The following is a 57671-nucleotide window of genomic DNA, read 5'->3' as shown; positions in this document are numbered from 1 at the left end:
ACCCTTGCCCTCTTCTCCGAGTAGGTTCTGTACAGGTACTCGGCAATCTTCAAAATAGAGCTCAGCTGTATCTTGAGCATGCATGCCAACTTTATCGAGCTTCCGACCTTTTGTAAAACCAGGTGTGCCTTCTTCAATGACAAGTAGGCTGATGCCACGATGTTTTTTCTCAACCTGTGGATTTGTTTTCACTGCAACAACTACTAAATTTGTATGAATTCCATTGGTAATAAAGGTTTTTTGACCATTGACAATATAATGGTCACCATCACGAATGGCTGTTGTTTGAATATTTGCCAAGTCTGAACCTGCACCAGGCTCGGTCATCGCAATGGCTGTTATATAGTCGCCTGAAACACAGTGGGGTAGCCAGCGAGATTTTTGTTCATGTGTACCATATGCCTCGATATAAGGTACGACAATATCATTATGCAGACCGACTCCGATAAGACTTGAGCCTATACGTTCAAGCTCTTCTTGAATAATAACACCGAAGCTGAAATCTAGTCCTAATCCACCATACTGCTCTTCTACTTGTGGACAAAGATAGCCCATATCACCAAGCTTCTGCCAAAAAGAGAGTGGAATGAGATGGTCCCTTTCCCATTGGGCATAATGAGGCTCAGCTTCTTCTGCTAAAAACTTACGAAAGGTTTTACGAAATAACTCATGCTCTGTTGTTTCAAATTTATAACGTGTCATTTGAAATAGCACCCCTTTTTTGTCGTAAATGCGTAAATTTCCTTGCTTATCTAATATGTTACTGGAATATTTGTGAAAATAAAAGTAGCTTTTAGTACAAAAATGACGAAAATGTCATCTATATACAATGAAATGTCATGTAAAAAGAGAGAATAGTGAGTAATTTTACGGTAAATTTACATTGATATTAACTTAAGTAGTTAGTTCCTATCTTTCTTTAGAAGCGTATTCAAGGGCTTCTTGCAATATGATTGTTAAGTATAATGATATAATCGACTAAATATAGAGGAAAGTAGAGGACTAAGATATGCCAAAAGTAGTCGGTGGTATACTTTTAATTAGCATTTATAGTGCGTTGACTTTCTATTTAGGGTGGGGAGTAAAACAGTGGCTTGTAGCTATGGGGTGGTTCCGTTATCCAACCCTATTTTGGTTAATATTGTATATTGTTGCTTTTAGTATTTTGATTGGCAGATTACATGAGTCGGTAAGATTCTTTTCAATTGTCAGTAATTACTGGATGTTTATATTTGAGTATGGCTTATTATTATGCTTAGCTGCACAATTAATTATTTGGTTAACACCCTTTAAAAATGTTCAAATAATTGGTAGTATTGCAGTTGCTGTCCTGTTTATGTTAAGTATTATTGGCTCTTATTTAGCTTATTCTCCAGTCGTTCGTCACTTAGAAATAACAGTAGATAAAAAGAGTAGTGAGCTAGATTCGCTGAGAGCAGTTGTGGCATCCGATTTTCACTTAGGCATTTTATCGCATAAAAGACATTTGCAACGCTTTGTTAACCTCACAAATGAAGCGCAGGCAGATATCGTTTTGTTAGCTGGAGATATAGTAGATGATGATCCAAAATGGTTTGTGCAAGAGGGAATGGCAGATGTCATGAAACAATTAACGTCTACATATGGAACGTATGGTATATTAGGTAACCATGAGTATTACGGTAAAAAAATTCCTGCTTTTATAAAAGAAATGGAAAATGCCGATGTAAAAATACTGTTAGATGAAACAATTCGTATAGAAAATGCGTTTATATTAACAGGGCAAGAGGACAGAACAAACAACGAAAGAAAACCACTTGAAGAATTAAAGCCTTCTGATGACTTACCATGGCTTGTGATGAACCACACACCTGATAACTTGTTAACACCTTCGAAAATGGGGGTTGATTTACATATGTCAGGTCATACCCATAAAGGTCAGCTATGGCCAAATCAGTATATTACAGCTCGGGTATTTGAATTGGATTATGGTTATAAGATGAAGGAGCAAATGCATACACTTGTTTCATCAGGCTATGGGTTCTGGGGGCCACCTATGCGAATTGGTAGTAGATCAGAGCTTTGGGTAGTGGATATAAAATTTCAATAGTGTGTGGTAGTCTTAAAATATGCTACTTAGATGAAATGGCAGTAGTATATGAAAACAGAGTATTTTATAATAAGTGGGTATTTGATTAAAAAAGGTAAGGTGACATGGTGGATATTATAGAATTATTAAAGGCATTGATATTAGGCTTTGTTGAAGGTATGACAGAATTTGCACCAGTATCTTCTACGGGTCATATGATTATCGTGGACGATATGTGGTTAAAGACAGAGGAATTTTTGGGGAAATACCCAGCCAACACATTTAAAATTGTTGTTCAACTTGGCTCCATTTTAGCAGTTATCGTAGTCATGTGGAAACGGATGTTAAGCTTAGTTGGCTTATACAATATTGACGGTCAAACTAAGTCTATAACTAGTCGTTTTAACTTATTGCATGTCATTGTTGGGATGTTGCCAGCAGTTGTCCTAGGTTTTGCGTTGAAGGATTTTATTGACGACCATCTTTTTAAAGTAGAGCATGTTATTTATGCATTAGTGGCAGGAGCCATTCTGATGATTGCTGCAGATAAATTGGCACCAAGAAAGCCAAACATAGATTCTTTAGATAAGATTTCCTATGGTTTAGCCTTCAAAGTAGGGCTAGTTCAATGCTTATCTTTATGGCCAGGTTTTTCTCGTTCAGGTGCGACTATTTCTGGTGGGGTACTATTCGGTATGAGTCACCGTGTGGCAGCTGATTTTACATTCATCATGGCAGTGCCAATCATGGCAGGAGCTAGTTTAGTATCCGTCTTGAAAAACTGGGATACTTTATCAATGGACTATTTTGGATTCTACGCTGTTGGATTTATTAGTTCATTTATCTTTGCATTACTATCAATTAAATTTTTCTTAGCGCTTATTTCTAAAGTGAAATTAATGCCTTTTGCAATTTATCGTTTAGTTTTAGCTGCAATTCTTTGCGTCATTATTTTCATGTAAATTAAAAGTCACTCTTCTTTCACAAGAAGCGGTGGCTTTTTTGCATAAAAAATTATCGATTCATTTATCCAGTTTTCTATTAAAATGAATAAAATTAGGTATAAAGAGCTATATATTAGTATGATTGTATAGCAAATTATAATAATATTAGACATCAATTTCCTGTATATTGTTTAATTGATTGTTTTGGTATTATAATTGATACATAAAGTATTTAATTGTTCGTTGTTTTTTAATGATTTATAGGAAAAAGGGCTTAGTTCTGTATATGATTATAATATGAGGTGGAGAAAATGTTTCAAATTGTAAATAGATCAAAGAAAAGTACAATTGAAATAAGCAATGAAACAAACATCGGTATTTTTATTGAAGACCCAGAGCGCTTGTTGCAGTTAAATCTATTGGGTTTAACTGTACAGGATCTTCAACTAATTAAAAGCTTAAAACCATATGTAGAAAGAAATGTTGTTGAAGTAGTAGCAGCATTTTACCATGCGATAGAAAGTGTGCCTTCTTTACAGGCGGTTATTCAAACGCACAGTTCCAGTGAGCGCTTACGCCAAACATTACGCCATCATATTATTGAAATGTTTGAAGGACGGATAGATGAGGCTTTTTTAGAAAAGCGGAGACGTGTGGCAAAAATGCATGTGAAGATAAATTTATATCCGAAGTGGTATCTAGCAGCTTTTCAAATTCTTGAGAAATCATTACGAAAAATTATTTATGAGCTAAAATTATCTAAAGGCGAGGAAGAAAAATTTTGTGATGCAACCAGTAAAATCTGCAATTTTGAACAGCAGATTGTTTTAGAAGAATATGATAACTATGCCAATACATTAATTGAAGAGCAACGTAATAGTGTTCGTGAACACGTAAAAGAAGTGATAGGTGGAATTTCTACACAATTAGAGATTCAATCACAAAATACGTCTTCAACAGTAACAGAGCTTGTTTTTAGCGCCAAAAAAGTTAATGGTTCTTTAACGGACAGTATTTATGAAGCGGAATCTATGCAAAAGGTGTCTAGTGAAGGTTATGCTAAAATAGTATCAATCAATGAACAAACAGGAAAAATTCATCACAAGACTGTTGAAATGGCAAATATGGTGGGGCAGTTAGATGAGTCTTCTTCCAAAATAAATGCAGTTGTTGAAATTGTGAAAAGTATTTCAGGACAAACAAATTTACTGGCACTAAACTCTGCAATTGAAGCGGCGCGTGCTGGTGAACATGGTAAAGGCTTCGCAGTGGTTGCAAATGAAGTACGAAAGCTTGCGGATCAAACGAAAAGCTCAGTTGAACAAATTGCTGAATTAATCATGATGTCTAACGGCATTACAACACAGGTTGTCCACGCCATTCAAGACATACAGGAACTAGTGAATAGTAGTATTGAACGCAATGCCGAGTCTCTAAAAGCATTTGACGCGATTTCCGGTTCTGTAGAAGAGTCTATCTCGAATTTTCAAAATGTAGGGAACCAAATATCTGATTTAGCGAATATTATTGAGTCTATTGGTGAATCTTCTGATGAATTGGAGAGGGTGGCCAATCGCTTAAATACAACAATCAGAGAGTTTTAAATGAAAAACGGCTATGCATAAATCTATGCATAGTTTTTTTAGTGCTGTAGATTAGGATAAAATGATCTATTTCATGGATAAACTAAAAATAAAGCTGATAACAACCATCTATACAAAGAGGAAGACTAGAAAACCCTAGAAAATGCTTGTTTTAAGTGTTACGCTATAGGCGAATTAGGGAAATGAGTAGAGGGGTGTTTGGAACATGAAAAAGAAATTATTTATAACACGTAAGTTTCCTACACATATTGTTGAACCGTTACAGGAGTTTTATGAAATCTCACAGTGGGATGAGGAAGAGATTGTAATCCCACGTGACAAATTGCTAGCAGCTGTCTCAGATTGTGAAGTACTGTGGGTAACGATAGCAGATCTTGTAGATGAAGAGTTACTTACGCATGCACCCAATTTGAAATTAGTAACGAATTTAGCAGTTGGCTACAATAATATTGATGTGAAAGCTTTACGAAAACAAGGCATAATGGCGACAAATACGCCTGGTGTCTTAACAAATACGACTGCAGATTTAGTGTTTGGTTTACTGCTTGCAACAGCGAGAAGAATTCCAGAAAGTGAACGATATTTGCGTGAAGGCAAATGGAAAAGCTGGTATCCAATGCAACTGGTTGGTAAAGATGTATCAGGCGCAACAATAGGAATTATTGGCATGGGACGAATTGGTCAAGCTGTTGCTAGACGAGCAAAAGGTTTTGATATGAAAATCTTGTATAATAATCGAAGACGTCGCCATGAGGCGGAAGAGATGTATGGCTTTCAATATGTTTCTTTAGAGGATCTATTAAAGCAATCTGACTTTGTTGTCATCATGACACCTTATAATAATGATACAGAGGGGCTTATTGGAGAACACGAGTTGGCTCTGATGAAAGAAGATGCTGTATTAATTAATGCCTCACGTGGTGGAATTATCGATGAGGTTGCACTGTATGATGTCTTGAAAAATGGTAAACTGTGGGCTGCTGGACTAGATGTGTTTGAACAAGAGCCGATTGCAATGGACCATCCTTTATTAACACTTCCCAATGTAGTAGCTCTGCCACATATCGGTAGTGCGTCGTTAGAAACGAGAACCGCCATGTTGATGTTGAATGTGAAAGCATTGACGGCCTATGGACAAGGCAAGGCAATCTCAAATCGAATTGATTAAATAATAAGAGGAGCATATCATCTGCTGATATGCTCCATTTTTTCTTATCTATTGAATAAATCGAATAAACCACCGATACCGCCTTCACCTTTAGACTGTCCGCCTCCGCCTTGTGAAATTGGTGCTGCGGCAAAGACACGGCTCGCTAAACGGCTAAATGGTAATGATTGTACCCACACTGTCCCAGGGCCGCGCAATGTAGCAAAGAAGATCCCTTCGCCACCAAATAGGGCAGTTTTTACGCCTCCAACCATCTCAATATCGTAATCTACATTGGATGTCATCGCCACTAAGCATCCTGTATCCACACGTAAAACTTCTCCAGGTTGTAACGTTTTTTCATGAATCGCTCCACCTGCATGTACAAATGCCATACCGTCTCCCTCAAGTTTTTGCATAATGAAACCTTCACCACCGAAGAAGCCTACTCCAATTTTTTTCTGAAATTCAACGCCAACAGAAACACCTTTAGCTGCTGCTAAAAATGCGTCCTTTTGACAAATGATTTTACCGTTCATTTGACTTAAATCCATTGGAATAATCTTACCTGGGTATGGAGAAGCGAAATAAACATGTTTTTTACCTGAGCCAACATTTGTGAATGTCGTCATGAATAAACTTTCACCTGTAATTATTCGTTTTCCAGCACCTAGTAATTTCCCCATTAGGCCACTTTGCGAACCACCACGTGAACCATCACCAAAAATAGTTTCCATGTGGATTGAGTCATCCATCATCATTAATGCGCCTGCCTCTGCAACAACTGTTTCTTGAGGATCAAGCTCAACTTGCACATATTGCATGTCGTCACCAAATAACTTGTAGTCAATTTCATGATTATTCATAAAGGGATTCCTCCAAAAGTTAATTTAATGATATTGTATACGATTATAAGTCAGATTGGTTTCAATAAGAAATTAAATATTTTAGAAAAAAAGGGAATTAGTTAGAAAATGTCGAATATAAAAAACTAGAATGTGTATTATTTATTTTCATTTAACTAGGGGTGTTGTGAATATACATAACCTTAGGCGACTTCTATTTTTAGAAGTCATCCTCTATATTGAGGTAATGAAGTTAAGTGGAAATAAGCCTCCGGCAGTTGTCACCGATTATTATGTAAATGCTAGTATTACAAGGTGTAATGCATATTGAAAATTCGGAATTTTGACATATTTTATCTTTGTGCAGTAGAAGATTCCCACCTTCAAAAGTCATAAGACAATAAATCCTTTTGCTGGGGAACCAAATTTTAATTGTATGAAGATAAAGTCGCTGGTAAATGTCACGGATATTGGATTGTGCAAGTACAATTCAATGCTCGGACGCAATTACTCCAAGGCGAAATTGATTCTGGTAATATTCATAGACTCTATACCTATGGAATACGACTGGTACAATAGCCGAGGCATCATAGAGTATCTCAGGGGGTGTATGTAGTGGAGATTAAAAACTATATCGGTGGTAAATGGATAACACATTCACATTTACAAAGTATAGCAGTGACGAACCCTGCAAATGGTGAGCAGCTTGCTACCATACCACGCTCTACTTCACATGAGGTAGATGAGGCTGTAGCTGCTGCAAAGCAAGCACAAAAAAGCTGGTCACTTGTACCAGCACCAAAACGTGCAGATTATTTATATGCCATCGGTCAAAAAATGAAAGAAAAAAAAGAGTATTTGGCGACCGTTTTAACAAAAGAGATGGGTAAGGTAATTGAAGAGGCGAGAGGAGAAGTACAAGAAGGAATTGACATGGCTTACTATATGGCTGGTGAAGGTCGAAGGTTGTTTGGCGAAACAACACCATCAGAGCTTGCCAATAAATTTGCCATGAGTGTAAGGGCACCTATTGGTGTTGTAGCGCTCATTACTCCTTGGAATTTCCCTGTTGCTATCGCAACGTGGAAGTCATTTCCCGCAATTGTTGCAGGCAATACATTCATTTGGAAACCATCCAATGAAACACCAATGATGGCCAATGAAATGGGTAAGATTTTTGAAGAAGTAGGTTTACCAGATGGTGTAGCCAATATTGTATTTGGGACAGGACCTACAGTAGGTACAGCATTAATTGAACATCCTGGTGTCAAGGTTATCTCCTTTACGGGATCTACAGAAACTGGCAGTAAAGTAGCAGAGCTTGGCGGTAAGCACTTGAAAAAGATTTCATTGGAGATGGGTGGAAAAAATGCTGTCATTGTCATGGATGACGCTGATTTACAGCTAGCTACAGAAGGAATTTTATGGAGTGCATTTGGAACAGCTGGACAAAGATGTACAGCATGTAGCCGAGTGATTGTGCATAAAGATGTAAAAGAACAATTAGAAAAGCGTCTATTAGATGAAATGCAAAAGCTAACAATTGGGAACGGTCTAGACGAGGGAGTTAAAATTGGGCCGGTGATAAATAAGGCAGCACTGGAAAAAATTAATCACTATGTACAAATAGGTAAGCAGGAGGGAGCAACATTATTAGCAGGAGGCAGAATATTAAATGAGCCGCCTTACGATAAAGGGTTCTATTATGAGCCTACGTTGTTTACAAATGTGAAACCTGAAATGATTATTGCCCAAGAAGAAATCTTTGGTCCTGTCGTTTCTTTAATTGAAGTAGCAAGCTTAGAAGAAGCAATTGAAGTAAATAATGGTGTGAAATTTGGCTTATCTAGCTCAATTTTCTCACAAGATGTCAATACGATTTTCCGCGCACAGCGTGACTTAGACACAGGTATTGTTTATGTAAATGCGGGCACAACAGGTGCTGAAATCCATTTGCCATTTGGAGGCACAAAAGGGACTGGAAATGGACATCGTGATTCAGGTGTAGCAGCCCTAGATGTATACACAGAATGGAAGAGTATTTATGTAGACTACAGCGGTAAATTACAAAGAGCACAAATCGATACAGAGTAACAGATCAACGAAAGGGGATGTTCTTGATGAAAGTTGTTGTATTAGGTGCAGGTTTAATGGGTAAAGAGGTAGCTCGTGATTTAATAAAAAACGATAAAGTAGAGCGTGTATTATTAGGTGATATCGATGTGAAAGTAGCACAGGACTTTGTCGACACGTTAGGCACAAATAAAGTTGAGGTTGTAGAGCTTCATGCAGAACGTGATGATTCGTTAATGGACGTTATATCGAAAGGTGATGTAGTCGTTAATGCGCTATTTTATTCGTTCAATGAGCGTGTAGCAAGAGCAGCGATTGAGGCAGGTGTACATTCCGTTGATTTAGGTGGCCATATCGGTGGGGTTACAGAGAACATATTAGATCTTCATGAGGAAGCGAAGGCAAAAGGTGTCACAATAATCCCAGACTTAGGCGTTGCTCCTGGTATGATCAATATTCTAGCGGGCTATGGTGCATCCAAATTAGATGACGTCGAATCTATTAAACTATTTGTAGGTGGTATTCCAACTGAGCCAAAGCCTCCACTTCATTATACACGTGTATTTTCTTTAGATGGCGTGTTCGATCATTATACTGAGCCTTCAAAAACGATTCAGAAGGGCAAGCTTGAAGAAGTCCCATCCCTATCAGGTGTTGAACCAATTTATTTTGATGATTTCGGTGTGCTTGAGGCATTTTATACATCTGGGGGCATCTCCACATTGTATAAGACATTCCCAAATGTCCGTACATTAGAATATAAAACAATACGCTATAAAGGTCATGCAGAGAAATTTAAGCTTTTAGCTGACTTAGGATTCCTTGATTCTGCCAATAAGGTAGAAGTGGATAATCAAGAGGTACCTGTTCGTGCAGTGGTGCGAGAGGCACTCAAAAAGAAACTAGAGCTGGGAACAAAACCAGATGCTGTACTGTTACGTGTCATTGTATCTGGTGAAAAAGCACAGCAGCAAGTGACATATGAATACGAAATGGTTGTGCGCAAAGATATGACAATTAATGAAACAGCTATGGCTCGTGCTACCGCTAATACGATTTCCGTTGTAGCCCAGATGATTGGTGCAGGTGACATTACAGAACATGGGGTATTCCCACCTGAAGCAATCGTGCCAGGTGATACGTATATTAAAGAGATGGCTAAACGTGGTGTGGTGATCAAAGAGACATCTCATAAATCAGCTATGATTGTGAAATGGTAGGTGTTGAGCATGAATTTTGACATGTCCACTGAGCAGGAAATGCTAAGAAAAACGGTAAGACAGTTTGCTGATGAAGAAATTATTCCCTACATTGCAAAGTGGGATGCTGAAGGTGGCTTTGATGCTAAAATTTGGTCAAGACTTGCCGAGCTAGGCTTAATGGGCGTTTGTGTTCCTGAACAATACGGTGGTAGTGGTATGGATTATAACGCACTTGCCATCGTGTGTGAGGAGCTTGAAAGGGGAGATACGGCGTTTCGAACTGCTGTATCCGTTCACACAGGCTTAAATAGCATGACCTTAATGCAGTGGGGTACTGAAGAGCAAAAGCAGCGATACCTTGTTCCACAGGCTAAAGGTGTTCGTATTGGAGCGTTTGGTCTAACAGAGCCAGGAGCTGGATCTGATGTAGTTGCCATGTCAACAACTGCTGTCCGTGATGGTGATCATTATGTCATTAATGGGCAAAAAACATGGATATCCTTATGTGATATAGCAGATCACTTTATCGTTTTTGCCTATACAGATAAATCAAAGAAACATCATGGTATTAGTGCTTTCATTGTAGAGCGTTCAATGGCTGGCTTTACATCAAAAGCAATTAAAGGGAAATATGGCATTCGTGCTGGTAATACAGGTGAGCTCTTTTTTGAGGATTTACGTGTGCCCCTTGAAAATCGTCTTGGCGAAGAGGGCGAGGGCTTTAAAATTGCCATGTCTGCGCTGGATAATGGTCGTTTCACAGTAGCAGCAGGTGCAGTTGGTTTGATTCAGGCATGTATAGAGGCAAGTGTGAAATACTGTCATGAACGAGAGACATTTGGCAAGCCTATTGGAGAGCATCAGCTTGTTGGACGCATGATTGCCAATATGGAAGCTGGTTATCAAATGAGTCGTCTTCTTGTCTATCGTGTAGGCGAATTAAAAAACAAAGGTGTTCGTAATACACGGGAGACATCTTTAGCAAAATGGCAGGCATGTGATTTTGCTAATAAGGCTGCTGATGATGCGGTACAAATTCACGGTGCATATGGCTATTCAGACGAATATCCCGTTGCCCGTTATTTACGAAATTCCAAAGCACCGGTTATCTATGAAGGAACCCGCGAAATTCATACCATTATGCAGGCTGATTATGTTTTAGGAAGACGACACGATAAGTCATTAGCAAAAATGCTGCCGAAATGGCCATTTGAAGAATAAAAAAGAGGGATTTGTTCCCCCTCTTCAGACTGTAGACAAAAGGAATCGAGAAATTCATACTCGATTCCTTTTGTCATTTTTTCTTCTTTAAATATGTTTAATAATGGTGATTATCTATCTGTTTAATTATACTCTTTCAGCATAAGAACTTTTTTAAGCTCCTTGCCACGTCTAAGTAGCCAGTTTCTTTAAATTCATGGCAGCAAAGGTAAGCATCGCCTGCATGGACAATTTTTTAAGACCTCTTAAGGTTATCCATAACATCCCATACATTTCTTTCGCATCCTCAAGACACGCTCAATTGTTTCTTTAAGCGAATATATAAATGAAAAATCAATAGCAGCCTCTAGTTTTCGTACTAAATATTCTTCAGGAACTAATTGATCAATCGTTAACAATTCTAATTGTTCACGTTCATTGATTTGATTCTTCGTCATCATGGTTAAACATCTCGAAAGTTTATTTTTCATAAACATATGAATAGGGAGTTCTTTATGTAGAAGTTGATTGGAACGAAGGGCGGCGACCCCGCCCATAGTGGAAATCAACGGCTTTACTTTATTTCATTGTAAAAGAAAAAAGACTGTCGACAAACTCAAAAAATTTGAGAGTTTGTTGGTTAAAAACGCATGTTAAAAAATTTTAGAAAAATGTAACTTTTCAACTTTTTGGTAGTCTAATTGATAAACAAGTATATGAAAGAGAGGAAAAATGATGAAAAGTAAATGGTTGGCAATTATGCTCATTGTCATTCTAGCTATTGTGCCTGGCATTTTCACATGGACGATGAATACAGATGTGATTGCAAAAGCAGCTAGCACAAGCATGGCTACACAAAGCTGGCAAGCCTCTTTCTCAGTAGCCTTAAAGAAAAATAAGGTTACAGGGGACTATGTCTATGTCACAACGGAAAAAGGTCAAAAAGTACCTGCAACAATTGAATTATTAGAAGATCAGAAAACATTAGTTGTAAAGAAATTGGCACCAGGTAGCTATCAATTGCATGTAAAAAAAGAAGCATTTGCACAGGGTGGACTTAACATCGATTCACAAGTTATTCACTTTACAATAATAGAGACGTTAACAGCTGTAAAATCTGAAAAAGAGCTACAACAATATTTTAAAAGACTGTTAACAACTGAAAGATATGTAACTACTGAGGAAGAAAGCGCTGATAGTGCGAAAAGTGAAAGTAAAGCTACTGCCAATAACGAGTCTACAACCAATAATCAAGTAGAAGGTGTAGAAGAGGGTGATATTGTTGTTGTAAAAGATGGGTTTATTTACACGGCAAAAGATCAAAGCATTACAGTTGTGAATGCTAAAGATCCTAATGATTTAAAGTTAGCTACAAGCATTAAACTGAAAGAGTCACAATATATTTCTAAGCTTGCGTTATATGATAATTTATTAATAGCCATTGGGGATGAATATATTGAAAAAGCAGGCACAAGCATGGTAACAGCCTCTTTTTATGATATTTCCAATCCTAACAACCCGAAGCATGTACGTGATGTAGGGCAAGAAGGATATTTACAGGATATTCGCATTACAAAGGACACATTATATTTAATTGGTAATATGCACCCAAATTATTGGATACTACAAGAAGAAAAACCAACAGATTTAAAACCTAAAACATTTGATAGTGTAGCAGGCACAGAATTTAAAAGCCTCCCTTTAGAAAAAATCTCGATTTTACCGAATACAATGGATGGCACATATAGTTTAATTACAGCTGTCGATTTAAAAAACGGTGCTAAAACAACAGCTAAAACGAAAGGCTATTTGGGAGGTAGTAGTGGGCTTTATATGTCAGAGAATGCCTTGTATTTAACGACACCAATTTATGAGAGTAATGAAGCTGTCCAATCAAAAAAACGTGTTATGGATATGATTTGGATGCCAACAGCAGCAGACACTCAAATTTTCAAATGGGATGTAGATGGAACGGCCTTGAACTTTGCTGGAAGTACGGAAGTAAAGGGAACGGTCTTAAATCAGTATTCAATGGATGAATATAAAGGCAATTTCCGAATCTTTACAACGGAAGGCAATACGTGGGATGAGAAAAGTACTTCCTATAACCATCTCTTTATTTTAGATGAACATTTAAAAGCACTTGGTTCAGTGAAGGGTATGGCGCCAGGAGAAAAAATATACTCTGCACGTTTTATGGGAGAAAAAGCATATGTAGTGACATTTAAGCAAGTGGATCCACTGTTTGTCATTGATGTAGCTAATCCAAAAAAGCCAGAGGTACTAGGAGAATTGAAAATTCCTGGCTTTAGTAATTACTTACATCCGTTAGATGAAACACATTTAATTGGCATTGGTTATGATACTGAGCAACGCTATGATGCTTATACGAAGCGTAATTTTACTGTGACAACAAATATGAAGATGTCACTATTTGATGTATCAGACTTCCATAAACCGAAAGAACAATCGACAGTAAGAATCGGTGGGAAGGGCTCTTACTCTGATGTACAATACAATCCGAAAGCGCTGTTCCGTAATAAGGAATACAACTACTTTGGCTTCCCAGTAGTACTGTATGAAGCAGGTAAGGAAGATGATATTGTGTACCAAGGTCAAGGTGCTCAAATTTATGAAGTTACAGCAGATAAAGGTATTGTATTAAAAGGAAATATCATTAACGGTAATTCTAGTGAGCCATATGAAAATTGGGAGCAGGTTGTACAACGAGTTGTCTATATAGATGACGCTCTTTATACAATAGCGCGCAACGAAGTAAAGAGCTACCAGCTAAAAGATTTCAAATCTCTTGATACATTAACGATAAAATAAAAAGAAAAGTCCAATGAATTCAATTTGATATTCATTGGACTTTTCCTTAATTTATTTGTTAAAAACAGCACATACTATTTGCGATATGGCAGAATCTCTGAAACTGTCACAAATTCATAGCCTTGTTCTTGTAAATAAGCAAGGACAGCATCAAGTCCATCAGCAGTGGATTGATGAATATCGTGCATTAAGACAATAGCATTATTGTGTAAATTATTTTTTACATGTGGCAATAACTGCTGTGCATTACGATGCTTCCAATCTAATGTATCAATCGTCCATAACACGACAGGGATAGGGATTTCAGCATTAATCGTGTCATTAGTAGCGCCATAAGGTGGTCTAAAAACAGTGGCACCTTGATTAATCGCTTTCTCTATTTCAGTGGCCGTCGTGTTATACTCCTTCATCACCTGTTCTTGCGTAAGCTTTGTTAAGACAGGATGGTTCCATGAATGGTTGCCAATTTCATGACCACGTGCCAGAACATCTCTTACAATATCGGGATAATATTGTACACGACTACCAAGCATGAAGAAGGTTGCTTTTGCGTGATATTTATCGAGAATATTTAATATCTGTTCTGTCACTTTTGGATGAGGACCATCATCAAACGTTAACGCGATACGTTTTTTGTTTGGATCACCTGTAGGTGGTGGATTTGTTGGTTTTACATTTTCCATAGCGATTTGAAATTCAGAGGCTAACAATGGGTTAATCAGCGAAAGGGGTAGTTTCACTATAGGGGCACCTGCTGCTCCGCTAGCAATCTCATATTCATCGAAATAGAATTGTAATGAATCATCTACAATAGCAAAGCGATTGAAGTTAGACCATTTTGTTTCCGTAGCTTTCATTAGTTCATCATTGGAAAGTGCATCCTGGATTTGGAGGTTTTTCTGCAAATCCTTCCTTACATTTGCGGCTAATGTTGATAAATTATTCTCATCATTTTGTAATAGTGTTTGGATCGTAATTTGTTCGCCGGTTTCGTTATTAATAAAGAATGTTTTCGTTGAGACCTCATGATTAGCTCCACCGAGGTACAACATTTTTGTTAGCACAAAAGAATAGTAATGATCTCGGTATGGAAAAGTTTCAAGACTAATGTTTAATTCACCTATAGCTTCTTTATCTTTATTTTCTTTCATAGATGCGAGATAGTTTTTCTTAGAATCCGATATGTATTGTAATACGGCATCATTAAAAACTTCGTTATCTGTTTGAGGGTAATGAATAGCAAAAGGTGTTCGTTTATCATTTGAAACATCTGTAACAATACGTATCCCTGGAAACGCAGAACTTTCCGTCGATAAATTACTATTTACCGATTCCGTATCGGATTCTTTTGAAGCACTAATCTTTTGAAACTTAAATTCATCCTTTGATAAGATAATAACAAGTATAATGGTTGTTAAGGTTACAATAAGGCCCAGTAATAAAAAATCAATTAGTGGACCGCGTTTTTTTCTGCGTTCCTGCATGGTGTTGGATACGCTCCCCTCTTTTTTAGTTTCTATACAATCAGACGTGTCAGTCATTAAAAAAGTTATACAAATTTCTAATCTTTTAATGATAATTTATAGAAATTATTTTAAATCATCTATCCTTCTATAGGTAATCAATCGAATGTTGTTGTACTTCTTTAATAGTGGTTGTAAAATACCTACTAAAATAGAAAATAACCATGCTCAATGATTGTTAATCTGTGAAATTAAATTGAAAAAAAGCCAAATTAATATGCTGAAAATTTTCAGTTGAGTTTTTATTGGCAGTTCGATAATATTGGCAAGGAACCTTTTGAAGGAGGCAGATAGCTGTAATGGTCTTACAAGAAGCGGATAAAGAACTTACGATTGACTGCTTGTTGCTTGCAGGGCGTATTATGATTGAAAGTGGTGCAGAAACATACCGTGTGGAGGATACGATGCTGAGGATGGCACATTCTCAAAATATGCCAAATGCTCAATGTTATGCCACACCGACTGGAATCATTTTTTCGTTAGGCAAGACACAGCCAACGAGAATTACATCAATTTCCAGCAGAGTTACAGATTTGCAAAAAATAGCCTTGGTAAATTCAGTATCTCGGAGACTCACATCTCACATCATAACACTAGAAGAAGCTCATGACGAGTTAAAGTCGATACAAAAAACAAATTATTTTTTACCAACTTATTTACAAGTTATAGCAGCTGCACTTGCAAGTGGTTGTTTCCTTATTATGTTTAAGGGAGGATGGTCGGATTTTCCTATAGCTTGTTTAGCAGGTGGGTTAGGTTTCCTAGTACTTGTGATGATCAACCATTTAACAAGAGTAAAGTTTTTTTCTGAATTTACGGCATCACTTGTTCTTGGCTTTGTTGCCTTCTTTGCAGTAATGTATGGTTACGGTACGGAACTTGATAAAATTATTATTAGTTCTGTCATGCCACTTGTACCAGGTATTTTAATTACCAATGCAGTTCGTGATTTAATGGCAGGGCATTTTATGTCAGGGATGGCAAAGGGGGCAGAGGCCTTTTTAACAGCTTTTGCTATTGGTGCAGCAATCGCCATCACCCTAGGATTTTAGGAGGCGCACAATATGTATATGACGGACATTATTATACAATTAATTGTTAGTTTTTTTGCGACTGCTGGGATTGCCATTATTTTTAATGTTCCTAGAAAAATGCTGCTTCATTGTGGTCTTGTTGGGGTAATTGGATGGATTATTTATTATGTTTTAACAGAGCAAGGAATGGATGTTGTCAAAGCTTCTTTCTTTGGCTCGTTTGTCATTGCTATAGTTGCTCATTTGTATGCTCGACGATTTAAAATACCAATGATAATTTTTATAGTTGGTGGGATCATACCGTTGGTGCCTGGGGGCATGGCATATAATGCAATGAGAAATGTTGTAGAGGACGATTACTTACAAGGCTTACAATATGGCTTAAAAGCATTTTTAATTACAGGTGCGATTGTTATTGGACTTGTCTTTGCGGAAGTAATTATTCAACTTATTTTCCGTTCAGTCCGTTCAAGTAAGGTGAAATTACAAAAGGTCTATAAAAAATAAAAGGAGGCTGCGTTAATCAACGCAGCCTCTTTATGCACTTATTGTTTTTTATTAAGCAATACTTCGATTTCATCTGGTGTAACAGGTTTACTAATATAGTAGCCTTGAATCGCATCGCAACCATAAGTGATTAATAGATCAGCTTGCTCAGCTGTTTCGACACCTTCAGCTACAACTTTTAGTTCCATAGATTTACCAAGCTGTACCATGCCGTGCATAAGCTTTTGGCTCTTTTCGGATTTTAATAGTGAACTCGTAAACGTTTGATCAATCTTCAATGTATCAATTGGTAAAATTTGCATATATCTAAATGATCCATAGCCAGTTCCGAAATCATCTAATATGAATGAAATTCCTTCGTTTTCAAGCTTGCGCATTTGTTTCGCGATAGAAGTTGCAACTTCGGCTTCTAAAGCAAATTTTTCAGTAATTTCAATTTGTAGAAGATTTGCTGGGCAACCTGTTTTGGTAATCATTTCAAGTATTGATTTTGCCATATTTTTATCGCGGAATTCGCGTACAGAAGAGTTGATAGATATTTTTAAATCATGGCCAGCTTTTTTCCAAAGCAATGCCTGCTCGCAAGCTCTCTCCAGCATAAAGGAACCAATGTTATTAATCAGTCCTGTTTCTTCAGCAATAGGGATTAGCTCATCAGGTGAAACAACACCTATTACTTCGTCTTCCCAACGTACAAGTGCTTCAACAGTTGTAATTTTACCAGAATTAACATCAATTTGTGGCTGATAGAGTACCTTCAAGTTCTTTTGATCGAGTGCTTGAAGTAAACGCTTTTCAATTAAAGCCTTACGATTTAAAGCTTTATGTGTTGCCGTTGAGAGTGAAACAATTTTGTCTCCACCCGCCTCGCGTACCGTTGAAATGGTAGCAATAGATGCTTTCATAAGCTGAGAAAATGTTGTTTGATCTTCTGGGTATCTTGTGATTCCACCACTAATAGAAATTGGTACAGCAATATTACCGCTATAAATAGGGTGCTGTTGTAAATATGATAAAAAGCCTTGAATAAACCATTCACTTAAAGGCGTGATGACAACAAAATCATTTTCATTTATACGTGCCATCGTACTATCTTGGAAATACATTTTTATGCGATTAGTAAATTCAATGATAAGGCTTTGATCAATTTGTTGGTCATGTAATTCTTTTAAAGTATAAAACTTATCAATACTTAGATAAACAAACGAAAAGTGTCTTTCTTCTTCAATCATATTGGCAATCACTTTTTCAAGTCGATGTGCGTTCATCAGCCCAGTTTCTGTATCGATATAAGCAATTTTTTCTAGCTGATGTTGGATAGTTTTTGATTTAGTAATATCTTTTTCAATTAAGATAAATTGTTGTTCATTTGTTTCGAGATTAAAGGTCGGGATAGCTGTTAGTAGCACCCAATAGGATTGTCCCGTTTTTGTGATTTTTTCAACTTCTCCCTGCCACGTATGACCATTGTTTACATTACGCCAAATAGTATTTGTTACTTTATCACTCGCTTCATTATCCGGGAACAGTTGCCAAAATGTTTTGCCGATAACACGCTTTGGTGTCCATTGGCTCGTTTTTAGAAAATCATTGTTACATTCTAAAATAAATCCATCGTGATCGAGTGTTACAGTCATGAATGTAGCATCTAAACCTTGCTTGAGATCCATAAATGTACTGCAATGGGAAACAGCATTTGTCATTAATTCTGGTAGCATAAAAATCATTAGAATAAAACGTTCTCCTTCTACTGTAAAAGGCTTAGCTAACAGAGCTGTCGTTATTTCAGTGTTTGAAGTTGTGTGTACTTGAATTTTGTCTAGATACGTACTGTCCTCATTTTGTAAAATAGTTTGAAATGTTACTACAGGAAGCTGACGTAGTAGATTTTCGTGTATAGATGGAGTAGTATTTCCTTTAATATCATTAGCTGAAAATCCAACCAGATGTTCAGCGCTCTTTCCACAAATAGTCACTTGTCCATCTTGATTAATGATAATTGCGGGAAAAGGAAGTGAATTTAAATAATGTTCATCAATCGTAAATGATTTATGCATATGACTCATGATTATTCGATCTCCTTGGGTAATCAATATATACTAATATTATAGATAATTATCGGGAATTAGTCATTATGAATATAATTGTAAATATTTGATAATGAAAAAAAATAGGACTTTTATCGTGATGCGCAAGAAAACATTTGAAGAAAAGTAACAATTTTTAGTACGTATATAGGAAGCAGGATTGATATGGAACGTTTAAAAGGAATAATATTTATTGTCTCGGGTGCTATGTTATGGGGAGCAACTGGACCTTTGATGGAGTGGCTACTTAACCATACACCGTTGACAGTTTCCTTTATGTTAACAATACGTTTATCGGTTGCAGGTATATTACTACTTACATATTTATTGTTAATGGGAAAAAATATTTTTGGTATTTGGCAACACAAACTATGGGGTAGGCAGCTTATTATTTTTGGAATTGCAGGTATGCTAGGTGTACAATTTGCTTTTGTAGCTGCAATTAATGAAAGTAATGCAGTGCTGGCGACCTTACTACAGTTTTTAGCGCCAATATTTGTTGTGGCATATGTCTCTCTTAGTTTAAAGAAATGGCCACCAAAATATCAAGTGTTAGGTATTATTGGTACCCTTTTAGGGTTGTTTCTATTACTAACGAACGCTTCATTTGATAGTTTACTTATTAGTCCAAAAGCCTTGTTATGGGGTATAGCAGTAGGCTTAACATTTGCATTTTACACATTATATCCTGCACGTCTAATGAAGGAGTGGAGTGTGCTATTAGTAGTCGGCTGGGGGATGTTGGTTGGTGGTTTGACATTAGGCTTAGTAAGCCGCGTATGGCAGTCCAACCAATGGATCGTTTTAACGAATTTTAAAATTCTTATGTTAATGGTTGTGTTAATATTTTTCGGAACAGTAGCCTTTATACTGTTTTTAAGTAGTATGAAGTATATTACGCCTGTTGAGACGAGTATTCTTTCTAGTATCGAACCATTAACAGCTATGATTATTTCAGTAATCGTTTTCGGAACCTCTTTAGGTTTTTGGCAATTAATTGGGGTAATTGTTATGCTTGTTTGTGTAACGTGGCTTTCTGTCGCTGGTGAAAAAGCATAAATATACTATGTTGTTAGTATTTTTTTACTATCTTTAAATTTATCTCATGACAAGGGGGAAGAATATGAAAGAAGTTTTTTCCTATGTAAGGCCATATAAATGGCCGGCCATTTTTGCTTTATGTTTAATGCTTTTAGAGTTATTTGTAGAGCTTGTGCAGCCGCTCATTATGGCAAAAATAATTGATGAAGGGGTACGGGCACAAAATCAAGGAATGATAATGCAATGGGGTGCTGTTTTAATTGCTTTATCATTTGTTGCATTTTTGGCGGGAGTGATCAATTCATATTTTTCATCCCATACAGCCCAAAGCTTTTCTTATGATTTACGAAATGCCATGTTTGATAAAATTCAGTCCTTTACACTAACAACCTATCAAAAATTCTCTACGGCATCCCTAATCACTAGATTAACGAATGATGTCACACAAGTACAAACGGTACTGTTTATGAGCTTAAGAATTATGCTTCGGGCACCACTAGCTGTTATAGGAAGTATTGTAATGGCCTTTGTAGTGAATGCGAAATTGGCTTTATTTTTAGTCATAGGTGCACCAGTTATCTTAATATTTCTCATTTTTATGGTAGCAAAAGGTGTGTCTTATTTTGGAAGAGTGCAGAAGAGAGTAGATCGTTTAAATAGGGTTTTACAGGAGAATTTACAGGCGATACGTTTGGTAAAGGCCTATTTACGTGGGGCATATGAGGCTACACGCTTCGATGAAGTGGCTTCACGATTAAAAATTGATTCTGTAAAGGCTTTACGCGTAATGGAATATATTATGCCAGTTCTTTTATTCATTATGAATATGAGCTTGTTAGCAGTGTTATGGTTTGGTACAAAACAAATTGCGACAGGGACAACGCCGCTTGGTGATATTGTAGCTATTATCAATTATGCGATGCGTATGACGGGCTCGTTTTCAATGTTCGCGTTCATTATTATATTTTATGCGCGTGCAAAGGCCTCGGCTGAACGTATGGCAGAAGTCCTTTCTATAGAAAATGAGGTAGAGGATACTTCACTTTCAGAAGAACTAGGCCACACTATGTCATATGGCGAGTTAACGTTTGAACATGTTAGTTTTACTTATCCAGGGGGAGACGCTCCTGTCCTGTTTGACGTGAGTTTTCAAGTTAAGTCAGGTGAAAAATTAGCAATCATGGGGGCAACTGGTGCTGGGAAATCAACATTGTTACAGCTTATTCCTCGTTTTTATGAAGTAACAAATGGAAGAATACTCGTAGAAGGTCAGGATGTTCAACACTGGGAATTACAAGAATTACGCGAAATCATTGGTTATGTCCCTCAGCAGTCATTGCTATTTACCGGAAGTATTGCAGATAATGTGCGTTGGGGAGATACGCAGGCCGAAATGGATGCTGTTCTGCAGGTCACAATGCAAGCACAAATCCATGCGTCTGTTGAAGATTTCCCGAATGGTTACGATACCAGGGTTGGACAAAAAGGTGTCAATTTATCAGGAGGTCAAAAACAAAGGCTATCGATTGCAAGAGCACTCTTGAGAAAAGGACATATTTTAATGCTCGATGATAGTACAAGTGCCCTCGATGTTAAAACAGAACAGTCATTGTGGGAGGCATTGAGTGAAGAGAAGGCAACGATGCTTGTTGTTACGCAAAAAATTCGTACAGCTAAAGGTGCAGATCGTATTTTACTTATAGATGCAGGGAAAGTAGTTGCATATGGTAAACATGAAGAGCTTTTACAAACTTCAACACTCTATAAAAAAATTGCAATCTCCCAACAGGAGGTGGAGGAATAATGGGATTTTTCCAGAAACCTTTTGGCAATGAGCCGATTTTGACTAAAGATGATCTGAAGCAGGTTGTGAAGAAAAAGAAAGGTCCCCGTGCAGCAGATTGGAAAAGTACATTGCTACGATTATGGAAAATTGTCGATGAACAACGTGCCCTCCTAATTGTGGTGCTTTTATTAGTTATGATCAGTTCCATATTGGCTTTGGTTGGACCATATTTAATCGGCCAAATGATTGATAACTATGTTATGCATGGAGAACTTACTGGATTAGGCAAGGGTATTGTGTTGTTAATTGGTATTAATGTTCTGTTAGCCGTTTCACTTTTCCTACAAAACTACTGGATGATCGGTATTGCTCAGCAAACAATATACAGATTACGCACAAGTGTGTTTACTCATTTTCAACGATTGCCAATTGCGTTCTTTGATCGTCGACAGCATGGCGAATTGATGAGTCGTATGACAAATGATATTGAAGCTGTAAACTCAACGTTAAATAGTTCCTTTATTCAGGTATTTTCAAGTGTACTTACGCTTGGAGGAACCATTATTATCATGCTCAGCTTAAGCCCATTGCTGACAGTACTTACGATGACCATTATTCCAATTATGTTTTGGGCGATGCGATGGATTACACGTCGTACAGCACCATTATTTAAAGAGCAGCAAGCAGCTATAGGAGCCTTAAATGGCATGATAGAAGAAACAATTTCAGGACAACGCATTGTAAAAGCTTTCTCACAAGAGGAGCGAATGAAAGTTGAATTTCGTGAAAAAAGCTTGCGATTAAGAAGAACAGGTTTTTGGGCGCAGACTTACTCAGGCTATATTCCAAAGGTCATGAATTTCTTAAATAATATGAGCTTTACAATTGTAGCGGGCATAGGAGGGATGCTCGCGTTGTATGGGCATGTGTCGATAGGGGTTATCGTTATCTTCACTGAATATGCGCGACAATTTACACGTCCATTAAATGATTTAGCGAACCAGTTTAATACGGTGCTATCAGCAATTGCAGGTGCAGAGCGAGTATTTGCTTTACTTGATGAGCAACCAGAGGTGGAAACTGCCACAACTCAGAAGCATCATCTATTGGGGCAAGTGGCATTTAAGCATGTGTACTTTAAATATGAACAGGAAGAGGAAACTTACACATTAAAGAATGTTAATTTTAAAGTGGAGCCTGGGCAAACGGTAGCGCTTGTCGGTGCAACTGGAGCCGGGAAAACGACTATACTGCAACTTATTGCAAGGTTTTATGAAGTAAATAAAGGGGAAGTATTATTTGATGGTGTAAATGTTCAACAAATGGATCGTCAATCACTTCGTTCGCAGATGGCATTTGTATTACAGGATCCATTTTTATTTGAAGCATCCGTTCGCGAAAATATCCGATACGGTAGACTGGATGCAAGTGATGAAGAGATAGAGGGAGCAGCCAAACGTGCCAATGCACATGACTTCATCATGAAACTTAAAGATGGTTATAATACCGTTCTTGCTGCAGATGGACGTGAAATCTCACAAGGTCAAAAGCAATTACTATCCATTGCAAGAGCACTTATTGCAGACCCGAAAATTTTACTATTGGATGAGGCTACAAGTAGTATTGATACTGTGACTGAAATGGCGATACAAGAAGCTCTTGATACTTTAATGCAGGGCCGCACAAGCTTTGTTATTGCTCATCGTCTAAATACTGTTCACAATGCCGATATGGTCTTAGTCATGCATAAAGGTGAGTTGGTTGAAGCTGGACCTCAGCAAAAACTAATTGAATCGGGTGGTCTTTATGCCCAAATGCTTCATTCATCCTCCCATCATCTTGAGGAATAGGTGGAAAGAGTAATTTCATTTGAAATTACTCTTTTTAGTAGAATTTAAAATGTAATTTATTTGAATAAATAGTATAATTATTATAAAAAATATATAGAAGGAAAGAATGTATAGTTTAAAAGTAACGGAACAAAAAAGATTAATTATCTCTAATTTTGAGAAATTTGACTATTATTTTATATCTATCGTTTCTAGTAAATTTCAGTCATTTTTATGAACTTTTATAGTATAAATCCTTTTATTATTCACTTATTTGAAGTAAAATTCTGATTAATAGAGGGTAAGAATATATTTTGTTGCCAGCTTATTTTCATTCTTGCTACAATAGGGCAATAGTCTGACACAGGAACGGAGTACACGATGAATATTTCAGTGATGACAGTGTCTTTCCCATTAGATGGGGAAACATTGAAGGAAGTAAAATTATTATGTGAAGAAGCGACAATTCACGATTATCGAGTATATGAAACGATTATGAATGTACCAATGGCTAGTTCTTTCGATTCAAAAGGCTTCATGGTACTGGCATATGAGGATGATAAGGATGTATTAGTGGGTGCTGCTAGTGCCATTGATTTAATGGGGCTTCATACATATGAATGGTCATTAGTAGTGACACCTGCATACCGCCAAAATGGTATTGGAGCTGCATTAGTTGAAGGCATACAAGTTGGGCTAGAGGAAAGAGGGGCAGAGGGGCAATTAGCTGTAGTAATTGATGGCTCTCCTTATGGGCACACATTTATTGAAAATAAAGGTTATGCCTATAGCTTTTCAGAAGCAACATTAGAGACAAAAGCAGAACCAGTAACATTACAAAATGATATTCACATTCAACCTTATGATGGGGAACAGGCTGAATTAATTACTATTTATTGTGAGGCTTTTGGTGATTTACCTGAAGAATCAGAAGAGCTCATTGCTTTTAACACATCAACAAATGGACGACAGCTATGGGTTGCTTATCGAGATGGTGAAGTTGTTGGAACAGTGACGACAGCTCAGGAAAATGAAATCCAGTGGGTAACAGCACTTGCTGTTCATCCAAAGTGTGAAGGACAAGGTATTGGAACGGCACTACTTTCCTTCTCAAAGGACTATGCTAGTAAAATTGCTGCAAAATTCGTCATGCTGGATGTGGAAATCGATAATAAAAAAGCGCTATCTGTCTATGAAAAGGCAGGTTTTATGAAGGCACAACAAATTGATTATTATGTAAAACAATAGGAAAAAGGGCGAGGAGTGGTATTTAAAATCAACTCTTTGCCCTTTTTTATCATATTTACCTACTATCTTCATATAGTATTAATAAGCTTTAAGAAAGGAGTCGTGATCATGCGCATGCCAGCATTGCCAAAAAAGAAGTCTCCTCCGAAGGAAGCCCCTAGATCATGGTGGAAAGTAGTTAAAGCTTATTTATCGAAAGGAAAGTTTTATAGATTACCACCAAGAAATTGATGATGCATGAAAAAGTCGCCTGCTAGCGACTTTTTAATTTTCTAATAAAAATGTATATTTGGATGGACCGATTAAGTAGAGCTCATGCATTGCTCGTGTGAGAGCTACATAAAGTAGCTTTCGATCAATTGTCGTATCGTAAAAGGGTGTATCAAAAGCAGCTACAATGACTGCATCAAATTCAAGCCCTTTAGCTAGATGGCTTGGCACAACAAGCAACATTTCCTGATTAATAGATTCATTTTCAGTTAGTAGCTGTGAGGCAATATCGTTATCTTTTAATGCTTTTTGCATAGTAAAGGCTTCAGCGGTCGTTTTGCAAATTAAAGCGATGGAACGATGACCGTTTTGACGAATAGCTTCAAAGATCTCTTTAATTTTTAAGGCATCAAATTGATCTGCTTGGATAAAACTTGGCATAGTACCATGCCGAACTACAGGCTCCACCAAAGGAAGCTGTTCATTCATTTGGGCTAAAATTTGATTTGCGACTGCCATTATTTCAATGGTTGTTCTATAGCTTTTTTGTAATGTACGGAAGCTTGCACGAGGAAATAAGCTTTGGACAGGCTCCCAGGCAGTTAATGAACGATAGCTATGGATACCTTGGGCTAAATCACCAACCATTGTAAACATATCTGTATCAAGCCCTGTTTTTAAAGCAGCGAGCTGAAAGAGACTATAATCTTGAACTTCATCGATAAAGACGACACGCATCTTCCATTCATCTGCAATGCCTTTTAAACGTGCTTGTAAATAATAAAGTGCAGCTAAATCTTCGAGTGCCCACTGTTCTTTACGATGTGCCTGCAAAAATTGTTGTTGTTCAAGATAATGCCATTCAGGGGCGAGCTCTGCTAAAAGTTCGGCATTGGTGAGAAGGGTGCGATAGAGAGTCTTAATGTTATATTTGGTAAAGCGACTCATATAAGAAGTTGCAGTTGATTTCGTCTCTTTTTCAATAGCTGGCATTCGTTCATCGCGTTCATCGATAAACTTTGTGACAACACGTCGTCTCTTTTCATCATCACGAATACCGTTTAAGGCTTTACCCAATGCTTCATCATATTTTTTATGAAGTGTAGCTAAAACAACCTGTTTCTTTTGACGAACATGGCTAGCTAATACCTTTTTTATATGTGCAAGCCGTTTTTCGATAGGCATATATGAAAACTCATACAAAAATAGTTTCTTAAGATGAGAAGCACGCATGATACAGTATTTTTCAATATATACATCTTCAAATTGCACGGCAATCTCTTGCTCTAGTTTTTGGACGTAGCGTTCAATGACATCACGATAATAAAGTGAACCTTTCATTTCTGCTATCCAGGCAGTCTGCTGATGAGTTCCTCCAGCAACGAGCGACTCTAATTGCTCATTTGGATTTTGAAGCTTTAGCTTTAATTTAGTGGCGGAAAGAACGTAGTCTGTAAAAGTAGTTTGGCATATTTTATCAACACCAAGCTCTGGTAAGACATCTCCTATATAATCAATAAATAGCTTATTCGGTGCTAAAATCATGAGCTGCTCAGGATTAAAATGTTCACCCATTGTGTAGAGGAAATAGGATATTCGGTGTAGAGCAATGGTCGTTTTTCCACTACCTGCTGCACCTTGTACAATAATTGGTTGACGAAGATGAGCTCGGATAATCTCATTTTGCTCCTTTTGGATCGTCGAGACAATTTCAGTTAGACGGACATCAGCTTTTCCAGCTAATGCTTCTTGTAGGAGTTCATCGTTTGTTGTTAAGTCAATATCTCGTATATCGAGTAGTTCGCCATTCTCGATTTTATATTGCCTTTTAGCAAATAAATGTCCTTTATGAACCTCTCCGCGAACGTCGTACTCCATATCACCAAGACGTCCATCATAATAGACATTGGCTACAGGTGAGCGCCAGTCAACAATAATTGGCTCATGCGTTTCACGATGAAATAGCGAAGTTTTCCCGATATAAAGAAATTCTTCGGGATCCCCTGTTTTTTGAAAATGGATTCTGGCGAAGTATGGTTTCTTGCGAACGGCTTCTAAGCCTTCTTTTTGATTGCGAGCCATTTCAAAGAATCTGGCGTTTGTTAAGATATTTAAATAACTTAAACTTGAATCTAAATAATCAAGGTCTGCCATCGACTTCCTGATATTTTCTTGAGCGGATTGTAGATCTCTTTGTGATTCATCTAGAATTTGCTGCATATAACTTTGGGTAGACACCAATCGCTCTACTTCAGCCTGAAAATCTGGATGTTTTACAGTCATTTTTTAGCACCTCCTAGGTACTTACAATTTCAAAGTAGATTATCATACTACTATATATAATATTTACCATCAAGTGAAAGCTAAAATGTTAATTATGCTACTATTACATGGAGGTTTAGAAAGTTTCATTTTATATAATGTTTCTTTAAATGAGAATAGAGGAGGTTAATGATTTTGGACATTTTTGCACATAGAGGTGTTTCGGCAAACTACCCTGAAAATACAATTGCAGCATTTCAAGCAGCATCTAAGCTTCCTATCGCAGGCATTGAGTTAGATGTCCATTTAACAGCAGATAAAGAGGTAGTGGTCATTCACGATGAAACAATTGATCGTACCTCCAATGGCTCAGGCTATGTAAAAGATTTTACATTGCAGAAATTGCGTACATTTGATTTTGGTGCGTGGTTTTCCCCACAATTTGAAGGAGAAATCATACCAACGTTAGGGGAAGTATTAGAGCTTTTCGCAGGCACAAATCACCGTATCAATATTGAGCTGAAGACAGATATCGTTTCATATGAAGGAATAGAAGCACTCGTACTTAAAGAAGTTGCTGCACAGCAAATGACAGAGAGGGTGATCCTTTCATCTTTCAACCATGAGTCATTGCAAACTGTTTCGCAAATAGCTCCATATATTGAAAGTGCGGCATTGTTTGCCGAGGTTTTAGTGGATTTTACTACTTACATTGCTCTTATCCCAGCAAAAGCTCTGCATGTTAATTTACCAACTGCATTTCGCAAATCAGTAAAACTAGCTCTCGCGGAAGGAGCAACTGTACGTGTTTATACAGTAAATGATCAGCGGGATGCTCGACGTTTACAACAGCTAGGTATACAAGCGATATTTACAGATGATCCAGAGAAAATGTTAATAGCCCTCAGTTAGAGCAATGTGGGAAGAGACATGAGACCCAAAGCTTCCGTGGAATGACTTGGTGATTTCATTTTAGTGATACCCACGGAAAGCGACGTCTTTGTCTTCTATAGTATATGTTCTACCATTTAGCACGATGTTCCTCAATGCATCCGAGCATTTGTTGAATAACCAATGTTTCACCATTGTCCAGTAAAATGGAGCCGTCGTAGTAACCAAATAATTGATGAACCTCTGATTTAACAAGCTTTGCATTTGTATGGGCTACTCGTTCAAAAAACGGAGAAAAAGTTAGTGAAACTTGATTAGAGAACTTTGTTTTCACTTTCCAACGTTGCATATAATCTTCTGAATCATATTGAAACAACAAATCCTCATGTATTTTCGTCATTTTTCCATCAACAAAAATAGCGTTTTCAGTCATACCAGTGCCATCTGTCCATTTACCTCCCAGATTAAGTCCAATTCGTCTTCCTCGGACCCGTTGAGAGGACATTCCCCAGTTCCATAATGCTTCACGTGGCCATACACCTCGGCCATAATCTAAAACCGCGAAATTTTCCTCTGCTGTAAAATTATAACGACGAGTACCGATTGTGACAACACCTGAAGTAGGGAGTATATGATGCTTACCTGTAAATTGAAATGTTTTACGATTCCAAGGGATCACTACATTTAAGGTTTCGTCTGTTGCGGGATGCTGAATAATAAGCTTTGCGCGTAAAACATCGCCATCAAAGTCTGGTATGGAAACGGATAGATGGGTTTCATTGTTTACATATAACATATCAATCATCATTTCGCTATTTTTAAATGACACGGATTCTAAAACCTGTGTAGGCATTTTTAATTTACCACCGAAGGGAATTGTGATCGTTTTTTCGAAATAACGCTGTGTCTCATATTCAAGGAAATAGACGAAGCAGACTGCTGCATAATCTAGGTGACTAATCGTAGCAGAAAATAGGATTTCATCACCGTAGACACACCAATAGTTCCATTTCTTTTTGCGCATAATGTGGCCGCTTAAATTGCTGTTAATAAGAGGCTTACGTGCAAATCCGATGGCTGCTGGATTTAAATTACCTTTTTTATCGCATAAAAGAGTTGGCTGTAAAATTTCTTTCTCAGCATGCTGCTTCACATTTAACATCCCTTCTGGTCATAAAATAAAATCTACATTTCTTTAATCTTTATTGTAGCAAAAATGTTCTTGAAAATGGAAAGGAACATGCTGAATATAACTGTTTTAAATAAGAATATGAGTAAGGACCTAACTAATAGAAATACATGAATAGACATATGATGGCATGAGGAGGGGATGTATGGCAAAAATGTATAACAGGCAAGCTGCTGTTCAGTATGCTAATTTGTGGTGGAACAGACGCAATCCAGCTTTTCCGAACTTTGATGTAGATTGCACCAACTATATATCTCAATGCTTACTGGCAGGTGGTGCACCGATGCGGGGGGCACCTAGCAGAGATAAAGGTTGGTGGATTCAGCAAGGGAATTGGAGCTTTAGCTGGTCTGTCTCCCATTCATTAAGATGGTATTTAGAGGGTTCTACAACTGGCTTGAAAGGCAGACGTGTACAATATGCAGAGGAGCTAGAGCTGGGGGATGTGATATTTTATGATTTTCAAGGAAATGGGAGAATAGACCACTCTGTTATTGTCACAAGTATTCAAAATGGCATTCCCTATGTGAATGCCCATACTTCGGATAGTATTAATCGACCTTATTTTTACGAGGATTCTACTGCCTATACGCCAAGTATGACTTACTTTTTTTATCATATAGACGATAGCTTCGCTTAAGAGGAGATAGTTTTAAAGCATATCATTTTATGATAATGTGAAAGGTAGAAGAGTTAAACTCTAATATGTTGTCTTGGTGTAGAAGGAGAATAGATATATGAGCGAAAAGAAATTATCTGTTAGAGATGTAATTATTCAACGTCGTTCCATTAAAAAGTTTAATGGTCAACCGGTAGATCGCGAGGATTTAATGTCCATAATTGACGATGCAGGATGGGCACCAAACCATGGTAACCGTGAACCTTGGCGTTTAGTCGTAGCTTGTGGCAACGAATTAGAAAATCTTCATCAGTTATTACGCGATCTGACAATTCCGAAATGGCAGGAGCTTTCAAGCGAAGATTTAACGAAGCAGATGATGAAATTTACATTACCAGGTGGCTATGCCTTTGTTATTGTGCCAGAGGATGCTCGTCAAAAAGAACGTTTAGAAGATTATGCAGCGGCAAGTTCTTTTATTCAAAATATGCAATTGCTAGCGTGGGACAGAGGAATAGGCTCTTGCTGGAAAACTCCAGCCTTCTTGGATAACCCAAAATTCCGCGAAGCCTTAAAAGTTCAACCAGGTGAGCGTGTTATTGCCATGCTACAAGTTGGTTATTTTGATGAAGTGCCAAAAGGCAAAGAACGTAAACCATCAGCTGAAATTGTTACGATTTTTGGTGAGTAATAATACAAAAAAAATCCCTTCGCTTAATATAAGCGAGGGGATTTTTTAGTTGATCGTTAATTATTTTTGTAATCCAGCAACCTCGTATAAATAATCACTTAAAACCCGTAAGCCTTTATCGAAGTTTTCTAAATGAAAGTGCTCGTTTGGAGCGTGGAAGTTTTCACTTGATAAACCAAAGCCCATTAACACGACAGGCAATTCTAAAATTTCATCAAAAGCAGCTACGATAGGGATTGAACCTCCACCACGTGTGTAAGCAGTTGGTACATGATACACTTTTTCATAAGAACGACCAGCAGCTTGGATAAATGGATGATCGAAAGGTGTTAAGAATGGACGGCCTTTATCAAATTCAGAAATATTGATTTCCACACCAGCAGGTTTATATTTTTCAACATGAGCTTTTAATAGTGCTACAATTTCGTCTGGCTCTTGATTTGGAACAAGACGGCATGTGATTTTAGCGCCAGCCTCAGCAGGTAAAACCGTTTTAATGCCTTCACCGGAGAACCCACCAAATACACCATTAACCTCTAGTGTAGGACGAGCCCAAGTACGCTCTAAATAAGAAAACCCTTGTTCACCAAATAATTCTTTTACGCCAACTTCCTGTTTAACCGATTCTTCGTCAAAGCCAAGTGCATGATAAGCTTCGCGTTCTTCTTCTGTTAACGGCAATACATTGTCGTAGAAGCCTTCTACTTGAATCGTACCATGCTCATCACGGAAGGATGCTAAAATCTCAGCTAATGCATGAATGGCATTTTGTACGCCACCACCATAAAGACCAGAGTGTAAATCTCCTTTAGCTCCACGAACATCAATTTGAATGCCCGTTAAACCGCGTAATCCGTAGCATACGGCTGGTTTCCCTGGACCATATAGTCCCGTATCGGAAATTAAGATTAAGTCTGCCGCTAATTTTTCTTTTTGTTGTTCAACAAAGGCAGGTAGGTGTGGACTTCCAATTTCTTCTTCGCCTTCATAAATGAATTTAACATTGACAGGTAAAGTCCCTGTTGTAGCAAATAATGCTTCAATCATTTTTAGGTGCATAAATACTTGCCCTTTATCATCACTAGCACCACGTGCAAATAACTTATTGTCGCGAATTGTAGGATTAAAAGGCTCACTGTCCCATAAATTTAATGGATCCACAGGCTGTACATCATAGTGACCATAAAATAAAATAGTAGGCTTACCTTCAGCATGTAACCAATCAGCATAGACAACAGGATGACCTGCAGTTTGTGTAATAGAGATATTTTCAAGGTTTAGTTTTTCAAACGCTTTGGCTAGCCATTGTGCTGCATGTTGGATATCTTCTTTATGCTCAGATAAAGAACTAATACTGGGAATTCGTAAAAATTCGTTCAATTCATTTAAATGTGCCTCACGATGTTCTGCAAAATAAGCATCTAATTGCTGTAAATTAGTCATCTAACATCCCTCTTTCTATTATTTCGATAATAGAAATAGTATAGCATAATGTGGTTGGGGAATCTTGCTATAGCAATAGTTTCTAATGATTTTATTCATGCTTCGCTCCCATTTTAAACCCACTAGTCTGTAATGTTAGTCTAAAAATCGATACAAATTCATTCACTAATAGACTAGGGCCTGACATCCATAGTCTTCTTTTGTGGATTGCCAACTTTGCAATAGGGAGTTTGTGAGTCCTAATTTGTATCAAAATCAAATAAAAAAATAAATGTTAATAGTCAAACCATTAACATTTGTCAGTATTTTTATTAGAGATTCCTTTTTATAATTGAAAAGATTCATATAGTATTTAGTGAAAAAATTTCGAGGGAGTTTTTATGTCATCTGAATAATGTGGATGCAATGAGAATAAAGGAATGAACAAGCTGAAAAAATTGATTGAGGCAACAAAATGCGATGTGAATTCAACTATTACCATGTGATTTTAGAAAATTTAACAGAAAGGAAGTATATATGGTGAGAAAGAAGATAGCTTCGATTATAAGTTTACTGCCTTTGGCAGTTAGTATGGGAATCATCTTTATTTTTAGTAGTCAAGATGTAGCTTCTGCCAATATCGTTTCGACACCTATTTATGCATCAGAGGATACAACAATGATATACGAAGGGGTTAATGCTGAATTAGTTTATGAGGATGGGAACTTAGGATATCTTGATGTAGGCTATCAGGGAACATTTGGTAATCCTGTAGAGGTTCAAGTATTACTTAAGTTTGATTTGCCACCAACTCCTCCAGGATACGAGGTTGGAACTGCAAATCTTTATATTCCTGTAACAGGTGGCGCTTTTCATGCATCAACTAATTTTTCGCTAAAAGTTTCTACTAGTATAGATCATAGCTGGGTACAGGATAGTAATATAACGTCGCCACCAGCTCCAACTTCAGGCTCTACACAAACAAGGTTATTAGCTAATAATGTCCCCCTACTGAAACCTACACTAGCTCCCTTTGATTTTACTAGCTACATATCAGCGGAATCCACGAAAGCTAATCCTAGAGTAACCTTCATTCTCTCAGGAATGACTGCTCAAGAAGCAGCTCAAGCAGGAATACAATATTCTGATCATTATATACAGATGACTGAAAATCATGCATATGACGGCAGTCTGGGTCCGTATTTAATTATTACGTATTCTAAAATTGCTAACATTGAAATAACTGGTGTTGTAGATGGCGGTCTATACAACACGAATGTAACACCGCAATTTAATGTTGGTACAGCAACGTTAAATGGAAACCCATTTACAAGTGGAACACAAGTGACTGCTGAAGGTTCATATACACTAAACGTTACAGCAGGCAGTCAAACAAAAAAGATCCAATTTCGAATAGTAAAGACACCTCCGACAGGAACCGTAATTGTAAATCAAGGCAACCAATATACGAATAATACTGGTGTATCTGTTTCAATAACGCCAGCTCCTGGTGTAAATGATATTACACATATCCGATATTCGGTTAATGGACATCCTTTTACACAGATGCCTTATGTACCAAGCTTTATGCTAGCTATAGGAGCTACTAACGGAGATAAAATATTGTCATTTAAGCTTGTTGATGGTACAGGGAATGAATCACCAGAATATCAAAGAATTGTAACGTTGGATACGGTAGTGCCAACAGGCTCTGTTGTTATTAATAATGGAAATGCGTATACAACGAATCGTGATGTAACGCTTAATTTAACCTTAGATAGTGGCGTGACTGATGTAGTAGGGATACAATTTTCAGATAACAATAGTAATTGGTCGGGTGTAGAAGCTTTTAGTTCAACGAAAAGCTATACGGTACCAGCTAGAGATGGAAATAAAACGGTGTATGTACGTTTAATTGATCGGGCAGGTAATAGTATCGTTATTCAAGACAGTATTATATTGGATACAACAGCTCCAATCGTCAGCGGAGTAGTAAATGGAGCAAGTTACAATACGAAAAGAACAATTACATTTAACGAAGGAACAGCAACATTAAATGGACATCCGTTTGTAAGTGGTACCTCTGTGGATACAGAAGGCTCTTATACGCTCGTTGTTAAGGATGCAGTAGGTAACACGACTACGGTTTCTTTCATTATTGATACAACAGCTCCAATCGTCAGCGGAGTAGTAAATGGAGCAAGCTACAATACGAAAAGAACAATTACCTTTAACGAAGGAACAGCAACATTAAATGGGCATCCGTTTGTAAGTGGTACCTCTGTGGATACAGAAGGCTCTTATACGCTTATTGTTACAGATGTAGCAGCCAACTCAATTACCATTACTTTCAGCATCGTTAAAACAGCTCCGATTAAATATACAGTAAAATACGACGGAAACGGTGCTACTGGAGGACAATCACCAGTCGATAGTCAAACTTATGAGAATGGACATAGTGTTACGGTAGCTGATAATACTGGTAATCTAGCGAGGACTGGATTTACGTTTAATGGTTGGAATACAAAAGCAGATGGCAGTGGGATAAACTATGTGGTGAATACCAAGTTTACTATTGATGCCTCGGATGTCACACTTTATGCCTTGTGGAAAGTAAATCGTTATACATTGTCATTTGAATCAAATGGAGGCAGTGTTGTAGCGACTCAAAATATATTCTATAACGGAACAACAACAGAACCAACTGCACCAACGAAAATAGGTTATACATTTGGTGGTTGGTTTAAAGAGGCTACTTTTATTAATTCATGGAATTTTACACAAAATACTGTGACAGGAAATACAACGCTTTATGCGAAATGGTTTGAAAATGGTACTTCTGGAGGCGATGGGGGATATATTCCAACACCAGAGCAAGGGTCAAATCCTAAACCAACACCAGAGATTCCAGTAAAGCCAGAAATTCCAACAGAACCTGAAGTCCCTGTTCAACCGATACCAACCATTACTTTTAGTGATATTTCAACACACTGGGCAAAGGAAATGATAGAAGACATGGCACCACGTGGCATTATCAATGGTTATCCAGACGGTACATTCCGTCCAAATGATTCAATACAACGTCAGCATGTTGCAATCCTTTTCACTCGTGCATTGGAATTAGTACCTAGACGCGAGAAAACAACATTTAATGATGTTGAACCAAGCCATCCATACTATGAGGCAATTATGAAACTACAGCAAGCAGGGATTATCGATGGATCAAATGGATCCTTCCATCCAAGCGATTCATTAACGCGAGCTCAAATGGCAAAAATAATAGCGCTGGCCTTTGGATTGACGTCACAAGGACCAAGTCAATTCGAAGATGTTCCCACTACACATTGGGCTTATGATTACATTGCTACACTCGAAGATTATGGGATTGCATTAGGGGATGATGGAAGCTTTAAACCGAATGAACCTGTAACACGTGCACAGTTCGTTGCTTTCTTATACAGGGCGCTTCATTTGTGACATATTAGCATGGATTGTTCCTTGTCTGTAAATAGTCGTTAAACGGCATGAATCATAGATTAATAGATAAAAACTAAGCATCCACAGTTTTAATTGTGGATGCTTTTATTATGCAATCAAATAAAAGATAAACGTAGTTACGCCCCAACCCTTGAATAGGAGGTCTCTGTCAATTTGATTTGAGATAGATCTACTAGCCAGTCTAGTTTTACAATGCTATTTTATTTATCTAGTACTGGATGATTTAAGAGTGGAGCATCTTTTATTAGAATTACATAACAGGCTCTTTCTCGGAAAGCTCTTGAAGCATGGTTTTAATTTCTTGAACTAAAGGTTGAGGCGCTTTTTTTACGGAGCCTGTATCAAATGGAGGCTGCGGATCGTATTCCAGTATTAGCTGAACGCCTTTACTAAGCTCGTCTCCAAACTCCCAAGCAACTAATTGCAAAGCCATATCAATGCCAGAAGAAACGCCAGCTGCCGTGACCATTTTATCTTGACGAACAACTCTTTCCTCAGTTGGAATAGTTCCCAGCGATTGTAGGATTTCAAAAGAACCCCAGTGACAAGTTGCTTTCATCCCATTTAAGAGACCAGCTGCACTTAAAATAAGAGAGCCATTGCAAACGGATGTAGTCCACTTAGTTGTTTGGTCTATGTTCTTAATCCAGTCCAACGTTACTTCATCATTCATTGGATTTTTGTAGTGAGGGGGACTGCAGCCAGGAACAACAAGAATATCAGCAGATGTAATGTCAGAAAAGCTATAGTCGGCATACAAATAGCCCATATTTGAATCTAGTTTAATCGGTCCTTTATTTTTGGCAACAAATTTCACGTGACACTGCTGTGTAGCTGCAAAAACTTCGTATGGGCCAATAGCATCCAATGCTGTAATTCCGTCGTAAAGTAAAATTGCGATTTTCAATACCATCTCTCCTTTGAGTTACGATTATTCATACAGACCGGACCGTCCGGTCTGTATGAATATCTTATATGCTAATGCATGTAATTTCAACAAAATAATTATTACATTTTAGTGAAAACCAAGAGGCTTACATGTTAAACCTCTTGATTCTTTGCTGCGTAGTGTTGTAAAAGGAATCTTATTTGTTCAATGCTGTGACTCATATGAGCATTATTCAAAGCTAAACGACTAGACATTATAGCACCCTCTAAAGTAGAGAATAAAAAAGATGCGAGTGAATATGAATTTAAATCTTGCTTAAATTCTTTTGAATAAATACCTTCTTCAATAATCGATTGTAAAAATAGTAGAGTTTCATTGTGTGTGCTAGCAGCAATCTCATGTAGTTCTGGGAATCCATCATCGCTTTCTATAGCAGTATTCAGTAGAGGACATCCACCATCGACAGGGGGGGTATGAACAGCATCTTGATAAACTTCAAACATAGCAATTATTTTATCTGTAGCTGTAACTTTAGACTTTATTGCTTCAAAATAATGATGCCAAATAATACTCATAGAATATTTGAAGGAGGCAATGGCAATATCATTTTTATTTTCAAAACGTCTATAAATGGCACCCTTAGGTAATGCCGTAGCATTCATAATATCTTGAATAGAAGTTTGATTGTAACCTTGTTTATTAAATAATTTTAGAGAAGTTTGGATAATAAGATCGCGTGTTTGATCTTCCTTATTCATTGAAATTCCTCCGTTTTGTACAATATTAATAATAGAATCAGTATAGCATACTGGTTAAGAGATTCTGTCATGTTACTTAAGCTACTCCAATTGATTTCAATAAAAAAAGATCTGAATTCGATATTTTTTCGAAATCAGATCTTTTACTATTAATTAGTGAGCAGTATAACCGCCATCAACAAGAAGTGTTGTACCGTTGACAAAGCTTGCGTCATCACTTGCTAAAAATAGAACAGCTTTCGCTATTTCTTCTGGTTTACCAAGACGGCCTTGTGGGTGAAGGGATGCTAAATATTCTTTCTTTTGAGCATCTACTTCAGCCAGTAGAGGTGTGTCGATATAACCTGGGCATACCGCATTTACGCGAATACCCTGTTTAGCATAAGCGGTACATAGGTTTTGTGTTAATAATTTTACGCCACCTTTTGCAGATGAGTAGGCTGTTGGATTTGGTAAGGCAACAAAACTATGGATGGAACCAGCGTTGACAATAACGCCACCCGTACCTTGAGCAAGGAACTGTTCAATCGCATATTTATCAGAAAGAAATACACCTGATAAATTAATATCAATTGTTCTTTTCCATTTTTCGAAAGATAACTCATGTGCTGGTGCATCGTCAGCTACGCCTGCATTCGCATACATAACATCAAGTTTACCGTATTTATTCACTGTCTCATTAATCATGTTTTTAATGTCTTCTTCATTTGTTACATCTGTTTTCACGAAGAGTGTATCAAAACCACTATTATTTAATTCTTCTGAGATGCTTTGTCCTCGCTCAGAGAAATCAGCGATGACTACTTTAGCGCCTTCTTGTGCAAAAAGACGAACGGTTGCTTCACCGATACCGCTAGCACCGCCTGTTACGATTGCTACTTTATCTTGTAGTTTCATATAGATGACCACCTTTATTGTTATTTTGCTGTTGCTCCGCCATCAATGACGAATTCTGCACCTGTTGAGAAGGAAGACTCATCAGACGCTAAAAATAATACTGTTTGTGCTACTTCTTTAACAGAACCTAAACGACCTAATGGGAAAATGCTTTTCCCTAATTCATCTTTAGAGCTTCCAGTAGTTGCTGATGCATAGTCTGCCATACCTGTATCAATGTATCCTGGATGGATAGAGTTTACGCGTACACCATATGGAGCATATTCCATTGCAGCATCTTTTGTCATAATGCGAACGGCCCCTTTACTAGCTCCGTATAATACGTGTCCAGCAGCACCTGTTAAACCAGCAATGGAAGACGCATTAATAACAGAGCCCTTATTTTGTTTAGCCATAAGCGGCATAATATGTTTCATACCAAGGAAGACACCTGTTACATTGATGGACATTAAGCGATTCCAGTCAGATAGTTCGATTTCTGCAAGTGGTTTAATAATATAGATACCTGCATTATTGAAAAGAATATCCACTTTGTTAAATGTTTTTATTGTTTCATCTGCGACCTTTTTCCAGTCATCCTCGTTGCTAACATCATGACGTACAAATAATGCTTCACCGCCAATAGCTTGGATACCACGGACTGTATCGTTACCAGATTGTTCGTTTATATCAGTTATGACTACTTTAGCTCCTTCTTTAGCAAATAATAGTGCAGTTTCTTTCCCGATTCCTGTACCTCCACCTGTAATAATGGCTACTTTATTTTCCAGTCTCATTTCAAGCACGCACCTTTCATTATTTCTGGTTATATGGTTACCTTAGGATTCAAAAGTATTCCGCTGTGTTTTAGCGATACTTTCATCTTACTCCTTTCATTTTGAAATACTATCCTATAAGATGCTGTATAATATAGTGAGTGAATATCCTCCATTTATAGGGGTATTTTTAGTGTGAAGGAGAAGAAATTCCTATGACGCATCCATTCCAGTCCTTTGAAGAAGTGACACTTCAAGAATTTGTGTTATTTATTAAAATTCATAATAAACAAATCGAAGAAAATACGACTATTTACCTCAATCTAGAACCTTCTATTTCCGAAGCAGATCGAAAAAGGGCAGCAATGCTACTAGATTCGTTTCTACGTTTAATGTCTCAGACAAACATTGAAGAATTAAATGATGATTATAAGTATTTTTTTACTACATGGCTTCAATCACAGATATCCATTATTGATAGGAAAAGCTTTAACTTATTTCAATTAATTTTTGAAAAATCATTGATTACCTTTATGATTCAGCAAAAAAGTAGTAGAACGAATGCCATATTAATGTATGTACTCTCGATATTTACGTTTTTAGTCCGGTTGTACTATGACTGTGAGGAAGAAAACAAAACTAGCAATACTACAGAAAATAAAGGATTGAGGTATCTACAATTATTAGATAAGCTCGATAAATTGCTCATCAGTTCCTCAGGCTATCAGGACTTAGCTCATATTTTAAAAAAATGTGAAGAGTATTTTAATTATAAAAGATGTGTGTTTTACGCATATGTACCATGGTCCAATCAATTTTACGGGGTTATTGGGGCAGAGCTGTCTAAGGTGCAAAGTATGAAAGGGCATTTGACTGGGGAAAACGCCATACTTAGTTCAAGGAAACCCATTTATTTAAAAAATCCTAAAAATTACGTGAAAGATGAGCATATCAAATTATTTAATTTATCTTCTATTATTTTTATCCCAATTATGCGACGCGATCAATTATTTGGATGGCTGACTTTTGATCAACTAGGGGAGGGGTTTGATTGTACAAAGGAAGAACTTTCGCTCCTAGAAGAAGTAGGGAAGCGTTTGGGCTTATTTTTATCACGTAAGGGAGAAAAGGTAGAAAAAAACACTGAGCTTCATTTAACGGAAAGGGAGTCGATGATACTTGGCTTGCTTGCTGAAGGGTACGATAATAAAAAAATTGGTGGTTTACTATTTTTAAGTGAGCATACGGTCAGGGATTATGTAAGTAGTCTTATGACAAAGCTCAAAGCAAAAAATCGAACACAGGTCGTTGCCTCAGCTTTTCGTTTAGGGATGCTGAGTTAGCACACGAATGTACTCCTACGAAAAGTCTGTTAGGAGTGCATTTTTTTGTATCTCCATATCCTAATAAATTTCCATTAAATTTTCTGATAATAATTATTATTGAAAATATAATGATGAAAATAGAGAAGTATTGTCGTTAAGTGCTCTTTTGTTGGGAAAGTAATATAGTAGTAAAACAATTTTTACGAATATTACAAGCAAAAGCGATTAAGCTTACACGATTGTAATGAAATTGAAAGCCAATGCGATAGAGTGTAATACATTATTTTGCGAGAATGTGTATAGAAGCAAGAACAAGAAGCGGAGGCATACACAATGAATGAAAAATTAGAAGGCGTATACGAGGAATACAATCGTTATATATATCACTTATGTTTAAAACTAACTCGCAATAATGTAGAAGCTGAAGATTTAATGCAAGAAGTTTGGGTTAAGGTTGTACGTTATGAAGACAGCGTTGCTGAAGTAGAGCATATTAAAGCTTGGTTAACAACTATTACAATGAACACATTCAGAGATCGCTATCGTAAAAAAGTACGTAGAAGCAAATATATGATGAACCAACCTGAAACATTAGACGTACCAATTTTAGATTTGGTTCCCAATAATGATATTTCGACGGAAGAAAAAATTGAAAAGGACATTGTAACAAAATTAGTGCAAGATAAAATGGAACAATTAGATGCCATCTATCGAAAAACGTTATGGTATTTCTACATAGACCAATATTCACTTGCAGAAATCTCTACGATTATGAAAGTTTCCATTGGTACTGTGAAATCCCGTTTATTCCGTGCAAAGGCTCGATTAAAAGAAATGCTCATGTCTGATACAGCAATTGTGGAATCTGTGCTACCTGCATAATAAAAGCAGATTGGTCGCACACCACAAGTACTTAGACGGAAGTATTCGTTCGACTAATCTAAAAAAAGATGCACTCGCAAACTGATTGCGATGCATCTTTTTAATTTTGTATTCATTTGTTTATTCTGGTCGATTTGTCTCAACATCCAATAGACATTTAGAAAAAATAGTTCGTAATGTTTGCAGTTCCTCTGCTGTGAGCATGCCAAACATATTGTTAATAATTTCACTAACTTGTTGACGAGACTCTTTTAAAATAATTTCACCTTCAGCTGTAATGACCAATTGAGAAGCTCTTCGGTCTGTTGCATGCTGCGTTTTTTCAATAAAACCAGCATTAATAAGCTTAGTTGTTAAAACTGTGACCCCACCGGTCGTTACTTTTAACCGCTCAGCAATAGCAGAAGGGCGTTTTGGGCCCTCCTGCGATAAGTAGTCTAAAATTAAAATATGGGATTTTGAAAAGCCGAGTACATTATGATTATTCCACTCGTTTGCCCACTTACGCTCAATAGATGAAACAACTTCAAACAACGAGGTAATGGCTTTTTGTTTTTCTTGATCCATAGAAGGTCATCTCCAAAACTGTTTTAACTTTCTTGTGCCAATCTTGTCATCGCATTTAATTCGTAAGCACGTACTTTACGTGGGATAAAACGACGGATGTCCATCTCATTGTAGCCAACTTGAATGCGTTTTTCATCTATAATAATAGGGCTGCGCAACATTCTTGGGTGTGCTTGGATAATGGCAAATAGCTCTTGAATAGAAAGCTGGTCGATATCAATATTTAAGTTTTTAAAATCATTTGAGTTTGTTGCAATAATTTCATCTGTGCCATCTTCAGTCATGCTTAGAATTTCTTTGAATTCTGCAAGTGTAAGTGGGTGAGAAGTGATACGTTTTTCTTTATATTCAATACTGTGATCTTTTAACCATTTAAGTGCTTTTCTGGATGAAGAACAGCTCGCTTGTGAGTAAATTGTAACTGTCATTCTTCATTCCTCGCTTTCTTTTTAAGATTATATTTTATAAATATCTTATCAGTAAGTTATATAGTTTATATATATATCTTACTAGTAAGCTATACATAAATCAATAGTTAATTGAAAAAATTCTCAATCGAAATGATACTTTTTCAGCTATATTAAAATATACGAAGAGAACAGCTAAAAAGTTTCATTCATTCAGCTTACAATGATGTAAGAAATAGGGGAACGCCGTCAAAAAGCGCCATGTCCTGTGGCAAAGACGGTGTGACCAACATCATGTTGCCCCAAAGCGGCCGGCGGATTTCATAGGACGTGACAGTTCCAGGTTAACTTCTACGTATTTAGCTTGAAAAAACTAGACGCCATCATCCAAATGCGTATTTGAATAGAGAGTTAATAGGAACTATTAGAACTATAGGCTTGTCTTGTAGGAGTGAAATAGTATGAATGAATATAAGTGTAAATTGTTAGTCCACTGATTATAGTATGTTTAAATGCAGCTAGTTATGCATAAAAAATAAAAAAAATTAAAAAGAGCAGCCCCATAACATTTGGGGGCTGCCCTCTAAGAAGATTTGTGTTAGCTTTGTTGTCCAGAAGTGAACCAATCTTGAACATTCCAGACTTTTGTTGCGAGTCCGTCATAGAAATCTGGTTCGTGGCTTACTAGTACAATTGTGCCTTTAAATTCTTTCATGGCACGTTTTAGTTCATTTTTTGCGTCTACGTCTAAATGGTTTGTCGGCTCGTCAAAAAGAAGCCAGTTCGCTTCTTCCATCATTAATTTACATAAACGAACTTTCGCTTGCTCTCCACCAGATAGCGAATTGAGTGGACGTGTAATATGGTCAGTTTTTAGACCAGCTCTTGCTAAAGCCGCACGTACTTGGGCCTGCTCCATAGAAGGGAAGGCATTCCAAACATCATCAATCGGTGTGATTTTTTCTGCTTTTACCTCTTGTTCAAAGTAGGATGGAGAAAGGTAATCACCTCGAACTACTTGCCCACCAAGAGGGTTAATTTTGCCTAGCATTGTTTTTAGTAATGTTGATTTACCCACACCATTCATACCAACTAGAGCAATCTTTTCACCGCGTTCAATAGCAAAAGTTAGTGGAGGAAGTAATGGCTTGTCTTTATCGTAACCAATAACTAAGTTCTCTGCCTCTACAACATAGCGACTAGAAGAACGTGCTTCCTTAAAACCGAATTCTGGCTTTACAGCCGTTTCTGGGCGGTCAATTCGTTCTAAACGATCAAGTTGCTTGGCACGAGATTTTGCACGACCCGTAGTGGAGTAACGTGCTTTATTTTTTGCAATAAAGTCTTCTTGTTTCTTAATAAAGTCCTGTTGCTTTTCATAAGCATCAATATGCTGGCGTTTATTGATTTCAGCAAGCTCTAAGAATTTTTCGTATGTTGCTGTATAACGAGTTAATTTTGAAAACTCGAGTTGGAAGATGACATCCACCGTTTCGTTCATAAATTCTGTATCATGTGAAATTAAGAGGAATGCATATGGATAGTTCTTTAAATAGTTCTTTAGCCAAGTAATATGTTCCTCATCCAGATAGTTCGTTGGCTCATCTAGTAAAAGTACTCTTGGTTTTTCTAATAATAGCTTAGCTAGTAATACCTTTGTGCGTTGTCCACCAGAAAGAGCAGCAACATCACGCTCTAAGCCAATAGCATCAAGACCAAGACCACGTGCAACTTCTTCGATTTTCATATCAAGTGAATAGAAATCTCCTGCATCTAATGCATCTTGAACTTCTGCCATCTGTTCTAACAAAACTTCTAATTCTTCAGGTGTTGCCTCTGCCATCTTACCTGTAATTTCATTCAGTTCTTCTTCTTTTTTATATAATGGTAGAAAGGCATCGCGCAAAACTTCACGCATCGTTCTACCAGCAGTTAATACTGTATGCTGATCTAAATAGCCATAATGTGTACCAGGAAGCCATTCAACTTTTCCTGTGTCGTGGATTGTTTGTCCTGTAATGATGCCCATTAATGTTGATTTACCCACACCATTAGCTCCTACAAGACCAATATGATCACCTTCTACTAATCGAAACGATACATCTTTAAAGAGTGTACGATCACCGAAAGAATGACCTAAATTTTCAACTGTTAATATTGCCATATATGTTCCTCCAACTGTCTTCCATGTTTATATTTTAAAGTTCTGCAAGCTGCTTGTTTAGCTCTGCTAGCGTAGTTTCCATATTTGCAAGGCGTTGCTCTGCTTTTGCAACCTGATCGTTGTGTCCTGTAGACTCCAATTTTTCAATATCACCTTGTAAATTGATATAGTCCATTTTTAACTCTCTAATTTGGTATTCAATATCACTTTTTGTTGGCATGATGATTACTCCTTAATGAGAATTTGTATAGTGAATGCGTGTAAAAGCGATGGGGGTTTTGCTCATCCCCACCGCTTATTCATTAAAATCAATTGGGTACTGGTTGAATTCACTTATGTTTCAACTCCCGTAAGAAGGGGAGAAGTGAAAAATTCTTATATATTGTATCATAATCATCTTCGAAGTAGCACTAAGTAGAAGCGATATTGTGTCGATCATACGCAAAATCTAAAAGTAATGCCTGGAGCGTTTCATTGTTGCTAGCGAGATTGAGTTGTCGTTGTTTTTTTACGGACCGCTCACTGCGAGCTTCATGTAAAAGAAACTCCATAACGGCATTTTGAATTTGTGATTGCTTCATCTTGCGACCAAGTCCAAGATGGATGAAGCCGTTATGCTCCCGTGGGAAAGCATGTAATAGCTCCGCTTCAGTTTGTGCAAGTGTAATACATGGCACACCATAAGAGGCAATTTTATAAGGCGTGTAATTTGCATTACAGATAATGACATCAGCTTTTGGTAATAGTTTGAGGAGTGCATTTTTATCACGAAGAATGGCAGTATTACGACGACTAAGTACCATCATTTGCAAGTCATCTGTTGCATGTCGATAGCTATCATCAATCATAACTGTAATTTGTAATGGAATTTGTAGTTGTGTTAAGTGTCGAAGTGTTCGGTAGGTTAGATTATGCTCGTCCCCATCTTCAAAAGCAACAACTATATGGGGAGGATTTTCAGGTGTTTTGCTTTCAGGTAAGTCGTCAAAGTGTTGATATGCATCTGGTAATGCAAAAACAAAGCTTCCGCCAATATAATGCGACGGCAAATAATCTTTAACTTCTTGATAGAGTGCTAGTAATACGCAATCACAGGCTTGACCACCTTCACCAAAATCATCAAAGTGAATAATTGTTTTGCAGAAAGGTCGTAAATCCTGTACTTGCCAGCCTTCAGAATTACGGCCATCTCTAACGATTAAATCAGGTTGAATTCCTTTGATTTGCTTAGGTAATTCGTTAAAGTGGTCGAATAAAATAGGAGAAAGACCTTCGTTCATTAAAATTTGAATTTCGTCATTTGAAGGGGTCTTTACAAATATAAACACTCTCTCATCGGTAAGTAGCTTAGCTAATGTTGAAACCCGTTCAAAAGGATACAGCCCTTTATCAATACAGCTTTCAATAATGAAAACAATCGTTTTTTTTGGTTCAATTGCTTGAGTTTCTTTTTGCAAATGTATCCCATCCTTTCTCTGTCTCTTTAAACTATGGCGAAGAAAGAGCAAGTATGTGTAAAATTTAGGATTTGATGAATGATGACTTTAGGAGAATCTTCTAAATAACTATCTTTAGGTGACCATAAATAACTTTTGAATCATTAAGGAAATGGTCGATATATATAGTGAGTTAAGGTACATAACTTAGATTTATCCACAAAATACATTTAGTGTAAATATAAGTATTTACCAGGAGGTGGAAGAAATGCGTGCAGCGATTGTTGTAGGGGCAACTGGTTTAACAGGGTCTTCTCTTGTTGAGCAATTATGTGAAAATGATGAATATGTTTCAGTGACAGTAATTGCTCGGAGAAAGCCAACTTTTACACACCCGAAGTTAGAAGTGAAAATTCGTGAATTTGATAGGATAGAAGAACAAGATATTGAATTTGCTCACGAATTGTATTGCTGCTTAGGTACAACCATAAAAAAAGCCGGTTCGCGTGAAGTGTTCGAAAAGGTCGATTTTGAATATCCATTAGCGATTGCTTCTTTAGCCAAAAAGCGTGGTATCCCTCATTTTCTCGTCATAACTGCGATGGGGGCTAATGAGAACTCTCCATTTTACTATAATCGAGTTAAAGGAAAGCTTGAACATGATTTAGTGGAGCTGGACTTACAAAGGCTTTCTATTATACGACCATCACTCTTAGTAGGAGATCGAGATGAATTTCGTTTAGGGGAAAAAGTAGGAGAAAAAGTATTAAAGTTTGCGCAGCCTTTATTAATAGGACCTTTAAAACGCTCAAGAGCAATTGAAGCTTCACAAGTGGCAAAGGCTATGATTATCATTGCACTATATGGTAAGCAGCAGCCAGTTACTATTTATCCTTCAAATGAATTGATAGCATTAGAATATCCTGAAACGCCAAAAGAGGATGTTTCGAGGAAGACGTTATTTAATTGGGATAAGCTTCAAGAAGACGAGAAAGTAAATCGTGATGTTGTTATTAATCGAGATAAATATAAGCTTGATGAAACAGTTGTTGATAAGGAAGTCCATTTCCGACATCGTGATCAGGAGAAAAAATAATGTAGGTATCGTTTTGTTTTCGACGTTCCGCCTAAAGACTGAATTTACCTCTATACTTACGACAATCCTTTTCGAGCCACTTTTCATTTGTTACAATATTATTGTAGAAGATGAATGTGGAGGCAAAGTAAAGATGAAAATTTTACTCGTTGATGGCACTATGTTTGGTCGTAAAACTGGTGCTATTTTAGAGCAAGTGGAACAATATATTAAAGAATTAGATGCTAGTTTCGACTTAGAAATGATGCATTTTAATCAATATAAGCATCAAATTGTGGATGGCTCTCCATTAAATGATGATATGAAAAAAATGATTCAACAATTTGAGGAAGCAGACGCTTATATAATTGCAACGCCTATTTTCCAAGCGTCCATACCAGGTGTTTTGAAAAATGCTTTTGACTTTTTACATCCTAAAACGATGCGTTATAAGCCCGTTTCCATTGTTGCAAACGGTGGCACATACCAGCATCACCTAGTAGTAGAAAATCAATTAAAGCCTATTTTAGACTATTTCCGTGCCCTTGTAACACCTAACTATGTATACACACACACATCACATTTTGATGCAGATAATAAAATTATAGATGAAGATGTTCATAATCGTTTACGTGAATTAGCACGTGTATTTGTTCAGTATTGCGTAATGAGTAAAAGCTTGCCGAAAGAAACGATTGATCAACATTAATATAACCCTTGTACGGTGGTAAGAAATCACTGTGCAGGGGATTTTTCTTTGTAAGTATTCATTTAGGATGTGATAAAATAAAACTTTAGTGACACAGGAGGGAGGGCGGCTCATGCAGGACATCGCTTTACTAGAAAAACAACGCTGTAGTCTTATTTTGACCAATAAGGCGAAAGAAGCGGTAGAGGAATGCTCAGCAAACGAGCATGCCTTTTTTGCGTTACAAAGATCGTTTACTGTCTATATTGAAAAGCGGAAAGCGAAAACAGTTGGTGAAACCTTTTTATCTATCTATTTTAACGCTGAGGACAATGAGAAATTAAGCGATATTCTGGCGGGAAAAACGGTCATCATGGATTGTGTGCTAAAGCTAGAAGGATTGCTGGCAACAAATATTCGTTTTGTTCATATGCGCGGTCCTATCAATACAAATCGGCGCTTAGCAGCCGCATTACAATTAGTTACGAAACCAAACAATGGAGCAGGTATTCCACTGGAGCTTCATACAAAGATAAGACAGCTACCAATAGCGGAAGAGCGTACAGAATATGTTAAAAAACGCATAGCCAGTTGGGAAGGCTATTTAAAGATTCAAGAACGCGATGCGACTATCGATGATATTCAAACAGAATTTAAACAAAGCTATTTCAATGAAGATTTTACACGCTTAACCATTATATGTCCCTACATAAAGAGTAAAGAGTGGAAACAGTTAGAAGGATTAAGTGTAAGTATTCAAGGGGTTCGTGGTGAGATTGGGCAAGTATTAAAGACCAATGCTGGAAAGCAAACGGTTGAAATTGATTTAAAACCTTTCATACAGGATTTAGCTCGCAAGGATCAGCTTAACCTCCGTTCAAAACAAGTGAGCTTTAGTAATTTTGCGACATTAAGTCAAATTCGAAGGCTACGCAATGGTTTCACAAAGCTAGAGAAGGGTGAGGCAGTTAACCCTAATTTAGAGACAATCTTGTTCGAACGGAGACCAACAGTCCGAGCGTCCAAGTTACAGGAGAATATTGAGTTTCAAAATAATTTAAATGAATATCAACGACGAGCTGTTTTAGGTGCATTATCTGTTGAGGATTTATATGTCATACAAGGTCCACCTGGTACGGGCAAAACGACTGTAATCTCAGAGATTTGTCAGCAAAATGTCAAGGCAGGCTTAAAAACCCTTGTTGCATCACAATCAAATTTAGCAGTCGATAACGCGTTAGGTCGTTTGTTATCCAATCAAGAAATTCGAATTTTACGCTATGGAAGAACGGAAAGTATTGAGGAAGAAGGCAAAAAATTTATAGAGGAAAATGTTGCTCTCCAGTGGCGTGAACAAACACTTGCAGCGATTGAAGAGGCAATAAAAGTATTTCCAGAACGTGAGCAAGAGCTAAAAGAAAATCTTGTAAAAGCAAAAGATGAGCTAGAGAAATTAGAAAAATGGCTAGAGGAATTAACACAGGAAATTGCTGCAAAAGAGCAGGCGACTATCGAAGAACCCATTTTACAGCAAGAGATTCAAGCATTAAAAAAAGAATTGAAAGCTGCTAAAACAGAGCAACAGACATGTGAAGCACAAAAAGAGCATTATGAGAAACAGTTCGCACAAATCGATCCTATTGTACAGCAGCTTGAACAGACACTTTCAGAAAGCTCTTCTGTAGAGCAACTGCAGCTTATTGTTCAGGAAACTACAAAAAAAATGGAACAACTAGAGGCTGCTGCACAATATAAAGAATTGCAAGAGCAAAAGCAGCAGTTAACAGAGCAATATCAGGATATCCAACATAAATATGAGATTGAAAGCAATCGTCTAGTCATCATGAAGGAAGCGCAAAAGTATATTCACACATTAACTTCTTTCGAACTGATCCAACGTTTTTTACAACATTATCAAATTCATCCTTCGCATGTACTTTCGCAGCAAATCAGTCGCTTACAGCATTTAGAAGATGCGAAAGATTTAGAGGCATGGTCAACCATCAATGCTCGTCTACAAAAGGCAATCGCAAAACTAGAGGTTTTGGTTGCTCATGAAGTGAGGGAGCGCGCTTTTGCTAAAAGTAGATTACAACCTGTCCAATCGTTTTCTTTGCAAAACCTTACAGGTGTTTTCGCACAGTTAAACACGGTTTTTCAAGACGGACAATCACCAGCAAATGATGTCATAGAGAGTTATTTGCTTGGTTTATATATGCGTCGGGATTTCGTTTGGCAAAAGGGGGTAGCACTAAAGCAACAACAGGAGCATAAAGACCAGGAATATGAATCTTTTCGTAAAAATCTCGTAGCTTCAATTCATCAGGAATGTGCAATAACTAGCTTTGATGTGCAAAGTATACAGCGTCAACTCCAACCATTTTTACAGCATACAGAGCGTTTGCAACAATTAGCAAGTACCTTCCAAATTGCTAAGGAGCCTGATGAATCTGTCGAGTATTTAAAAATTCTTGTAGCACAATCAGGAGAGACTCTTCAACAAGCAAAGCAGCAGCTTGAAGCAGTGGAACAGGCTAAAGTACAACTCGTTCCAAAGCAAGCATCTCTACACACTGTCAAAACAAGTTTACAGGAAATAGAGCAGCAGCTAACACAAATGGAAGAACGTATAAAGGAAATTAATATTGCTGGCTTGAAGAAAGAAAAGCAACTAACAGCCTATACAAAGCTTTTACAATCTACGCCAGAACGAACAGCTGAAGAGGTTATGGAAGCTATTCAAACTTCCAACCAAGAGTTCGAAGCATTACAACGTCAGGAAAAACAACTACCAATTCGCAAAAAACTACAGGAGCAATGGCGTGAAAAGCTACAAAACGCAACAGAATATGATTTAGACGAAATTCGAAAATTGTATGTGCGTCATGCGAACGTTATAGGTACAACATGTGTAGCTTCAGCAAGTAAAGAGTTTATGGAAAATTATCCAACCTTTGATGTGGTCATTATTGATGAAGTATCTAAGGCAACTCCACCAGAACTACTTTTACCAATGCTTAAGGGGAAAAAGGTTATTTTAGTAGGTGATCATCATCAGCTACCGCCACTACTTGGGGATGATACGCTGGAGGAAACATTGAAGTCGATGCTGGAAGAAAATCCGAATTTTGAGGGCGCACAGGAATTAAAAAATCTGTTGCGTGAATCGTTATTTGAGCGCTTATTTAATAATTTGCCTCAAACACATAAGCAAATGCTAGCACTACAATACCGCATGCATGAAAAAATAATGCAAAGTATTACACCATTTTATGCAGAAGAAGAAAGTGGCTTGCAATGTGGCTTACCAAACTCAGATGTAGCAAGAGATCATGGCCTAGAGGGGCAATTTGTAAAGCGTGATGACCATTTGCTATGGATTGATATTCCAACTGAAAGACCTTATCTAGAGGAGCAAGTAAAAGGTGGAACGAGTCGCTACAATGAAGGAGAACTACAAACAATTCGTCGTATTTTGCTAGACCTAAATGATGCAGTGAAGGCAGCAAAAGAAGCAGGGCGTATGCCGCACGATGCACAGAAGAGCGTTGGTGTAATTAGTTTCTATGGGGAGCAGGTAAAGAAAATAAATCGTCTCCTTCAGCAGGAATTACAACTACCACATTTGCAGTTTAGAACAGGGACTGTCGACAAATTCCAGGGGATGGAAATGGATGTAATTCTAGTGAGTATGGTACGTAATACACCTAAAGGTGGAGACATCGGCTTTGCAAGAGATTATCGTCGCTTAAATGTCGCGCTATCTCGTGCCCGTGAGTTACTACTACTTGTAGGAAGTGCAGAAATGTTTGCAAAACGTGCGAAACATCAAGAAACAAGAGAGATGTATACGAATTTATTAAATACAGTGAAATCCTACGAAGGCTTGCGTAATCATGAAGGATTGGTGATTTAGATTGGGAAAATTACAGCAACGACTAATGCGTGAGCTTCAACAAAATCGAAATATCAAGATTGTCAAAAACGTTGAATGGTGTATTCCGATCAGAACAGTAGATGTTACCTACGAGCCTATTCGCCGTTCAACAATGGATGTCTTAATGACAATGCTACTGCTGAGCATTCAAGAGGCTGACTTTGGAAGTACACAGGAATTGAGTGAGTTATTGCTTGTTGATCCATTATTTATTGAGGATTTGGTGTCTTTGATGATACGTGTAAATCTTTTGAAGAATGAGGACAACATTTATAGCCTAACTGAAAAAGGACAGCGGCAGCTAGAACAGGGCATTTTCGAGGAAGAACTGGAAATAGAAAAGACTACTCTTTACTTTAGCCCCTGCCATCAATCGTTTCTGACTATCGATGCAAATAATATAGATGAATATGATGAACTACCAGAGCTTTATCGTTATATCGATAAAGATGCTGAACAACAGGAGCAGTTTGAAGAATCCATGGTGATAGCAGCATTACAAGAAGTGGATGAAGAGGAAGCGGGCAACTCTCAAAAAGTCATTGCAAAAATTGTTCAAACGGAAGCTCAACAAATTAATGATAGCCCATGTTTAGAGTTTATTCTATATGATAAGGAGCAGGATATATTATTTGTTAGAGTGTGGAATACGTTACTCAATCAATGGGATCACCATCTAGAGCAAAAGCTTACAGACAAAGAACAGTTAATATGGCGTGAGCAATATTTATCTTGATTCTGCGAGTGTTCAAACGCTCACTGAATTAAGATAATGCATCACAGATTTTGAAGAGGAACTTTTCGAGTGAGCTCGAAAATTCTGGATGCAATTACGCCAATACGTAATTGATAGGACGAAAACGAACGTGTGTGCGTTCGTTTTTTATGTTTTATCGGATAAAATCTAAAAGTTTGGCGATAATCAAAAAAATGTTTCGATAAAAGACTGCACTAGCATATATTACTACATGATAAGGAGGGGACAGATGCTAACGATTAGTTTATGTATGATTGTTAGAAATGCACAATGTACGATTGAAAGATGCTTAGATTCGGTTCAGCATATAGTGGATGAGATAAATATCATCGATACAGGCTCAACAGATCGTACAAAGGATATTGTCCAAAATTATACCTCTCGAATTTATGACTTTATATGGTGTGATCATTTTGCAAAGGCACGGAATTTTTCTTTTCAGCAGGCAACAAAAGACTATATTTTATGGCTCGATGCAGATGACGTCATGACAAAAGAAAATCAATACAAGTTCATTCAACTAAAGCACTCTCTGTATCCTACTGTTGATGCTATAACTATGGATCATTACCTAACCCTTGATGATGATGGAATAGTTGAGTGCAGTGAAAGAAAGTGTCGTTTAGTAAAAAGAGCAAGTCATTTTCAATGGGAGGGTGCTGTTCATGAGTATCTAAGGGGACCTGGTCAGCTCTATCATAGTGATATAGCTGTAACACATGTACCATTAACCAAAGATGTCCATCGTACTATTCGTATTTATGAGGGTTTAATACAGGGGGGACATTCTCTTACTGCAAGAGATAGATTTCATTACGCAAATGAACTGAAATTGCATCAGCGATACTTAGAGGCCATTAATCAATACAATTTATTTTTAGATAGTGACTTAGGCATAACAGATGATCGCATTGAGGCATGTTTACATGTAGGGGAATGCTATCGACACTTACAGGATGATAAACAAGCACAGCAAGCAATTTTACAATCTTTCTTGTATGATCGACCAAAGCCAGAAGCATGTTGCCGAATGGGCCAATTTTTTATGGAGCAATCAAAACATAAAGAGGCTATTTACTGGTATTCCCAAGCCTTGCAACAAGCTCCCGCCAATACAATGTCTATTCAAAAAAGGGCTTACTCAACATGGATTCCTCACTTACAATTAAGTTTGTTATATAGGGAGTTACGGTTATTTGAAAATGCCTACCAGCATAACGTAGAGGCTGGAAAATGGAAACCGAATCATCCGGAAATAATAAATAATGACAAATATTTAGTCAATCAGTTAAAGAATTAACTAGTTATTAGGGGAATGGCACATCTATAAACAGGACATAAATAGCTTGACCAATTAACACAGATACACTAACAACAATTGTCATAAAAATAACATTGCGTGGTCTAAAATTTTTCGCCTCCATCAAAAACCTCCTTTTGTGCATAGAATATTCAGTCAATTCAAGATATGTTTGAAGGGATTGAGTATGCATAATAAAAGAGCAAATTCACTGTAAATGTGAATTTGCTCTTTTCAATATAATTAAACGTTCAACCCGACTACGCCTTTGTGTTTAATGAACAAGCTAGAACATTATACTGGAATACTAGAAACACAAAGGAATTTGACAATTGAATCTGTTTTATTTATCCAATTATGAGGGGTGGTTGAATCTAGGAAAATGCAATCATAAGGATTCAGATCATGCTCCTCTTGGTCGATAACTATGGTCAGTGTCCCTTCAAGAACATAAAGGAATTCTTGCCCTGAATGTGAATAAGAATCCTCTCGATTTGCACCTGGATTCAGCAATACTAAAATCGGATTAAAGAGTGGATTTTCAATGTTTCCCGCTAAATCTCTATAAAAAAATTGATTATGCATGGTGTTCGTCTTACTAATAATATTTCTCATAACCGCTGGTGCAATCTGTTTATCTGATTCCGAAAAAAAGTAGCTTGGATTGACACCTAGTGCTTCAGAAATTTTTTTCAATGATTCAAGCGTTATGGATGATTTTGATCGTTCGACCTGAGATATAAAGCTAATTGAAAGATTCGTTTGATCAGCAATTTGTTTCAATGTTAACTTTCGCTCTTTGCGTAAACTTTTCATTTTTGCTCCAATTGAGTCATTCACTTTTCTCCACTCCTGTTACTGATAGTAGTCCTGCTTATTATTCTAGTAAAGCTTAAAATGTGAAATGCAAGATGTGATTTCACTATGAAAATAGACGTTAGTAAAAGATGTATGTTAATGGTTTTTATACATCTGTTTAGCTATAATAAAACGCCTTTATGTTGGTTGAAAGCTTATTACAACACTTAGTGTTTATGTTCAAATCGCTAATAGAGGGAGCCACGGTGATAAGGATAACATAAAAGCTCTCATTACAGAAAGATTACAAAAAATCGACTTGTGAAAAATATAGTAAATTATATGGTCATACCAATATAAAAAGTGCTAATTAATGTTGAAGTACCACTTAAACAATAAAGGAAAGTAGCTTTTAAAAATAAGTATGACTTAAAATAAATATTCGGAAAATTCCGTTTACAATGAAAATTCCGTATGTTATTATCGTGAATAATTGAAGTTGTACTTCAATATTAACCTTTTAATTTCAATTAATCTATCAATAATAAAGGAGAATGAAGATGAATTTTCATGGTATTTTGGTTCCGTTAGTTACCCCGTTTAAAGATGATCAAAGCTTAGATGTAAATACGTTAAAGCAACTAACTAATACATTTATTGACAAAGGTGTTGCTGGTTTAGTGGTGTGTGGCACGACTGGCGAATACTACGCATTGAACGAAGCAGAACGTGAAACCGTTTTAAAAACGGTGGCTGAAGTAGCTAAAGGACGTGTAACTTTAATTGCAGGTATTAACGATTTATCAACTAAAGGGGCAGTTAAGCGTGCCAAACAAGCCAAAGATTTAGGCTATGAAGGATTAATGTTATCACCTCCACCCTATAGTTTACCTGACCAAACTGGTTTAATTGCCCATTATGAAACAGTGGCAGCGGCAACTGAATTACCCATTATCATGTACAACTTTCCGGCACGCATAGGCATTGAAATTGAATATGAAACAGTGGTTCATCTGGCGAAAAATCCGAATATTGTTGCTATTAAAGAAAGTAGTGGTGATTTTAGCCGTGCATTACGTTTACTACAAACGCCATTTGAGCATTTTGAAGTAATCTGCGGCTGTGATGATCAACCTGTAGACTTTTTCTTCTGGGGTGCGAAAAGCTGGATTGCTGGTGCAGGTAATGTGTTCCCAGAAGAGCAAGTAGCTCTGTTTAATGCTGCGCAAGCGGGTGATTGGGACAAGGCTCGGCAAATCATGAGGGATATCTATCCTGCTATTCAGTCTATGGAATCTGGTAACTACAATCAAAAAGCTAAGTTAGGCTGCCTGAAAGGTGACATCAACGTTGGTACGGTACGCCTACCTTTAACTGATTTATCAGAAGAGGAAAAAGTTGGATTTTTGAATTTTTTTAATAAATAATCTGGAAGAGAGATAGATGACTGTATCTAAAGAATAAGTCTTTGCACTTGCATTTGAACAATATGTGCAGATAAAAGTAATTTGGTACGTTTATTCATAATCATTTGAATCTGATTTTTTGGGGGAGTAAATATGGGGAAAACAGATAATAAGCAGCTCAAAAAAGTTGTTGCTGCATCGATGATTGGATCTGTAGCTGAATGGTATGAATTTTTCTTATATGGAACCGCATCTGCTCTCGTTTTTGGTGAATTATTTTTTCAAAAAACAGGCAACGCTATAGATGGAATTCTAGCCGCATTTGCTCTTTATGCTGTAGGCTTTCTAGCTAGACCTATAGGCGGCCTTGTTTTTGGTCATTATGGTGATAAAATTGGGCGTAAAAATTTATTACAAATTAGTTTGATTATCGTTGGAATTACAACTTTCTTAATGGGTTGTATCCCGACATTCAATAGTATTGGCTATTGGGCTCCTATCTTACTCGTTACATTACGGTTAATTCAAGGATTTGCTTTTGGTGGTGAATGGGGAGGAGCAGTTATTTTAGTATCTGAGCATAGCCCTAATGATCGACGTGGTTATTGGGCAAGTTGGCCACAGGCGGGTGTGCCATTAGGGAATTTAATAGCTACAATTATTCTTTTACTTTTATCTAAAAACTTAAGCCCTGAGCAATTTATGGACTGGGGTTGGCGTGTAGCATTTTGGTTCTCTGCAGTAGTTGTGTTAATTGGTCTCTGGATTCGTAAAAGTGTAGATGATGCACCTGTTTTCAAAGAAGCACAAGAAAAACAGGCCCAATTAGAAAAACAACAATTAGGTATTATAGAAGTGATTAAATACCATAAAAAAGCCATTATTGCTGGGATTGGCGCCCGTTTTGCAGAAAACATCTTATACTATATGGTTGTTACTTTCTCCATAAGTTATTTGAAACTTGTAGTCAATAAGGATACTTCGCAAATTTTATTATTAATGTTTGGCGCACATGCTATTCACTTTTTTTTCATACCATTAATGGGACACTTAAGTGATGTTTGGGGTAGGAAGCCAATCTATATTACAGGAGCAGTTTTAACTGCATTTTGGGGATTTATTGGGTTTCCAATGATGGATACAGGAAATGACTGGATTATTATGTCAGCCATTACGTTTGGTTTATTTATACAATCGATGACGTATTCACCATATTCCGCGTTAATGACAGAGCTATTCCCAACTCATATCAGGTATACAGCTTTATCTTTATGTTATCAAGTAGCACCTATATTAGCAGGCTCATTGGCTCCATTAATTTCATTAAGTCTTCTAAATAAGTTTAATAGCTCCATCCCCATTTCAATTTATTTAGTCATAGCAAGTATCATTTCTATATCATGTATCGCGCTTGTAAAAGAAACAAAAGGAAAAACACTTACTTTTAACAAGGCACAGTAAATATTTTTGTTAGCCGTAGATAAAGAGGGAAGCCAACTGGCATATAGTTATGTTCTCTCATTATTATTAGGAATACTAAAAGGTAACGAATAAAATTTTTTAAGAAACTAGTTTAATCATATTAAATAAGAGCATGTTTTGATGAGTTTTTTCAAAACATGCTCTTAATATTTATCCCTCTAGCCAATAATACTTAAAATGAAACACTAATTAATCAAACTTTAAACCTTTTAATTTTTCAGCAAGTGCGTTATTCATTGGCTCTTCATCCTTTTGTTGCTTTAAGTACTTTTGTACGGAGCGTTTATCGACCTTGCCTCCGCCTTCTTTTTTACGTCGTGCCTCAAAAGCTGATAATTTTTCACGATAGCCACATTTACACACAAAAATTTGACCATCGCCTTCGCCGCGAAGCTC

Annotated in this window: 45 protein-coding genes and 2 pseudogenes (2 of these 47 cut by a window edge); 27 read left to right on the top strand and 20 right to left on the bottom strand. The window is 37.2% G+C overall.

Annotation, left to right across the window (positions count from 1 at the left end; all coding sequences use genetic code 11):
• On the bottom strand, window positions 1-702 hold the 5' portion of the coding sequence (locus GJU32_RS13680; protein WP_155592517.1) for an acyl-CoA dehydrogenase family protein. It extends 447 nt beyond the left edge of the window; only the first 702 of its 1149 coding nucleotides appear in the window; its start codon is at window positions 700-702; the stop codon falls past the left edge of the window.
• A gap of 307 nt (window positions 703-1009) precedes the next feature.
• Here GJU32_RS13680 and GJU32_RS13675 point away from each other — a divergent pair, with 307 nt between their 5' ends.
• The 4 genes from GJU32_RS13675 (at window position 1010) to GJU32_RS13660 (ending at window position 5784) form a co-directional block, all read left to right on the top strand.
• The gene (locus GJU32_RS13675; RefSeq protein WP_155592516.1) at window positions 1010-2089 is read left to right on the top strand and encodes a metallophosphoesterase; all 1080 of its coding nucleotides are present in this window, start codon (window positions 1010-1012) and stop codon (window positions 2087-2089) included.
• Window positions 2090-2193: 104 nt separating this feature from the next.
• A complete protein-coding gene (locus GJU32_RS13670) occupies window positions 2194-3030 on the top strand; it encodes an undecaprenyl-diphosphate phosphatase (protein WP_155592515.1) in 837 nt (278 codons plus the stop codon).
• A gap of 293 nt (window positions 3031-3323) precedes the next feature.
• Window positions 3324-4616, top strand: coding sequence for a globin-coupled sensor protein (locus GJU32_RS13665; protein WP_155592514.1), 1293 nt, complete (start codon window positions 3324-3326; stop codon window positions 4614-4616).
• 205 nt (window positions 4617-4821) lie between these two features.
• The gene (locus tag GJU32_RS13660; RefSeq protein WP_155592513.1) at window positions 4822-5784 is read left to right on the top strand and encodes a 2-hydroxyacid dehydrogenase; all 963 of its coding nucleotides are present in this window, start codon (window positions 4822-4824) and stop codon (window positions 5782-5784) included.
• A gap of 44 nt (window positions 5785-5828) precedes the next feature.
• Here GJU32_RS13660 and GJU32_RS13655 read toward each other — a convergent pair whose 3' ends face one another.
• Window positions 5829-6629 carry a TIGR00266 family protein gene (locus tag GJU32_RS13655; RefSeq protein WP_155592512.1) on the bottom strand — a complete coding sequence of 267 codons (801 nt, stop codon included), beginning with the start codon at window positions 6627-6629 and terminating at the stop codon, window positions 5829-5831.
• A 594-nt stretch (window positions 6630-7223) separates the two neighbouring features.
• Between GJU32_RS13655 and GJU32_RS13650 the strand changes: the two genes are divergently transcribed.
• Genes GJU32_RS13650 through GJU32_RS13640 form a run of 3 tightly spaced genes read left to right on the top strand, consistent with a single transcriptional unit; the run spans window position 7224 to window position 11104 of the window.
• Window positions 7224-8702 carry an aldehyde dehydrogenase family protein gene (locus GJU32_RS13650; RefSeq protein WP_155592511.1) on the top strand — a complete coding sequence of 493 codons (1479 nt, stop codon included), beginning with the start codon at window positions 7224-7226 and terminating at the stop codon, window positions 8700-8702.
• 26 nt (window positions 8703-8728) lie between these two features.
• Window positions 8729-9901 (top strand): saccharopine dehydrogenase family protein, encoded by a 1173-nt coding sequence (locus GJU32_RS13645; RefSeq protein ID WP_155592510.1) that lies wholly within the window; start codon window positions 8729-8731, stop codon window positions 9899-9901.
• A gap of 9 nt (window positions 9902-9910) precedes the next feature.
• A complete protein-coding gene (locus GJU32_RS13640; RefSeq protein WP_155592509.1) occupies window positions 9911-11104 on the top strand; it encodes an acyl-CoA dehydrogenase family protein in 1194 nt (397 codons plus the stop codon).
• A gap of 171 nt (window positions 11105-11275) precedes the next feature.
• Here the strand turns inward: GJU32_RS13640 and GJU32_RS13635 are convergent.
• Both GJU32_RS13635 and GJU32_RS23775 read right to left on the bottom strand, forming a co-directional pair.
• Window positions 11276-11418, bottom strand: a pseudogene (locus GJU32_RS13635) (transposase); the annotation flags it as partial.
• Window positions 11410-11544 (bottom strand): annotated as a pseudogene (locus GJU32_RS23775) (IS5/IS1182 family transposase); the annotation flags it as partial. The pseudogenes GJU32_RS23775 and GJU32_RS13635, both read right to left, overlap by 9 nt.
• A gap of 274 nt (window positions 11545-11818) precedes the next feature.
• On the opposite strand from GJU32_RS23775, the gene GJU32_RS13630 reads away from it, so the two are divergent.
• Window positions 11819-13915, top strand: a complete 2097-nt coding sequence (locus GJU32_RS13630) for a beta-propeller domain-containing protein (RefSeq protein ID WP_155592508.1) — start codon at window positions 11819-11821, stop codon at window positions 13913-13915.
• 74 nt (window positions 13916-13989) lie between these two features.
• Here the strand turns inward: GJU32_RS13630 and GJU32_RS13625 are convergent, their stop codons facing one another.
• Window positions 13990-15399 carry a polysaccharide deacetylase family protein gene (locus GJU32_RS13625; protein WP_155592507.1) on the bottom strand — a complete coding sequence of 470 codons (1410 nt, stop codon included), beginning with the start codon at window positions 15397-15399 and terminating at the stop codon, window positions 13990-13992.
• A gap of 338 nt (window positions 15400-15737) precedes the next feature.
• Between GJU32_RS13625 and GJU32_RS13620 the strand changes: the two genes are divergently transcribed.
• Entirely contained in the window at window positions 15738-16490 is a 753-nt protein-coding gene (locus tag GJU32_RS13620; protein ID WP_155592506.1) for a threonine/serine exporter family protein, read from the top strand.
• A 12-nt stretch (window positions 16491-16502) separates the two neighbouring features.
• Window positions 16503-16979: a threonine/serine exporter family protein gene (locus tag GJU32_RS13615; protein WP_155592505.1), complete on the top strand. Its 477-nt coding sequence runs from the start codon at window positions 16503-16505 to the stop codon at window positions 16977-16979.
• Between the two features lie 38 nt (window positions 16980-17017).
• On the opposite strand, the gene GJU32_RS13610 is transcribed toward GJU32_RS13615, so the two are convergent.
• Window positions 17018-19045: an EAL domain-containing protein gene (locus GJU32_RS13610; protein WP_155592504.1), complete on the bottom strand. Its 2028-nt coding sequence runs from the start codon at window positions 19043-19045 to the stop codon at window positions 17018-17020.
• A gap of 186 nt (window positions 19046-19231) precedes the next feature.
• Between GJU32_RS13610 and GJU32_RS13605 the strand changes: the two genes are divergently transcribed.
• The 4 genes from GJU32_RS13605 (at window position 19232) to GJU32_RS13590 (ending at window position 24970) form a co-directional block, all read left to right on the top strand.
• Window positions 19232-20125 carry a DMT family transporter gene (locus GJU32_RS13605; RefSeq protein ID WP_155592503.1) on the top strand — a complete coding sequence of 298 codons (894 nt, stop codon included), beginning with the start codon at window positions 19232-19234 and terminating at the stop codon, window positions 20123-20125.
• Window positions 20126-20189: 64 nt separating this feature from the next.
• Window positions 20190-21911: an ABC transporter ATP-binding protein gene (locus GJU32_RS13600; protein WP_155592502.1), complete on the top strand. Its 1722-nt coding sequence runs from the start codon at window positions 20190-20192 to the stop codon at window positions 21909-21911.
• Window positions 21911-23743: an ABC transporter ATP-binding protein gene (locus GJU32_RS13595; RefSeq protein ID WP_155592501.1), complete on the top strand. Its 1833-nt coding sequence runs from the start codon at window positions 21911-21913 to the stop codon at window positions 23741-23743. The genes GJU32_RS13600 and GJU32_RS13595 overlap by 1 nt, the downstream gene beginning before the upstream one ends.
• A 360-nt stretch (window positions 23744-24103) precedes the next feature.
• Window positions 24104-24970 (top strand): GNAT family N-acetyltransferase, encoded by an 867-nt coding sequence (locus GJU32_RS13590; RefSeq protein WP_155592500.1) that lies wholly within the window; start codon window positions 24104-24106, stop codon window positions 24968-24970.
• A 264-nt stretch (window positions 24971-25234) separates the two neighbouring features.
• On the opposite strand, the gene helD is transcribed toward GJU32_RS13590, so the two are convergent.
• Window positions 25235-27463, bottom strand: coding sequence for an RNA polymerase recycling motor HelD (gene helD, locus GJU32_RS13585; protein WP_155592499.1), 2229 nt, complete (start codon window positions 27461-27463; stop codon window positions 25235-25237).
• 174 nt (window positions 27464-27637) lie between these two features.
• Between helD and GJU32_RS13580 the strand changes: the two genes are divergently transcribed.
• Window positions 27638-28354, top strand: a complete 717-nt coding sequence (locus GJU32_RS13580; protein ID WP_155592498.1) for a glycerophosphodiester phosphodiesterase — start codon at window positions 27638-27640, stop codon at window positions 28352-28354.
• Window positions 28355-28463: 109 nt separating this feature from the next.
• Here GJU32_RS13580 and GJU32_RS13575 read toward each other — a convergent pair whose 3' ends face one another.
• Window positions 28464-29486 carry a DUF2804 domain-containing protein gene (locus GJU32_RS13575; RefSeq protein ID WP_155592497.1) on the bottom strand — a complete coding sequence of 341 codons (1023 nt, stop codon included), beginning with the start codon at window positions 29484-29486 and terminating at the stop codon, window positions 28464-28466.
• A gap of 181 nt (window positions 29487-29667) precedes the next feature.
• Between GJU32_RS13575 and GJU32_RS13570 the strand changes: the two genes are divergently transcribed.
• Both GJU32_RS13570 and GJU32_RS13565 read left to right on the top strand, forming a co-directional pair.
• Entirely contained in the window at window positions 29668-30162 is a 495-nt protein-coding gene (locus tag GJU32_RS13570) for an amidase domain-containing protein (RefSeq protein ID WP_155592496.1), read from the top strand.
• Window positions 30163-30259: 97 nt separating this feature from the next.
• On the top strand, window positions 30260-30832 hold the full coding sequence (locus GJU32_RS13565; protein WP_155592495.1) for a nitroreductase family protein: 573 nt from the start codon (window positions 30260-30262) through the stop codon (window positions 30830-30832).
• Window positions 30833-30892: 60 nt separating this feature from the next.
• Here GJU32_RS13565 and GJU32_RS13560 read toward each other — a convergent pair whose 3' ends face one another.
• Window positions 30893-32275: a dipeptidase gene (locus GJU32_RS13560; RefSeq protein WP_155592494.1), complete on the bottom strand. Its 1383-nt coding sequence runs from the start codon at window positions 32273-32275 to the stop codon at window positions 30893-30895.
• Between the two features lie 519 nt (window positions 32276-32794).
• Here GJU32_RS13560 and GJU32_RS23610 point away from each other — a divergent pair.
• On the top strand, window positions 32795-35731 hold the full coding sequence (locus GJU32_RS23610; protein WP_196426699.1) for an S-layer homology domain-containing protein: 2937 nt from the start codon (window positions 32795-32797) through the stop codon (window positions 35729-35731).
• A 271-nt stretch (window positions 35732-36002) separates the two neighbouring features.
• On the opposite strand, the gene GJU32_RS13550 is transcribed toward GJU32_RS23610, so the two are convergent.
• From GJU32_RS13550 to GJU32_RS13535, 4 genes are all read right to left on the bottom strand, one after another.
• Window positions 36003-36659: a DJ-1/PfpI family protein gene (locus GJU32_RS13550; RefSeq protein ID WP_155592492.1), complete on the bottom strand. Its 657-nt coding sequence runs from the start codon at window positions 36657-36659 to the stop codon at window positions 36003-36005.
• 134 nt (window positions 36660-36793) lie between these two features.
• On the bottom strand, window positions 36794-37399 hold the full coding sequence (locus tag GJU32_RS13545; RefSeq protein WP_155592491.1) for a TetR/AcrR family transcriptional regulator: 606 nt from the start codon (window positions 37397-37399) through the stop codon (window positions 36794-36796).
• Window positions 37400-37552: 153 nt separating this feature from the next.
• Entirely contained in the window at window positions 37553-38296 is a 744-nt protein-coding gene (locus tag GJU32_RS13540; RefSeq protein ID WP_155592490.1) for an SDR family NAD(P)-dependent oxidoreductase, read from the bottom strand.
• 20 nt (window positions 38297-38316) lie between these two features.
• On the bottom strand, window positions 38317-39072 hold the full coding sequence (locus GJU32_RS13535) for an SDR family NAD(P)-dependent oxidoreductase (protein ID WP_155592489.1): 756 nt from the start codon (window positions 39070-39072) through the stop codon (window positions 38317-38319).
• A 194-nt stretch (window positions 39073-39266) separates the two neighbouring features.
• Here GJU32_RS13535 and GJU32_RS13530 point away from each other — a divergent pair, with 194 nt between their 5' ends.
• Together GJU32_RS13530 and GJU32_RS13525 are read left to right on the top strand one after the other, a co-directional pair.
• Complete coding sequence (locus GJU32_RS13530; protein WP_155592488.1) at window positions 39267-40394, top strand: LuxR C-terminal-related transcriptional regulator; 1128 nt, start codon at window positions 39267-39269, stop codon at window positions 40392-40394.
• Between the two features lie 315 nt (window positions 40395-40709).
• Window positions 40710-41258 (top strand): RNA polymerase sigma factor, encoded by a 549-nt coding sequence (locus GJU32_RS13525; protein WP_155592487.1) that lies wholly within the window; start codon window positions 40710-40712, stop codon window positions 41256-41258.
• A 120-nt stretch (window positions 41259-41378) separates the two neighbouring features.
• Here the strand turns inward: GJU32_RS13525 and GJU32_RS13520 are convergent, their stop codons facing one another.
• The 5 genes from GJU32_RS13520 to GJU32_RS13500 form a co-directional block, all read right to left on the bottom strand.
• Window positions 41379-41825 (bottom strand): MarR family winged helix-turn-helix transcriptional regulator, encoded by a 447-nt coding sequence (locus GJU32_RS13520; protein ID WP_155592486.1) that lies wholly within the window; start codon window positions 41823-41825, stop codon window positions 41379-41381.
• 23 nt (window positions 41826-41848) lie between these two features.
• Window positions 41849-42253 carry a transcriptional regulator Spx gene (gene spx / locus GJU32_RS13515; RefSeq protein WP_155592485.1) on the bottom strand — a complete coding sequence of 135 codons (405 nt, stop codon included), beginning with the start codon at window positions 42251-42253 and terminating at the stop codon, window positions 41849-41851.
• Window positions 42254-42830: 577 nt separating this feature from the next.
• Window positions 42831-44396, bottom strand: coding sequence for an ABC-F family ATP-binding cassette domain-containing protein (locus tag GJU32_RS13510; RefSeq protein ID WP_155592484.1), 1566 nt, complete (start codon window positions 44394-44396; stop codon window positions 42831-42833).
• Window positions 44397-44430: 34 nt separating this feature from the next.
• A complete protein-coding gene (locus GJU32_RS13505) occupies window positions 44431-44616 on the bottom strand; it encodes an SE1832 family protein (RefSeq protein WP_155592483.1) in 186 nt (61 codons plus the stop codon).
• A gap of 190 nt (window positions 44617-44806) precedes the next feature.
• Window positions 44807-45853, bottom strand: coding sequence for a PseG/SpsG family protein (locus tag GJU32_RS13500; protein ID WP_155592482.1), 1047 nt, complete (start codon window positions 45851-45853; stop codon window positions 44807-44809).
• Window positions 45854-46100: 247 nt separating this feature from the next.
• On the opposite strand from GJU32_RS13500, the gene GJU32_RS13495 reads away from it, so the two are divergent.
• The 5 genes from GJU32_RS13495 to GJU32_RS13475 all read left to right on the top strand — a co-directional run bounded on the left by GJU32_RS13495 (window position 46101) and on the right by GJU32_RS13475 (window position 53589).
• Entirely contained in the window at window positions 46101-46928 is an 828-nt protein-coding gene (locus tag GJU32_RS13495) for an oxidoreductase (RefSeq protein ID WP_155592481.1), read from the top strand.
• 133 nt (window positions 46929-47061) lie between these two features.
• On the top strand, window positions 47062-47616 hold the full coding sequence (locus tag GJU32_RS13490) for an NADPH-dependent FMN reductase (RefSeq protein WP_155592480.1): 555 nt from the start codon (window positions 47062-47064) through the stop codon (window positions 47614-47616).
• A gap of 112 nt (window positions 47617-47728) precedes the next feature.
• Window positions 47729-51511, top strand: a complete 3783-nt coding sequence (locus GJU32_RS13485) for a DEAD/DEAH box helicase (RefSeq protein ID WP_155592479.1) — start codon at window positions 47729-47731, stop codon at window positions 51509-51511.
• Window position 51512: 1 nt separating this feature from the next.
• Window positions 51513-52268 (top strand): hypothetical protein, encoded by a 756-nt coding sequence (locus tag GJU32_RS13480; RefSeq protein ID WP_155592478.1) that lies wholly within the window; start codon window positions 51513-51515, stop codon window positions 52266-52268.
• A gap of 250 nt (window positions 52269-52518) precedes the next feature.
• Window positions 52519-53589, top strand: coding sequence for a glycosyltransferase family 2 protein (locus GJU32_RS13475; protein ID WP_155592477.1), 1071 nt, complete (start codon window positions 52519-52521; stop codon window positions 53587-53589).
• A gap of 294 nt (window positions 53590-53883) precedes the next feature.
• Here the strand turns inward: GJU32_RS13475 and GJU32_RS13470 are convergent, their stop codons facing one another.
• Window positions 53884-54429: a helix-turn-helix domain-containing protein gene (locus tag GJU32_RS13470; protein WP_155592476.1), complete on the bottom strand. Its 546-nt coding sequence runs from the start codon at window positions 54427-54429 to the stop codon at window positions 53884-53886.
• A 518-nt stretch (window positions 54430-54947) separates the two neighbouring features.
• On the opposite strand from GJU32_RS13470, the gene dapA reads away from it, so the two are divergent.
• Window positions 54948-55814: a 4-hydroxy-tetrahydrodipicolinate synthase gene (gene dapA, locus GJU32_RS13465; protein ID WP_155592475.1), complete on the top strand. Its 867-nt coding sequence runs from the start codon at window positions 54948-54950 to the stop codon at window positions 55812-55814.
• Window positions 55815-55946: 132 nt separating this feature from the next.
• Complete coding sequence (abaF, locus tag GJU32_RS13460; RefSeq protein ID WP_155592474.1) at window positions 55947-57254, top strand: fosfomycin efflux MFS transporter AbaF; 1308 nt, start codon at window positions 55947-55949, stop codon at window positions 57252-57254.
• A gap of 210 nt (window positions 57255-57464) precedes the next feature.
• Here abaF and GJU32_RS13455 read toward each other — a convergent pair whose 3' ends face one another.
• Window positions 57465-57671, bottom strand: partial view of a DNA topoisomerase III gene (locus GJU32_RS13455; protein WP_155592473.1) — the final stretch only. It continues 1983 nt past the right edge of the window; the window shows 207 of its 2190 coding nt (coding positions 1984-2190); the start codon falls outside the window, past its right edge; the stop codon is at window positions 57465-57467.

It is taken from the genome of Lysinibacillus cavernae (assembly GCF_009724685.1).
Taxonomy (GTDB): Bacteria; Bacillota; Bacilli; order Bacillales_A; family Planococcaceae; genus Lysinibacillus; species Lysinibacillus cavernae.
The sequence above is the reverse complement of the archived record's forward strand: the minus strand, read 5'-3'. Positions and strand labels throughout refer to the sequence as shown.

What these genes read in the sequence shown, in the direction of transcription:
- GJU32_RS13560 (WP_155592494.1), bottom strand. Translation starts at nt 32,275, where the DNA reads ATGACTAATTTACAGCAATTAGATGCTTATTTTGCAGAACATCGTGAG.
- GJU32_RS13670 (WP_155592515.1), top strand. Translation starts at nt 2,194, where the DNA reads ATGGTGGATATTATAGAATTATTAAAGGCATTGATATTAGGCTTTGTT.
- GJU32_RS13600 (WP_155592502.1), top strand. Translation starts at nt 20,190, where the DNA reads ATGAAAGAAGTTTTTTCCTATGTAAGGCCATATAAATGGCCGGCCATT.
- abaF (WP_155592474.1), top strand. Translation starts at nt 55,947, where the DNA reads ATGGGGAAAACAGATAATAAGCAGCTCAAAAAAGTTGTTGCTGCATCG.
- GJU32_RS13475 (WP_155592477.1), top strand. Translation starts at nt 52,519, where the DNA reads ATGCTAACGATTAGTTTATGTATGATTGTTAGAAATGCACAATGTACG.
- GJU32_RS13570 (WP_155592496.1), top strand. Translation starts at nt 29,668, where the DNA reads ATGGCAAAAATGTATAACAGGCAAGCTGCTGTTCAGTATGCTAATTTG.
- GJU32_RS13605 (WP_155592503.1), top strand. Translation starts at nt 19,232, where the DNA reads ATGGAACGTTTAAAAGGAATAATATTTATTGTCTCGGGTGCTATGTTA.
- dapA (WP_155592475.1), top strand. Translation starts at nt 54,948, where the DNA reads ATGAATTTTCATGGTATTTTGGTTCCGTTAGTTACCCCGTTTAAAGAT.
- GJU32_RS13615 (WP_155592505.1), top strand. Translation starts at nt 16,503, where the DNA reads ATGTATATGACGGACATTATTATACAATTAATTGTTAGTTTTTTTGCG.
- GJU32_RS13565 (WP_155592495.1), top strand. Translation starts at nt 30,260, where the DNA reads ATGAGCGAAAAGAAATTATCTGTTAGAGATGTAATTATTCAACGTCGT.
- GJU32_RS13610 (WP_155592504.1), bottom strand. Translation starts at nt 19,045, where the DNA reads ATGAGTCATATGCATAAATCATTTACGATTGATGAACATTATTTAAAT.
- GJU32_RS13655 (WP_155592512.1), bottom strand. Translation starts at nt 6,629, where the DNA reads ATGAATAATCATGAAATTGACTACAAGTTATTTGGTGACGACATGCAA.
- GJU32_RS13540 (WP_155592490.1), bottom strand. Translation starts at nt 38,296, where the DNA reads ATGAAACTACAAGATAAAGTAGCAATCGTAACAGGCGGTGCTAGCGGT.
- GJU32_RS13545 (WP_155592491.1), bottom strand. Translation starts at nt 37,399, where the DNA reads ATGAATAAGGAAGATCAAACACGCGATCTTATTATCCAAACTTCTCTA.
- GJU32_RS13645 (WP_155592510.1), top strand. Translation starts at nt 8,729, where the DNA reads ATGAAAGTTGTTGTATTAGGTGCAGGTTTAATGGGTAAAGAGGTAGCT.
- GJU32_RS13505 (WP_155592483.1), bottom strand. Translation starts at nt 44,616, where the DNA reads ATGCCAACAAAAAGTGATATTGAATACCAAATTAGAGAGTTAAAAATG.
- GJU32_RS13510 (WP_155592484.1), bottom strand. Translation starts at nt 44,396, where the DNA reads ATGGCAATATTAACAGTTGAAAATTTAGGTCATTCTTTCGGTGATCGT.
- helD (WP_155592499.1), bottom strand. Translation starts at nt 27,463, where the DNA reads ATGACTGTAAAACATCCAGATTTTCAGGCTGAAGTAGAGCGATTGGTG.
- GJU32_RS13495 (WP_155592481.1), top strand. Translation starts at nt 46,101, where the DNA reads ATGCGTGCAGCGATTGTTGTAGGGGCAACTGGTTTAACAGGGTCTTCT.
- GJU32_RS13530 (WP_155592488.1), top strand. Translation starts at nt 39,267, where the DNA reads ATGACGCATCCATTCCAGTCCTTTGAAGAAGTGACACTTCAAGAATTT.
- GJU32_RS13675 (WP_155592516.1), top strand. Translation starts at nt 1,010, where the DNA reads ATGCCAAAAGTAGTCGGTGGTATACTTTTAATTAGCATTTATAGTGCG.
- GJU32_RS13665 (WP_155592514.1), top strand. Translation starts at nt 3,324, where the DNA reads ATGTTTCAAATTGTAAATAGATCAAAGAAAAGTACAATTGAAATAAGC.
- GJU32_RS13640 (WP_155592509.1), top strand. Translation starts at nt 9,911, where the DNA reads ATGAATTTTGACATGTCCACTGAGCAGGAAATGCTAAGAAAAACGGTA.
- GJU32_RS13630 (WP_155592508.1), top strand. Translation starts at nt 11,819, where the DNA reads ATGAAAAGTAAATGGTTGGCAATTATGCTCATTGTCATTCTAGCTATT.
- GJU32_RS13590 (WP_155592500.1), top strand. Translation starts at nt 24,104, where the DNA reads ATGAATATTTCAGTGATGACAGTGTCTTTCCCATTAGATGGGGAAACA.
- GJU32_RS13490 (WP_155592480.1), top strand. Translation starts at nt 47,062, where the DNA reads ATGAAAATTTTACTCGTTGATGGCACTATGTTTGGTCGTAAAACTGGT.
- GJU32_RS13520 (WP_155592486.1), bottom strand. Translation starts at nt 41,825, where the DNA reads ATGGATCAAGAAAAACAAAAAGCCATTACCTCGTTGTTTGAAGTTGTT.
- GJU32_RS13525 (WP_155592487.1), top strand. Translation starts at nt 40,710, where the DNA reads ATGAATGAAAAATTAGAAGGCGTATACGAGGAATACAATCGTTATATA.
- GJU32_RS13660 (WP_155592513.1), top strand. Translation starts at nt 4,822, where the DNA reads ATGAAAAAGAAATTATTTATAACACGTAAGTTTCCTACACATATTGTT.
- GJU32_RS13485 (WP_155592479.1), top strand. Translation starts at nt 47,729, where the DNA reads ATGCAGGACATCGCTTTACTAGAAAAACAACGCTGTAGTCTTATTTTG.
- GJU32_RS13535 (WP_155592489.1), bottom strand. Translation starts at nt 39,072, where the DNA reads ATGAGACTGGAAAATAAAGTAGCCATTATTACAGGTGGAGGTACAGGA.
- GJU32_RS13625 (WP_155592507.1), bottom strand. Translation starts at nt 15,399, where the DNA reads ATGCAGGAACGCAGAAAAAAACGCGGTCCACTAATTGATTTTTTATTA.
- spx (WP_155592485.1), bottom strand. Translation starts at nt 42,253, where the DNA reads ATGACAGTTACAATTTACTCACAAGCGAGCTGTTCTTCATCCAGAAAA.
- GJU32_RS13595 (WP_155592501.1), top strand. Translation starts at nt 21,911, where the DNA reads ATGGGATTTTTCCAGAAACCTTTTGGCAATGAGCCGATTTTGACTAAA.
- GJU32_RS13620 (WP_155592506.1), top strand. Translation starts at nt 15,738, where the DNA reads ATGGTCTTACAAGAAGCGGATAAAGAACTTACGATTGACTGCTTGTTG.